The organism is Pseudomonas hamedanensis (assembly GCF_014268595.2).
Lineage (GTDB): Bacteria > Pseudomonadota > Gammaproteobacteria > Pseudomonadales > Pseudomonadaceae > Aquipseudomonas > Aquipseudomonas hamedanensis.
This window is the reverse complement of record NZ_CP077091.1, coordinates 2,152,686-2,209,282: the sequence shown is the minus strand read 5'-3', so window position 1 is coordinate 2,209,282 and position 56,597 is coordinate 2,152,686. Positions and strand designations below refer to the sequence as shown.

Here is a 56,597-nt window from a genome sequence, read left to right as displayed (position 1 = left end):
TCGAGTTCCTCGGTAACGAAGTGCACGGAGCAGCCGTGTTCCGTGTCGCCGGCCTCCAGCGCCCGTTGGTGAGTGTGTAACCCTTTGTATTTGGGCAGCAGCGACGGGTGAATGTTGAGCAGGCGACCCTGATAGTGGCGGACGAAATCTGCGCTGAGAATGCGCATGAAACCGGCCAGCACCACCAGTTTCGGTTGGAATTCGTCAATCAGTTCGATCAGCGCGGCGTCGAAGGCCTCGCGACCTTCGAACGTCTTGTGATCCAGCGAGCGGGTGGCGATGCCCGCATCGCGGGCGCGTTGCAGGCCGTAGGCGTCGGCGCGGTTGGAAATCACCGCAGCGATGCGAACCGGGCTGTCGCCGGTCCGCGTGCTGTCGATCAGAGCCTGCAAGTTACTGCCGGTGCCGGACAACAGCACCACGACATCACAGGTTGCGGACATTAATGAGCCTTAAGGTTCTTCAGATCGACCTGGGCAGCGCCTTCGGCCGCTGCGGCGATCTGCCCGATGACCCATGGCTGTTCGCCGGCGTCACGCAGGGTGCTCAGCGCCACTTCAACGTGTTCCTGCGCCACGCAGATGACCATGCCGACGCCGCAGTTCAGCACGCGGTGCATCTCGGTTTCGTCAACGTTGCCTTTCTCTTGCAGCCAGTCGAAGACCGCCGGGCGAGTCCAGCTGGCGACGTCGACGACCGCCTGGGCGCCTTTTGGCAGAACGCGCGGAATGTTGTCGAGCAGGCCGCCGCCAGTGATGTGGGCCATGGCCTTGACTGCGCCGGTGTCTTTGATCAGTTTGAGCAGCGGCTTGACGTAGATGCGGGTCGGCGCCATCAGCAGATCGGTCAGCGGCTTGCCGTCGAGCTGGGTGTTTTCGATGTCGGCGCCGGACACTTCGATGATCTTGCGGATCAGCGAGTAGCCGTTGGAGTGCGGGCCGGACGATGGCAGGGCGATCAGGGCGTCACCGGTGGCGACTTTCGAGCCGTCGATGATTTCCGATTTTTCCACTACGCCGACGCAGAAACCGGCCAGGTCGTAGTCTTCGCCTTCGTACATGCCTGGCATTTCAGCGGTTTCACCGCCAACCAGCGAGCAACCCGACAGTTCGCAGCCAGCGCCGATGCCGGTGACCACCTGAGCGGCGGTGTCGACGTTCAGCTTGCCGGTAGCGTAGTAATCAAGGAAGAACAGCGGCTCGGCGCCGCAGACCACCAGGTCGTTGACGCACATGGCGACCAGGTCGATGCCGATGCTGTCGTGCTTGTTCAGGTTCAGCGCCAGGCGCAGCTTGGTGCCGACGCCGTCGGTGCCGGACACCAGCACAGGCTGCTTGTAGCCGGCCGGGATCTCGCAGAGGGCGCCGAAACCGCCCAGGCCGCCCATGAGTTCCGGGCGCGCAGTGCGCTTGGCGACGCTCTTGATGCGTTCGACCAATGCTTCACCGGCGTCGATGTCTACACCGGCGTCCTTGTAGCTCAGGGAGGGTTGCTTGCTCATGATCCAGGCCTTTAGGGGAGGGGATTCAGGGGGTAACGACCGAGTTCAGCGCGAACGTCGGAACCGATGGGGCGATGGCCTCACGCGAGTTTCGAGGTGCACGGCTGTTGCCGGTCTGCGAAGGCGCGCGATTTTATCAGGCTTGAGGGGCAGCGGCCATCCTCGCACCGACGGGCAGGGCCATAATCCACGGAAATTTTTTGCAATTGAGCCCTGTGACTGCCTGTATAAGGTGTGGCAATTAACCGTCTATCGTTATCACTGTGCAAAAACTTACCGCCGCCGTGTGAATGTTTTGCAACGGCTGAAGGTCACAAGCCTTGCTCAATCGGTTCACGCGGCCTGTTCCAGCCGCTCCTGTCGACGGGAATACTCCATGCGTTTGCGTAAATTGTTGCTTGTAGGTTGCTTGTCTCTGGTCAGCCTGGCGGGTCACGCCGAAAACCTCAAAGGCCTTTATCAAGTGCGTCAGCCGGTCAGCGGCCAGGCGCCGCAAGAGCGCGACCGCGCCACGCAGGCGGCGCTCGATACGCTGGTGTTGCGTCTGACCGGCGATCCGAAGGCTGCGCAGAACCCGGGTCTGGCGGCGATTCGCAAGGATCCGCAGCAGATCATCAGTCAATACGGTTTTGACGCCGGACCGCCGGAGGTGCTGAAGGTCGATTTCGATCCGGCGAGCACCGAACAGGCACTGCGCCGGGCGGGGCTGTCGCTGTGGGGCGCCAGTCGTCCGTCGATTCTGAGCTGGTGGCTGAATGACTCGGCAGACAGTCCGAGCCTGGTCGGTGACGGTCAGGCAGCCGCCGCGCCGTTGCGCACGGCGGCTCAACATCGCGGTTTGCCTTTGCGCTTGCCGCTGGCGGATCTGAGCGAACAACTGGTGGCGACGGCGCCTGTGCTGGACGGCGCGGATCCGGCGCCTTTGCGCAGCGCATCGGAGCGCTATAACGCCGACGCCTTGCTTGCGGTGCATGCACGTGAGGACGGCGGCCAGTGGCAAGCCAAATGGCAGTTGTGGCTGGGCGAGCAGAAAGAGGCGGGCAGCGTGCAGGGCGCCGATCAGGCCGCCGTTGCCGATGCGGTGATGCTGGCGGTCGCCGAACGGCTGGCGCCGCGCTTTGCCGCCAGACCCGGCGCATCGGGCCAGCAGACGCTGGAGGTGCAAGGGATGAATCTTGAACGCTACGCGGCGCTGTTGCGGTTACTCGAACCGTTTGGCGTGCGTCTGCAAAGTGTCGATGGCGATCGTATCGTGTATCGGGTCAATGGCAGTGCCGAGCAGATGCGTGCGCAGTTGTCGCTGGCGAAGTTGCAGGAGCTGCCTGCCGAAGCACCGGCTCCCGTGGCACCTGCGCAGACTGCGGTTGAGGGGGCGCCCGCAGTTACGCCACCAACCCCGACAGCGGCGGCGCCGTCCTTGCGGTTTCGCTGGTAAGTCTTTCCTTATATAGAAGCATCAGGAGTGGTAAATGGCCGATACGCGGCGTTGGTTCTGGCTCGGTGGGGTAGTCCTGCTTTGCGCGTTTGTATGGTTGCTGCACCCGATCCTCACGCCGTTTCTGGTGGCGTTGCTGCTCGCGTACCTGTTCGACCCGCTGGTCGATCGCCTGGAGCGACTCGGTCTGTCCCGGACCTGGGGCGTGATCGCGGTCTTCGCCTTGTTCACCTTGATCGTCACGGCGTTGATGCTGGTGCTGGTGCCGATGCTCGCCAAGCAGTTGCTGCGCCTCTATGAGCTGGCGCCGCAAATGCTCGACTGGTTGCAGCACAGCGCTGTGCCGTGGGCGCAGGCGAAGCTGGGCTTGTCGGACGGCTTCTGGAAGTTCGACAAGGTCAAAGCGGCAATCAGCGAGCACATGGGGCAGACCACTGACATCGTCGGTGTGGTGCTGAGTCAGGCGACGGCGTCGAGCCTGGCGCTGATCGGCTGGCTGGCGAACCTGGTGCTGATCCCGGTAGTGAGTTTTTATCTGCTGCGCGACTGGGACGTGATGATGGGCAAGATCCGCAGCCTGTTGCCGCGTGATCGCGAAGCGCGCGTGGTTTCGCTCGCCGGTGAGTGCCATGAAGTCCTCGGCGCGTTTGTGCGCGGGCAGTTGCTGGTGATGGTTGCGCTTGGGGTGATCTATGCTGCCGGCCTGATGATCGTCGGCCTTGAGCTGGGGCTGTTGATCGGCCTCATCGCGGGGCTGGCGGCGATCGTGCCGTACATGGGATTCGTGATCGGAATTGGCGCGGCGCTGATTGCCGGGTTGTTCCAGTTCGGTGGCGACCTGTACCCGATGATCGGGATTGTTGCGGTGTTCATGGTCGGCCAGGCGCTGGAAGGGATGGTGCTGACACCGTTGCTGGTCGGCGACCGCATCGGCCTGCACCCGGTCGCCGTGATCTTTGCGATTCTGGCCGGCGGCGAGTTGTTCGGCTTTACCGGTGTGCTGCTGGCGCTGCCGGTGGCGGCGGTGATCATGGTGCTGGTGCGCCATGTGCACGACTTGTACAAGGACTCGGACATTTACAGCGGCGTGGACGAGCCGCAGTTGTAAGGGCGCAGGGCGGCCCGGCGAATCGTCGGGCTGGCCCGCGTCCTGCGGGCGCTGGCGTCAGAGAATCTTCATGAAACCAGTGTGTTAACGCAAACCTTTGATTTTGCTTGGACTCTGTCGCATTGTGCGCTCAGCTTCACGGGTATAAACTTCGCAAACTTTACACAGAGGCCACTAACGGTTCCTTGGGAACTGTTCAGTCAGCATGAAACCGATTCAGCTGCCCCTAGGTGTGCGTCTGCGTGACGACGCCACCTTCATCAACTACTACCCAGGCGCCAATGCCGCTGCACTCGGCTATGTCGAGCGCCTATGCGAAGCCGACGCCGGCTGGACAGAAAGTCTGATCTACCTGTGGGGCAAGCACGGCGTAGGGCGTACGCATCTGTTGCAAGCGGCGTGCCTGCGTTTCGAGCAGATGGGCGAACCGGCGGTGTACCTGCCGCTGGCCGAGTTGATGGATCGCGGCGTCGAAATCCTCGACAACCTTGAACAGTACGAACTGGTCTGCCTGGATGACTTGCAGGTAATCGCCGGCAAGGCGGACTGGGAAGAGGCGATGTTTCACCTGTTCAACCGTCTGCGTGACAGCGGTCGGCGTCTGCTGATCGCCGCCGCCACGTCGCCGCGCGAATTGCCGGTCAAGCTGGCGGACTTGAAATCGCGCCTGACCCTGGCACTGATTTTCCAGATGCGTCCGCTCTCCGATGAAGACAAGCTGCGTGCGCTGCAATTGCGGGCTTCGCGGCGTGGTCTGCACCTGACCGACGAGGTCGGGCATTTCATTCTGACCCGCGGCACTCGCAGCATGAGTGCGTTGTTTGAGCTGCTCGAACAGCTCGATCAGGCCTCGTTGCAGGCGCAACGCAAACTGACCATTCCCTTTCTCAAGGAAACGCTGGGCTGGTAACGGCGCGGCTTTGAGCGCGATCCGGCATATTCCAGGCGCCAGAAAATCCGCTGTCGCGCCTGCTCTGAAGGCTGCCAAACGGCCCAGACGGGCTTAAGCGCTTAGATGTAAACGAGAAACCGGGAAGTCACAAAAAGATCGATTGAATTTGCAAATGAGGCTGATAGCGGGCATAGTCTCGGCTTCTTTACAACTATCAGCCACGGTCGTGCCCATGCTAAAGCGCTTCGCACCCCTCGTGCCTCTCGCACTCGTCACCCTGTTGTTCGGTTGCGCTGCTCATTCTCCGGTTCAAGAGCAGCCTCAACAGGTTAAAAATTCTGCTACTGCCCAGTCCTCCGTTATTTACCAGGAAGAGCTGGACACCGAAAAAGAACTCAACGCATTCAACGGCAGCAAGCCTTATCAGCTTCCTGTTCTGGCCGACAGCATCCTCGAACGCGGCATGTCCCTGATCGGTACTCGTTACCGTTTCGGCGGTACTTCTGAAGCCGGTTTCGATTGCAGCGGTTTCATCGGTTATCTGTTCCGTGAAGAAGCCGGCATGAACCTGCCACGCTCGACTCGCGAAATGATCAACGTCGATGCGCCACTCGTGTCGCGCAGCAACCTTGAGCCGGGCGATCTGCTGTTCTTCGCCACCAATGGTCGTCGCGGTCGTGTCAGTCACGCCGGGATCTACCTGGGCGACAACCAGTTCATTCACTCCAGCAGTCGTCGCAGCGGCGGTGTTCGCATCGACAGCCTGGGTGACAGCTACTGGAGCAAGACCTTCATCGAAGCCAAGCGTGCACTCGCCATGGCACCGACCGTGGTCACTGCTCGCAAGTAATCGGCCGAGGTCGCTGCGTTCGCGGCGACCATCACGCTTCCGGCAACGAAGTAGACACAAGCTTTACAAGGTGAAGTTAAAGTCTTACTTGAAGTTTGCCGCGTAGCCGCTAGAATCTTGATCATATTGATGGCAAACCGCCTGCGTGCTGACGCAGGCGGTTTTGTTTTCTGTCCGTCGGCAGAAAAGCCGCAGCCAGATCAGGATGTTCTGCTTATGACGATGTCGGCCCGCCTCACCTTGATTCTTTGTGCCGCGCTGCTCAGCGCCTGCGCCAGTCGTACGCCGCCTCCTGCGCCGGTGGTTCGCGCCCCGGTCGTGTTCGGCCCCTCCCAAGCCTTTTCGCCTGCTGCCGAAGATGTGCTGTTTCGCGCCCTCGGTCTGGTCGGCACGCCGTATCGCTGGGGCGGCAACACGCCGGATTCCGGTTTCGATTGCAGCGGTCTGATCGGTTTCGTTTACCGCGACGCGGCCGGGATTTCGCTGCCACGCTCGACCCGCGAAATGATCGTCATGCGGGCACCGAATGTCGGCAAGGAAGGCTTGCAGACTGGCGACCTGATTTTCTTCGCCACCAATGGCGGCTCGCAGGTCAGTCATGCAGGAATTTACGTGGGCGAAGGCCGCTTCGTCCATGCACCGGCCACGGGCGGCACAGTGAAACTCGACAGCCTGTCGAAGGCCTATTGGCAGAAGGCTTATCTGAGTGCCAAGCGGGTGTTGCAACCGGGGCAGTTGGCGCATAACCCATAAACCTGATCTGACAAAATCCAATGTAGGAGTGAGCCTGCTCGCGATTGCGGTGTACCTGTGACGTAGATGTCGACTGGACGCCGCTTTCGCGAGCAAGCCCGCTCCCACATTTGTTATGCGTCAGGCGTCAGGTTATTTGGCAGAAGACACGCGCCACACCTTGTTCCCCACGTCATCCGCCACCAGCAAACCGCCTTGCTGGTCGATCACCACGCCCACCGGGCGGCCCAGCGCGTTTTCGTCCTTGTCGAGGAAACCGGTCAGCACATCCACCGGTTGCCCGCTCGGCTTGCCGCCGGTAAATGGTACGAAAATCACTTTATAGCCACTGTGCGGCTTGCGGTTCCATGAGCCGTGCTGGCCGATGAAGGCGCCTTCCTTGAATTGCGCCGGCAAGCTGTTGCCCTCGGCGAAGGTCAAGCCGAGCGAGGCGGTGTGCGGGCCAACGGCATAATCCGGCACGATGGCTTTGGCGACCAGATCGAGGTTCTGCGGTTTGACCCGCACATCGACGTGTTGGCCGTAGTAGCTGAACGGCCAGCCGTAGAAACCACCATCCTTGACCGAGGTGATGTAATCCGGCACCAGATCGCTGCCGATCTCGTCGCGTTCGTTGACCGCCGTCCACAGTGCGCCGCTGGTGGGTTCCCATGCGAGGCCGTTAGGGTTGCGAATGCCTGAGGCGAAGATGCGATGGTTGCCGGTTGCCCGGTCCACTTCCCAGATGGCGGCGCGGCCTTCTTCCTGATCCAGACCGTTTTCGCCGACGTTACTGTTCGAGCCAACCGTGACGTACAACTTGCTGCCGTCCTTGCTGGCGATGACGTTCTTGGTCCAGTGGTGATTCAGCGTGCCGCCAGGCAGGTCGACGACCTTGATTGGCGGCGTCTTGATCTCGGTGGTGCCAGGCTCGTAGTTGAAGCGCAGCAGGCGATCAGTGTCGGCTACGTACAAATCGTTGCCGACCAGCGTCATACCGAACGGCGAATTAAGATTCTGCAGAAACACCGTGCGGGTTTCTGCGACACCGTCGTGGTCAGCGTCGCGCAGCAGGGTGATGCGGTTTGGGCTCGGTACGCCAGCGCCGGCCTTGCCCATGACCTTTTTCATCACCCAGCCGCGAATGCCTTTGCTGTCGTCAGGCTTGGGCGGCGCGTTGGTTTCCGCCACCAGCACATCGCCGTTTGGCAGCACGTAGAGCCAGCGCGGGTGGTCGAGACCCTCGGCAAACGCCGCCACCTGTGTGCCTGCCGCCGCCGTCGGTTTGCCACCCTCGGGCCAGCCGACGGCCGGGGCGATGTTTACCGTCGGGATCAGGGTCTTGTTCGGTTCTGGCAGTTTCGGTGTCGGCCCGGTGCCGTCGGAGACTTGCAGGCTGGAGGTTTCACCGCAGGCGGCGAGTCCACCGGCCAGGGCGATGACGAAAACGAGTTGGGGCTTGCGCATTGCTGATCTTCCCTATGAATGCATTCCTAAACATAGAGGAGGGCGCAGGCCCGATGGTTCAACCGCTCAACCGCGGGCTTCCTTGAACAGGACGGCGATGCCGGGGTGATAGTTGCCGGCTTCGCTGTGCAACTTGCGGTAGGCGTAAGGGAAATACCAGGCGACGGCGCAGGTATGCTCCTTTTGCAGGTCGTCGACCATGTCCTGCAACTCTTCGGGGCTGGCGCTGTGCTGGGCTTTTTGCGGAGCCACGAACAGGCAACCGAGCTTGAGGTCGCTGGCATAGCTGATGCGCCTGGCATCGAAGGTGATATCGAGCAGGGCCTGTGTCAGGTTGAGGTTGCTGACTTTCGGCCAGCGTTGCGTAGCCTGAATGAACGCGCGGTCTTCGGCGCCGGCAATCAGCAGATCGGCACGGGCGTTGCGCTCGCCTTCTTCGTTCTGTTTGCGCGTGGCCGTATCGTTCAGCGTGACCATTTCGGCCATCCACGCCGCTGCCGAGAGCAGTCCGAGATTGGCTTTTTCGTCGTGCCAGTACGGCGTGTCGTTGTCGCCGCGTACGGTGTTGTAGCGATCGATACAGTCAAACCAGCGTTCCAGCACCGGGCGCAGAAATTCCAGGCGCGGGTTGCTGATGATCATGCCTTGCATCGTCGTCATCCTTATTGTTGTAGTGGGCTTTTTCGGAAAAGCATGGCTCTTTGATATCACTTGTCACAGTCTGGCACAAGATTGCCAGCCGATAATTGATTGGCGGCAGTTATTCATCATCCGGACGCCTCTTTAATTGACGCTCCACCCCCAACCCTCTAACCTTCGCCGCTTGTTTCAGGTGCTCTGTGACGTGCGTCGACAGAGTGAAACAGGGAAGCCGGTGAGGGTGTCTTCAAGCGAAGCGCATCACGATCCCGGCGCTGCCCCCGCAACGGTAAATGAGTGAAAACTGCGCCTTGAGCCACTGCCTCGAAAGAAGCGGGAAGGCGCGCAGTCAGGTGTACGCCGCTCATGAGCCCGGAGACCGGCCTGATCCATCCAGCGGCATCACGGTGGGCGATGCCAGGCTTTTTGCCGTCTATTCCTGTGCCTGCCCGCCGTTATCCAGCCCCAACGGAGAGCTCCCCCATGACTGATTCCCCCGAGCGTGACGAGCGCCATCTGGCGCGTATGCAGCGCAAAAAAGCCGTGATCGACGAACGCATCGCCAATTCGCCCGACGAGTGCGGACTGGTGCTGGTGCTCACCGGCAATGGCAAAGGCAAAAGCAGCTCGGCCTTCGGCATGCTCGCGCGCGCCATGGGGCACGGCATGCAGTGCGGCGTGGTGCAATTCATCAAGGGCCGCAACAGCACCGGCGAAGAGTTGTTCTTCCGCCGCTTCCCCGAGCAGGTGCGTTTCCATGTCATGGGCGAAGGCTTCACCTGGGAGACCCAGGATCGCCAGCGCGACATCGCCGCCGCCACTGCCGCCTGGGAAGTCTCCCGCGAGTTGCTGCGTGATCCGTCGATCGGTCTGGTGGTGCTCGATGAACTGAACATTGCCCTCAAGCACGGCTACCTCGATCTCGATCAGGTGCTCAGCGATTTGCAGGCGCGGCCGCCGATGCAGCACGTTGTCGTCACTGGTCGCGGCGCCAAGCCGGAAATGATCGAAATGGGCGACACGGTCACTGAGATGGGCATGCTCAAACACGCTTTCCAGGCCGGCATCAAAGCGCAGAAAGGCGTCGAACTTTGAATCAGCCCCGTCACTGCCCGGCGGTGCTGATCGCCGCGCCGGCCTCCGGTCAGGGCAAGACCACCGTCACCGCCGCGCTCGCCCGTTTGCATCGCAATCAAGGGCGCAAGGTACGCGTATTCAAATGCGGCCCGGACTTTCTCGACCCGATGATTCTCGAGCGCGCCAGCGGTGCACCGGTGTATCAACTGGACATGTGGATGGTCGGCGAGCAGGAAAGCCGTCGCCTGTTGTGGGAAGCGGCAGCCGAGGCGGATCTGATTCTGATCGAAGGCGTGATGGGGCTGTTCGACGGTACGCCGTCCAGCGCTGATCTGGCGCGGCACTTTGGCGTGCCGGTGCTCGCGGTGATCGACGGCACGGCAATGGCGCAGACGTTCGGTGCACTGGCGCTGGGTCTGGCGCGCTATCAGCCAGACCTGCCGTTTGCCGGCGTGCTGGCCAACCGTGTCGGCACCTTGCGCCATGCGCAATTGCTCGAAGGCAGCCTGACTGAAGGCCTGCGCTGGTACGGCGCGTTGTCCCGCGAGACGGGCATCGAACTGCCGAGCCGGCACCTCGGTCTGGTCCAGGCCAGTGAATTGAATGATCTGGATGTGCGCCTCGACGCGGCGGCCGATGCGCTGGCCAGCAGTTGCGAGGTCGCGCTGCCGCCGGCCGTCGAATTCGCCGCGCCGGATGTGTTGACTGCCGAGCCGTTGCTCGATGGCGTACGTATTGCCGTCGCCCGTGACGAAGCGTTTGCCTTCACCTACGGCGCCAGTCTCGATCTGCTGCGTGCGATGGGCGCCGAGCTGCGCTTCTTCTCGCCGATCCGCGACAGCCAATTACCCGAGGCGGACAGCCTTTATCTGCCGGGCGGTTATCCGGAGTTGCATCATGTTGCGCTGTCGAAAAACACGCCGATGCTTGAAGCGATCCGCGCGCATCATTTGGCGGGTAAACCATTGCTCGCCGAGTGTGGCGGGATGTTGTACCTGCTCGACTCCTTGACCGATGTCGACGGCACCCGCGCGGAACTGGTCGGGTTGCTTAAGGGCGATGCGGTGATGCAGAAGCGTCTGGCGGCGTTGGCGCTGCAAGCGGTCGATCTGCCGGAAGGTTCGTTGCGCGGGCATACCTATCACCATTCGCTGACCACAACAGAGTTGACGCCGATTGCCCGGGGCTTGAGTCCGAATGGCGGGCGTGGGGCGGAGGCGGTATACCGGGAAGGGCGGATGACGGCTTCTTATGTGCATTTTTATTTTCCGTCGAATCCTGCGGCTGTCGCTGCGCTGTTTGCGCCACACCTTGAAACCGCTATCGCGAGCAGGCTCCCTCCTACAATGGAACACCCAAACCCTGTGGGAGCGAGCCTGCTCGCGAAAGGGCCATGACCGACAACACATTCTCCGAAGCCGAGCGCGCAGCGGTCTATAAAGCCATCGCCGAACGCCGCGACATGCGCCACTTCACCGGCGGCACCGTTGCGCCCGAGCTACTGCGTCGTCTGCTTGAAGCCGCACATCAGGCGCCGAGCGTCGGCTTGATGCAGCCCTGGCGCTTCATCCGCATCAGCGATCGCGCTCTGCGCGGACAGATCCGCAACCTGGTCGAAGAAGAGCGCATCCGCACAGCCGAAGCCCTCGGCGAGCGTAGCGATGAGTTCATGAAACTCAAGGTCGAAGGCATCAACGACTGCGCCGAAGTGCTCGTCGCGGCGCTGATGGACGATCGCGAAAAACATATTTTCGGCCGGCGCACGCTGCCGGAAATGGACATGGCGTCGCTGTCCTGCGCGATCCAGAATCTCTGGCTGGCTTCCCGTGCCGAAGGCCTGGGCATGGGCTGGGTCTCGCTGTTCGAGCCGCAGGCGCTGGCCGATTTGCTCAAGCTGCCGGAGGGCGCCAAGCCGCTGGCGGTGTTGTGTCTGGGCCCGGTCAGGGAATTCTATCCGGCGCCGATGCTGGTCCTCGAAGGCTGGGCGCAAACACGGCCGCTCAATGAGTTGCTGTATGAAAATTATTGGGGAGTGAGGCGATGAGTGTGGCGTTGTTGAGTGTCGCCGCGGTGGCGCTGGATGCGCTGCTCGGTGAACCGAAACGCTGGCATCCGCTGGTCGCGTTCGGCAATTTTGCCGGGCGCATCGAGCAGCGTTTCAACGCCGGCGGCCGTGGCTGGCGCAGCCATGGCGTCACCGCATGGGTGATCGCGGTGCTGCCGCTGACCTTGCTCGCCACCGCGTTGTCCTGGGCGCCCTATGTCGGCTGGATTATCGAGATTGTGGCGCTGTATTGCGCCCTCGGCATGCGCAGCCTCGGCGAGCATGTCGCGCCGGTCGCAGCAGCCTTGCGTGCCGATGATCTCGGCGAGGCGCGCAAGCGGGTCGGTTATCTGGTCAGCCGTCAGACCGATGAACTCGACAGCAATGCTGTGGCCCGCGCCGCCACCGAATCGGTGCTGGAAAACGGCAGCGATGCGGTGTTTGCCGCGCTGTTCTGGTTTGCCGTTGCCGGTGCGCCGGGCGTGGTCCTCTATCGCTTGAGCAATACCCTCGACGCGATGTGGGGTTATCGCAACGAACGCTTCGAACGGTTCGGCTGGGCGGCGGCGAAAATCGACGACGTGCTGAACTACATTCCTGCGCGTCTGGTGGCGTTTACCTACGCGCTACTGGGCAAGACCCGACTGGCCTTGAAGTGCTGGCGCACCCAGGCACCGCAGTGGGACAGCCCCAACGCCGGGCCGGTGATGGCCTCGGGTGCCGGGGCACTGGGCGTCGAACTGGGTGGCCCGGCGATCTATCACGGCGAACTGCATGAGCGTCCTCAGCTCGGCGAGGGGCAGGCGGCGGATGCCGATTCGATCGAGCGTGGCTGGCAATTGGTCCAGCGCGGGGTATGGTTATGGTTGCTGATTCTCTGCGTGGGGGCTGAATTCTATGCTTGAGCACGGTGGCCGGCTGCGCAAGGCGGCACTCGATTACGCGATTGCCGAAGCCGACTGGCTCGACCTGTCCAGCGGCCTGGCGCCATGGCCGTTCCCGATTCCGGAAATTCCGCTGCGCGCCTGGGCACGCTTGCCGGAAACCGATGACGGTCTGGAGCAGGCTGCGTGCGATTACTACGGCGCCGCGCAGGTGTTGCCGGTGGCCGGTTCACAAATGGCCATTCAGTTGCTGCCGCGTCTGCGCCGGGCCGGCAAGGTTGGCGTGTTGTCGCCGTGCTATGCCGAGCATGCCGAGGCCTGGCGCCGCAGCGGTTACATCGTCCGTGAATTGCTGGAGCAGGAAGTTGAGTTCTTTCTCGACAGCCTCGACGTGTTAGTGGTGGTCAATCCGAACAACCCGACCGGCCGGAGCCTGACCCCGGCGCGCCTGCTCGACTGGCATGCACGGTTGGCGCAACGCGGTGGCTGGCTGGTGGTTGATGAAGCGTTTATGGACAACACTCCGCAACTGAGCCTGGCGCCGTATGCGCATCAGGTCGGGCTGGTGGTGTTGCGTTCGTTCGGCAAGTTTTTCGGCCTGGCGGGGGTGCGACTCGGCTTTGTCCTGGCCGAGCGCAAGTTGCTCAAACTGCTCGCCGAGCAAGTAGGACCGTGGGCGGTGAGCGGGCCGACGCGAGTGCTCGGTACGGCTTGTCTGCAAGACACCGAGGGCCACACTCGCCAACGGATACGCAGCGATGAGGCCAGCGAACGGCTGGCGGCATTGCTGGCGCGTTATGGCTTTGAGCCGCAGGGCGGCTGCGCGCTGTTTCAGTGGTTGATCACCGAACACGCCCAGACGCTGTACGAATTCATGGCCCGTCGCGGCATCCTCTTGCGCCTGTTTACGCACAACAGCAGTGTGCGTTTCGGCCTGCCTGCCGATGCGGCTGAAGAGTTACGTCTCGAACAGGCGTTAATCGCCTTCGCCAAGGACCACCCATGACCACTTTGATGGTGCAAGGCACCACTTCCGACGCCGGCAAAAGCACGCTGGTGACCGCGTTGTGCCGCTGGGCGACCCGCCAGGGCGTGGCGGTGGTGCCGTTCAAGCCGCAGAACATGGCGCTCAACAGCGCCGTGACCGCTGACGGCGGCGAGATCGGCCGCGCGCAAGCGGTGCAGGCACAAGCGGCGAATCTGCAACCGCACACCGACATGAACCCGGTGTTGCTCAAGCCCAACAGCGACACGGGCGCCCAAGTGATTATTCATGGCCGCGCTGTGACCACGATGAACGCTGTCGCCTATCACGATTACAAAGCCATCGCGATGCAAGCGGTGCTTGCTTCCCACGAGCGACTGAGTGCGGCGTATCCGCTGGTGATGGTCGAAGGCGCCGGTTCGCCAGCGGAGATCAACCTGCGCGCAGGCGATATCGCCAACATGGGTTTTGCCGAAGCGGTGGATTGCCCGGTGCTGCTGATTGCCGACATCAATCGCGGCGGCGTCTTCGCCCATCTGGTCGGCACCCTGGAGTTGCTCTCGCCGAGCGAACAGGCGCGGGTCAAAGGCTTTGTCATCAACCGTTTTCGCGGCGACATCGCCTTGCTGCAACCGGGCCTCGACTGGCTCGAACAGCGCACCGGCAAACCGGTGGTCGGCGTGTTGCCGTACGTGATGGACCTGCATCTTGAGGCCGAGGACGGTATCGATCAGCGGCAGACCGACAAGGCCGAACAGGTGTCGAAAGTGGTGGTACCGGTGCTGCCGCGCATCAGCAACCACACCGACTTCGATCCGCTGCGCCTGCACCCGCAGGTCGATTTGCAATTTATCGGGCCGGGGCAGGCGATTCCGGCTGCCGACCTGATCATTCTGCCGGGCTCGAAAAGCGTGCGCAGCGATCTCGCCTATCTGCGCGCCAATGGCTGGGACACGGCGATCAGCCGGCATCTGCGCTACGGCGGCAAGGTGCTGGGGATTTGCGGCGGTCTGCAAATGCTCGGCGAGCAGGTGCATGATCCGCTCGGGCTCGAAGGCGCTGCCGGCTCCAGTACCGGGCTGGGGTTACTGGCGTTCGAGACGCAGCTCGAAGCCGAGAAGCAACTGCGCAACGTCCGTGGACGGCTGGCGCTGGAAAACGCCGAAGTCAGCGGTTATGAAATTCATGCTGGCGTAACCACCGGGCCGGCGCTGGAGAATGCGGCGGTGCATCTGGACGACGGCCGTTGTGACGGTGCGCAAAGTGCGGATGGTCAGGTGTTCGGCACCTATTTGCATGGCTTGTTCGAATCGCCCCAGGCCAGTGCCGCGTTGTTGCGCTGGGCCGGGTTGAGTGACGTGCAAGAGGTCGATTACCACGGCTTGCGCGAGCGTGATATCGAGCGCTTGGCGGATCTGGTGGAGAAGCATCTGGATACCGGGCTGTTGCGTCAGCTTTGTGGGATTTGAGTGGGCTTCAAGGGCCTCATCGCGAGCAGGCTCACTCCTACATTTGAAATGCGTTCCCCTGTAGGAGTGAGCCTGCTCGCGATAGCGCCCTTAGCTTCAATGCATATTTTTCGGGATGAACTGATGCTCCAACTGATCCTCGGCGGCGCCCGCTCCGGCAAAAGTCGCCTGGCGGAAAAACTCGCCAGTGAAAGCCATCTCGCCGTCACCTACATCGCTACCAGCCAGCCGCTGGACGGCGAGATGAACCAACGCGTCGCCCATCACCGCGCGCGCCGCCCGGCCGAATGGGTATTGATCGAAGAGCCGCTGGAACTGGCCCGCGTGCTGCGCGAAAGCGCCAGTGCCGAGCGTTGCCTGCTGGTCGATTGCCTGACGCTGTGGCTGACCAACCTGCTGATGCTCGACGACGCCGAACGTCTCAGCGCCGAACGTGAAGCCCTGCTCGAGTGCCTGGCCGCGCTGCCGGGTGAAATCATTTTTGTCAGCAACGAGACCGGAATGGGTGTCGTGCCGCTGGGCGAATTGACTCGCCGTTATGTCGATGAAGCCGGTTGGCTGCATCAAACTCTGGCCGAGCGCTGTCAGCGTGTTGTCCTGACCGTCGCCGGCCTGCCCCTGACTTTGAAAGGACCTGCGTTATGACCCAACCCTGGTGGCTGAACCCGTGCAAACCGGTGGATCTCGACGCCGTTGCAAGCGCGGCAGCGCGACAGCAGCAACTGACCAAACCGGCCGGCTCGCTCGGGCGGCTGGAGTCGGTGGCGGTGCAACTGGCCGGTCTGCAAGGTCAGGTCAAACCGACGCTTGCGCAGGTGTGGATTGCGATTTTTGCCGGCGATCATGGTGTGGTGGCGGAGGGCGTTTCGGCTTATCCGCAGGAAGTCACCGGGCAAATGCTGCTCAATTTTGTCAGCGGCGGCGCGGCGATCAGCGTGCTGGCGCGTCAGCTCGGTGCGCAGCTGGAAGTGGTCGATCTGGGCACGGTGAATCCGGCGCTGAATCTGCCGGGCGTGCGCCATTTGAACCTCGGCGCAGGCACGGCGAATTTCGCTCAAGGCGCAGCGATGACTCAGGCGCAGGGCGAACTGGCGTTGCAGGCCGGTCGCGACAGTGTGTTGCGCGCCAAAGCCGCCGGCACGCAATTGTTTATCGGCGGCGAGATGGGCATCGGCAACACCACGGCGGCCAGTGCGCTGGCGTGTGCCTTGCTTGATTGCCCGGTGGCGCACCTGACCGGTCCTGGCACCGGGCTGAATGCCGAAGGCGTCAGCCATAAAGCGCAAGTGATCGAGCGCGCGCTGGCGCTGCATGCCGCACAGCGTGGCGATGCCTTGCAGACGCTGTGCAATCTCGGCGGTTTCGAGATTGCCGCGTTGGTCGGCGCTTATCTGACCTGCGCGCAGGAAGGGATCGCGGTGCTGGTCGACGGTTTTATCTGCACCGTCGCTGCGCTGGTCGCGGTCCGTTTGAATCCGGCCTCGCGTGATTGGCTGTTGTTCGGCCATCGCGGTGCCGAGCCGGGACATCGTCATGTGCTGGAAACCTTGAGCGCCGAGCCGTTGCTGGAGCTTGGCCTGCGCTTGGGCGAGGGCAGTGGCGCGGCGTTGGCGGTGCCGTTGTTGCGCCTGGCGTGTGACCTGCACGGGCAGATGGCGACGTTCGCCGAAGCCGCGGTGGCGGATCGCCCGGCATGACGCTGCGGGTGGATCTGCTGCGCCACGGCGAGACGGAGCTGGGCGGCGGCTTGCGCGGCAGCCTTGACGATGCGCTCACCGAAAACGGTTGGATGCAGATGCGCACAGCGGTGGTCGCGGGTGGGCCGTGGGATCGTATTGTCAGCTCGCCGTTGCAGCGCTGCGCGCGGTTTGCCGCCGAACTCGGTGAGCGACTGAACCTGTCGGTGCACCTCGACAAGGATTTGCAGGAGCTGCATTTCGGCGCCTGGGAAGGGCAGAGCGCAGCAGCGTTGATGGAAACGGATGCCGAGGCGCTGGGGCTGTTCTGGGCTGATCCGTATGCGTTCACGCCACCGCAAGGCGAGCCGGTCAGCGAGTTTTCCTTGCGGGTGCTGGCGGCGGTTGCGCGGTTGCACGCGGCGTACGCAGGAGAGCGGATTTTGTTGATCAGCCACGGCGGTGTGATGCGCCTGTTATTGGCGCAGGCGCGCGGATTGCCGCGCGAACAATTGCTCAATGTCGAAGTCGGCCACGGTGCGCTGTTTGCGCTGACGGTCGCGGCGGACGGCGCGCTCAGGGAAGGTCACTGACATGCTGCCGCTGTGGATCGCCTTGCAGTTTCTCAGCAGTCTGCCCATTCGTCTGCCAGGCATGCCTGAGCCGGAACAACTTGGGCGGTCGCTGCTGTTCTATCCGCTGGTGGGATTGCTGTTCGGGCTGATCCTCTACACGTTGAATCTGTTGTTGGCCGGTGCGCCGTCGTTGCTTCATGCAGCGCTGTTGCTGACGGTTTGGGTGTTGCTCAGCGGTGCGCTGCACCTGGATGGTCTGGCCGACAGCGCGGATGCCTGGCTCGGTGGTTTCGGTGATCGCGAACGCACGCTGACGATCATGAAAGATCCACGCAGCGGGCCGATTGCAGTAGTCACGCTGGTGTTGGTGCTGCTGCTGAAATTCGCTGCGCTGCTGGCGTTGATTGAGCAAGGACAAGGGATGGCGCTGGTCATCGTGCCGGTGCTGGGCCGGGCGGCGCTGCTGGGGTTGTTTCTGACCACGCCGTATGTGCGTGCGGGTGGCTTGGGCCAGGCGCTGGCCGATCATCTGCCGCGCAAGGGCGGTTGGTGGGTGCTGGGGTTGAGTGCGCTGGGTTGCCTGTTGATCGCGGGGATCAGTGCGGTCGTGGCGCTGCTGATTTCACTTGGGGTGTTTGTCTGGCTGCGGCGGGTGATGCTGCGACGGTTGGGCGGGACTACCGGGGATACAGCGGGGGCGTTGCTGGAGTTGCTGGAAATGATGGTGTTGGTTGGGCTGGCGTTAGGCTGACAGTTTTGTAGTGATAATGCCGGCCTTATCGCGAGGAGGCTCACTCCTACAATTGAAATGCGTACCCCTTGTAGGAGTGAGCCTGCTCGCGATGGCGATTTTTCAGGCAGCAAAAATATCAGGAATTTCATCTGTAACTTGATTTAACACAGTCGCGGGTATATACACGCACCATGCTTCCTTCTCAGTGTTTGTGCACCAACCTGCGTCGCGCCGCGCGTGGCGTCAGCAGGCATTACGACGGCGCCCTCGACGGCTTCGGGATCAACGTTGCCCAGTATTCTCTGCTGTGCAATCTGCAGCGTCTGGATCAACCGAGTATTTCCGAACTGGCCGAAGCGATGGGACTGGATCGCAGCACCCTTGGGCGCAATCTGCGCGTGCTGGAAGGCGAAGGCCTGGTGGCGTTGGCCGAAGGCGACGACCTGCGTAACCGCATCGTCAAACTCACCGAAATCGGCGTGCAACGCCTGGCAGCAGCGCTGCCCGCCTGGGAAGCGGCGCAACAGCGGTTGATTGACCGTCTCGGTGCCGAGAAGCGCGAAACCTTGCTCAGACTGCTGGATGAACTGGCCTGAGGCCGGTTTTTTTCCAAACTCAAGCGGGTATATACCCGCAAGCGGAGAACAATAATGACAACGATGTGGCGTACGTGCGGTTGGGTGTTGCTTGGGAGCGCGCTGATCCTGGCGTTGTCATTGGGCATACGGCATGGCTTCGGTCTGTTCCTGTCGCCGATGAGTGCGCAGTTCGGCTGGGGGCGTGAGGTATTCGCCTTCGCCATCGCCTTGCAGAACCTGATCTGGGGCTTGGCACAACCGTTTACCGGCGCGCTGGCCGACCGCTTCGGCGCGGCGAAAGTGGTGCTGATCGGCGGCGTACTGTATGCCGCGGGCCTGGTCTGCATGGGGTTGGCTGATTCGCCGCTGAGCCTGTCGCTGAGCGCTGGCCTGCTGATTGGTATCGGCCTGTCCGGCACCTCGTTTTCGGTGATCCTCGGCGTCGTCGGTCGCGCTGTACCGGCCGAAAAACGCAGCATGGGCATGGGCATCGCCAGCGCCGCCGGCTCCTTTGGCCAGTTCGCCATGCTGCCGGGCACGCTCGGCCTGATCGGCTGGCTCGGCTGGTCGGCGGCGCTGTTGGTGCTGGGGCTGCTGGTGGCGATGATTGTGCCGCTGGTGAGCATGCTCAAAGACAAACCGTTGCCGCTGATGGGGCATGAACAGACGCTCTCCGAGGCGCTGCGTGAAGCCTGTGGGCATTCCGGTTTCTGGCTGCTGGCGTTCGGCTTTTTCGTTTGTGGTTTTCAGGTGGTGTTCATCGGCGTGCATCTGCCGGCCTATCTGGTCGATCAGCATCTGCCGCCGACCGTCGGCACCACGGTGCTGGCGTTGATCGGGCTGTTCAACATCTTCGGCACCTATACCGCTGGCTGGCTCGGCGGGCGCATGTCCAAGCCGCGCCTGTTGACGGCGTTGTACCTGCTGCGTGCAGTGGTGATCGTGCTGTTCCTGTGGCTGCCGGTGACGACCACGTCGGCTTATCTGTTCGGCATGGCGATGGGGTTCCTGTGGTTGTCGACGGTGCCGTTGACCAACGGTACGGTGGCGACCTTGTTTGGCGTGCGCAATCTGTCCATGCTCGGTGGCATCGTGTTCCTGTTCCATCAGCTCGGCTCGTTCCTCGGCGGCTGGCTGGGCGGGGTGGTGTATGACCGTACCGGGAGTTATGACTTGATCTGGCAAGTGGCGGTTCTCTTGAGCCTGCTGGCGGCGGCACTGAACTGGCCCGTGCGCGAGCGTCCGGTCGAGCGCCTGCAACCGCGCGCGAGCGCCGCATGAGCCGAATCGGGTCGCGACTGGCCCTCATCACACTCGGTGCCGCGCTGCTGGCGCTGGCGTGGTGGGGCTGGCAGCGCGGCGGGCTGGCGTTGATGCAGTTGGGCATGAGCATTTGCTAGAAGCCCGCGTGGCGAGTAACGTCGGCAGTCTGATGACTGCTTAAAGGATGCTCGACATGCTGAAGCGCTGGTGTGCTGTTCCCGCGTTGCTGATGACGTTGACTGGCTTGGCCGGGGCTGCGGATTGTCCGGACCTGCTGCAAGGTTCGCTGCCCAAGCTGCGGGCCAAGGAATCCATCGACCTGTGTCAGCGCTACGCCGACAAACCGCTGGTGGTCATCAATACGGCGAGCTTCTGCGGGTTCGCTCCGCAATTCGAAGGGCTTGAGGCGCTCAATCAGCGCTACAAGGCGCAAGGGCTGGAGATGCTTGGCGTCCCGTCCGACGATTTCAAGCAGGAGTCCAAGGACAGTGCCGAAACCGCCAAGGTCTGTTATGCCAACTATGGCGTGACGTTCAACATGACCGAGCCACAGAAGGTCCGCGGTGATGGCGCCACGCATCTGTTCAAGGTGCTGGCCGAGCAGAGCAGTGCGCCGAAGTGGAACTTCTACAAATACGTGGTCGATCGTCAGGGCAACGTCATCGCCAACTTTTCCAGCCTGACCAAGCCGGATGATCCGGAGTTTATTGCGGCGATCGAAAAGGCCATCGCTTCAAAGCCGCTGAAGCCTTGATTCACTCTGTACCCTGTGGGAGCGAGCCTGCTCGCGAATGCGGTCTCTCATTCGGAGTATGAGTCGGCTGATCCATCGCTTTCGCGAGCAAGCTCGCTCCCACAATGGCTTGGCGTAGTGCCGGAAACCAAAAAAGCCCCGCCTCTGCAAAGAGAGCGGGGCTTTTTTATGGGCGAGGGGTTGGCCTCGCCTTGCAGCATCAGAAGCGGTAGGTCGCGCCGACACCGAAACCGTTTGCCGAGTTTTCATACTTGGACTCGTAGCTTTGGCCACGATTGTTCTCGTTGCGGATGTTGACCGATTCTTCCTTCAAGTACGAATAAGCGACGTCGATGGTCAGGTCTTCGGTCGGACTCCAGCCGGCACCAACACTGAAGATGGTGCGGTCGCCGGTAGGAATGCGTGGCGAGCGATCTTCGTTATTGGTCGGCGACTGGTCGAACGTCAGGCCGGTACGCAGTACCCATTCCTTGTTCAACTGATACGACGTACCCACGGCGTAAGCCCAAGTGTCATGCCAGTTCTGATCTTCGTTGATCGAGCCGAACTGACCGGCCAGCAGTGGCTGCACGCCGGAGTTCTTGACGGTGATCTTGTCCAGCTGGCTCCAGCGCGTCCAGGTGGTACCGGCGTAGACGTTCCAGCGATCGTTGATCGCCTGGGTAACCGACAGGTCGACGGATTCAGGCGTGGTGATCTTCAACGAAGCGTCGTATTTCTGGTTGGCGCCCAGGCCTGCCAGCGCCAGTGCGCCGTACTTGACCTTGGTGTCGCCTTCGAGCTTGTAATCGACTTTGGAGTGGTAGGTCAGGCCCACGCGGGTGGTGTCGGTGGCTTGTACCAGCACGCCGATGTTGTAGCCCAGCGCGGTGTCGTCACCCTTGATCTTGACCTTGCCGTCCGGCAGCGCCTGGGTGATCGATAGGTTCGATTCCAGAGAGCCGTCGATGCGGTTGATGGTCGGACCGAAACCGATCGACACCTTGTCGTTGAAGGCGTAGCTGACGGTTGGCTGGAAAGTGATGACCTGGACTTCGGACTTGCTGCCGAAGTAACGGCCGGCAAAGCCGTTTTCGTAATCGGTGATCAGGCCGAATGGCACGTAGACGCCCAGGCCGAATGCCCAGTGATCGTCGATTGGCTTGACGTAGAAGCCCATCGGTACGGCGGTGAGGGGCACCATGTCGCCTTTATTGCTGCCGCCGTTCGGGCTGGAGCTGCCGTTGCTGATATCGGTATGAGCATCGACAAAAGCGACGCCGCCGGTGACTTGTTCGCGCTTGAGGCGCGACATACCGGCAGGGTTGCCATAAACAGTGCTTGCGTCGTCGGCAGCAGAAGATCGCCCGGCAAAACCAGTCCCCATCCCGCTAATGCTTTGTTCGTTGAGGGCAAAACCCGCCGCGAAAATCTGGGTGGATGCCATGGCAACGGCGAGGCTAAGGGTGGTTTTGAGCATTACTTTTTTCATTATTAGAACTCCTGGTGATCACCGGGGCGAAAATTACCAACATTTTCGTCCCAGCGCTATAGCCTGTATGCCTTGAGTTAGAGCGGTTTTGTAGGACAATCCGACCAAAATGCCGACCTGTTGCGAGAACTTGTGGAACCGCTCGGTCAACAAGCGACCTGATTCAGCGGTGAAACACAGGTCTGCCAGGCGTCGGTGAAATCGCGTAGACGACCCTGAGGCTGGAATGTCTGGCGCCAGATACGCGCCATGCCCAGTAAATCGTTCGGGTCGGGGAGGGTGGGGGCTTGCTCTTCGATCAATAGCCAGGCGATGGCAGTGGCGTAACGCAGATTGACGGTCAGTTCCAGGTGCGGCCCGCTGAGGAATGCGTGCTGGCTGGCCAGGCCACGCACCAGGCTGGCGCGCTCCGGATCGAGCGCCAGGTAATCGTCCCAAAGCATTTGGTGGCGCTGCTCGGCGATGCGGTACAGGCCGTGCCCGCGCCGGTCATGCAGTGCGGAGCCGAGGGCGGACTGGCTGGCGGCGATACCCAACAGCAGGGATTCGGCGGTTGCACAGTGGCGTCCCAGGTAGATCAAGGTAGGACGGATCACGTAGCGGCACAGTTCGCTGGCAGCGATACCCATAAAACCCTCGGATCTTGTAATGGGGGCGAGTCCTGAAAGGGGGCTTGGCAGCGGTGGATCGGCTCAGGCTCGCCACAAGCGGATCAAGCCGCTCGAGTTGAAGTGTAGTGTCATATTCAGGGTGTAAAGGACTGTTTTTAAAATATTTCCGGCTCTGAGTTTTAACCGTTATATCCAATGATGCTTAACGGCGAAGCGGTAAAAGCGAAACATCAGGCAATAAAAAGCCCCGCATTGTGTGCGGGGCTTTGGCTTTTGCAGCGCGTTCGGCTATCAGGCAACCAGTGCCTGGCGCGTACGGTCGATCACGGCCTGCAGCGGTTCGGCACTGGAGTATTGATCGGGGTACAAGCGCTCGCTGTGACGAGCGATCCCGTGTTCATTGACCACGGTGAAGCTGAAGCAGCCTTTGCGAGCGGCCATGATCAGGCAGTTCATTGGGGCAAAAGCGTTGGTTAGGGTGCGAATGGCATCCTGAGTGTGGATTTGAGTAGACATAGTTATTAGGTGTTCCTACAAATGACACGGATAAGAACCGTGCAACGTTAAAACGTTCCAGTAACGTCGATCACCATTGATCGAACGAAGAACCCGACTGGAACAAAGCAGCCAGTTTGAAGCGCTGATAAGTGGGCGCGCTTGGGCTGGCAGGTAGGTACTTAGGAGGACAGGCATCACAACAAGGGCAAAGGTTCTGGGCCCGGGGTGAAGATCCTGATCAATTTGCAGGTTGGTTCGGTCAGAGTAAACGGTCTTCGCAACACCCTTTGCATTCGATCAAAGGCTGTGTCGTCGCAAGATTTACCTGGAAACCATCGAGGGGTCGTTCCCGCTCTTTTCGGCAGAGGCTTCGATAACGAAGGTTTACCGTGGGGATGTGTTCGACCAGAATTGACTTTCAGCTTGGTACTAACGCCGCGGATAGTAACGGATCGAATGATGCAAAGCAAATGCCTCGCAAAAAAACTTCCCGTGCGCCGGTTGGGACAGCTTGCCGGCAGGCCGGATCGCTTATGTCGGGTCAGTTTTCTTCGCCGTTTGTCGGCGCAACGTGCTTGCTCTCAAGGTGATTAGGCCGGTTTATCCCCGGTAGGCTGCCAGACTGGCCCGAAAAAGCGCACCGATATAACCGGGCAGCAGGTACTTGTGCACATCAGTGGCGCGGACTGTCACCGCACTGTCATATCAATCCTGACCCTGACGGCTGCCTGTATCAAAAGTTTAAGTCAATGAAAAACATCGCTTTTTTTTGTTGGTGAAAAAATCGTCAGTTTGACTGCGAGGCCCATTCCATAAGGCTTTGCGAGGGTTGCAAGGCGGTTGTCCACTGAGTTATCCACAGCTTCTGTGGATTGTCCCGAGCGCTTGCTCTAGCACGGGCGTGCCGACTGATGTTTCGACTTTACCTGTAAGAAAAAGAGAGTAGAGTGGCGCGCCTTCCGATCTGCCCCAAGTGCTTTATGAAGTTTCGCTCAGTATCAGACTCTGTTACCTCAGAACCTCCTCGTGTTACCTCCCCCAAGCGTTTTTCCGTGCGTGTGGCCGAATGGTTGCTCGACAGCCCGCGTCTGGGCGATAGCCGTAATGCCAAACACCTTGCCGGGCGTTTGCTTAAGCAGCCTGCGCGTGAGGGCGTCGTCGTTGCGCAGAGCCGTCTGGGCCAGTTGATGTGTCGCGAGTGCGGCAATGCCCGCGACCGGCGCATCGGCCAGGACCTGTTGCGCCAGGCCGCCCGCGCCGGCGACGTGCGTGCGCAACAGGAACTGGGCCTGATTGAAGACTGAGCTGTCCAAGCTCTGACACCTTGGTTAACCTTCAAGCTTTATCGGATCGGCAGGAGTCGCTATGGCTATGGACTTGACCAGCGTGTTGCTGGGGCTTGCAGGCGCAGGGTTGCCGCTGTTGGTGCTGGCCTGGCAGTTGCAGCGCCGCGCGCGGGATGGCCAGGCCGACATCGCTGTGCTTGAAGAGCGGCTGGCCATGGCGCAGTTGGCTCAGGATGGTCTCAACGCTCAGTTGGAAGCCAGTCGTGACGAGATCGCTGACCTCAGCCAGGCCAATACCCTCAAACAGGCTGACCTGGCGGCCCTGCGTCGTGAAGTCGAGTTACTGCAAATCGAGCGCGATGACGCTCGCGATGCGTCCCATGCCTGGAACCTTGAGCGTGCCAGCAAGGAAGCCGAGCTGCGGCGTCTTGATGCGCAGGCCGCCTCGCTGAGCGCCGAACTGCGTGAGCAGCAGGACAGCCATCAGCAACGCCTCAGTGACCTGCAAGGCTCGCGTGACGAGCTGCGTGCGCAGTTCGCCGAACTGGCCGGGAAGATCTTCGATGAACGCGAACAACGCTTTGCCGAGACCAGCCAACAGCGTCTCGGCCAACTGCTTGATCCGTTGAAAGAGCGCATTCAGTCTTTCGAAAAACGCGTGGAAGAAAGTTATCAGGCCGAAGCCCGCGAACGCTTTTCCCTGGCCAAGGAGCTGGAGCGTTTGCAGGCGCTCAACCTGCGCCTGAGCGATGAGGCGACCAACCTGACTCGCGCACTGAAGGGGCAGAAGACCCAAGGCAACTGGGGCGAGCTGATTCTGGAGCGAGTGCTTGAACACGCTGGCCTGGAGAAGGGGCGCGAATATCAGACCCAGGTCAATCTCAAGGGACCGGACGGCGAGCGCTTCCAGCCTGACGTGATTATTTATCTGCCCGGTGACAAGCAGGTGGTGGTCGACTCCAAAGTCAGTCTGACGGCCTATCAGCAATACGTCGCTGCGGACGATGACAGTCTTGGACAGATCGCGATCAAGCAGCACGTGCTGTCCTTGCGCAATCACGTCAAAGGCTTGGCCGGCAAGGATTACAAGCGTCTTGACGGTCTGCACAGCCTCGATTTCGTTTTGCTGTTCGTGCCCATCGAGGCGGCGTTTTCCGCAGCCTTGCAGGCCGAACCGACGCTGTTTCAGGAAGCCTTCGACCGTAACATCGTGATTGTCAGCCCAACGACGTTGCTGGCGACATTGCGCGTGATCGACAGCCTGTGGAAGCAGGAGCGGCAAAGCCAGAACGCGCGGGAAATCGCCGAGCGTGCCGGCTGGCTTTACGACAAGTTCGTGCTGTTCATTCAGGATCTCGACGAGGTTGGCAATCGCCTGCAACAACTGGACAAGGCTTACAGCTCAGCGCGCAACAAGCTGACCGAAGGACGCGGCAACCTGGTCAGCCGCAGCGAACAACTCAAATTGCTCGGGGCGCGGGCGAGCAAGAGCTTGCCGGCGGATTTGCTCGAGCGGGCGATGACTGATGTTGATGGGTTGGTTGAATTGCCTGAGTAACGGCAAAGGCTTCGCGAGCAGGCTCGCTCCCACAGGGGCACGCATTTCAATGTGGGAGCGAGCCTGCTCGCGAAGGCGTCAGCGAAATCGCCACCTACAGCGGCAAATACCGACTCAATAACGCCCGCAACGCCGCCGGCTTTACCGGCTTGGCCAGATAATCCAGTCCCGCCGCATGTACCTGCGCGACCGTCTCCGGGCGTCCATCGGCGCTGATCACCACGCCCGGCACCGGCTCGCCCAAGGTAGTGCGCAGCCAGGCCATCAGCTCGGTGCCGGTGTCGCCATGATCCAGGTGGTAATCGACCAGCGCCAGTTGTGGCCGCATCCCCTCATTCAACAGCGCCGCGCATTCTTCACGGTTGCGCGCGGTCCAGACCTGGCAGCCCCAGCGGCTCAACAGGCTGTGCATGCCGATCAGAATGCTGTCTTCATTGTCGATGCACAGCACCTGCGCGCCGCTCAATAACGTGCCATTCAACTCCACCACCGCGCTGGCGGCTGGCGTTTGGGTACGAGCCAGCGGCACCGTCACACTGAATACGCTGCCGCGCCCCGGCCACGAGCGCACGCGCAAGGTATGACCGAGCACACGGCACAAGCCATCGGCGATCGCCAACCCGAGTCCAAGGCCTTTTTCGGCGCGGGTCTGATGGCTGTCGAGGCGTTTGAATTCCTCGAAAATCACCTGCTGCTTGTCCTCTGGGATACCCGGCCCGCGATCCCAGACCTCAAGGCTTAACGCTGAACCGTGTCGACGTACACCCAGCAAAACCGGACCCTTGGCATAGCGGAAAGCGTTGGTGAGGAAATTCTGCAAAATCCGCCGCAGCAGTTTGATGTCGCTGTCGACGCGCAAGTGCGTGCCACGCACGCGGAATGTCAGGCGTTGTTCTTGCGCCAGTGCCTTGAACTCGGCGCCGAGAATGTCGAACAACTCGTTTACGGCAAACGGCTTGCGATCAGGATTGATCTTGCCGTTCTCCAGGCGCGAGATGTCCAGCAGATCGCTGATCAGGTCCTCGGCTGAACGCAGTGAGCTGTCGAGGTGCTGCACCAGTTTCTGCGCCTCGCTGCTCAGGCCTTCAGCCTGATGGGAAAGGGCGGCCGAGAACAGGCGCGCAGCGTTCAATGGCTGCATCAGATCGTGGCTGACGGCGGCAAGGAAGCGGGTCTTCGACTGGTTGGCGGATTCGGCCGTGCCTTTGGCTTCGGTCAGCGCGACGTTGAGCTGCGACAGTTCCTGGGTGCGTTCGCTGACCCGCTGCTCCAGCCCCTCGTTGGCCTCGGTCAGCGCCTGTTCGGCTTCGCGGAACGCGGTGATGTCGGTGAAACTCATGACGAAGCCGCCGCCGGGCATCGGGTTGCCGATCAGCTCGATCACCCGGCCATTGGGGAACAGGCGCTCGGAGGTGTGCGCCCGGCCCTGGCGCATCCAGTGCAGACGCCGCGCGACGTGGACCTCGGCTTCACCGGGGCCGCATAAACCGCGCTCGGCGTTGTAGCGAATGATGTCAGCAATCGGTCGCCCGACGCTGATCAAACCATCGGGGTAATTGAACAATTCCAGATAACGGCGGTTCCAGGCCACCAGCTTCAGCGATTGGTCGACCACGCTGATGCCCTGGGTGATGTTCTCGATGGCGCCTTGCAGCAGCGCGCGGTTGAACTGCAACACTTCCGAGGCTTCGTCGGCGATGCGCACGACGTCCTCCAGTTGCATTTCCCGGCCTTCGATGGCGGCTTTTACGACAGCGCGTGTCGAAGAGGCGCCAAGCACACCGGCGAGCAGACGTTCGGTATGGGCAATCCATTCATCGTCAGCGTTCTGGTTCGGGTTGAAGCCTTTGCCCTGGCGGTAGGCGAAACGGATGAAGCTCTGTCGCGCCCGTTCTTCACCCACGAAGCGTGCCGCCAGTTGCAGCAAGTCATCGATCTGCACGGCCAGCATCGAGCGGGCGCTGGGACGGGCGCTGATTTCCTGACCGATAAAACGCCCGGCCTGCCAGTGCTCGGAAACCCGCGTGCGCGACAGCACCGAGACCCAGGCAAACAGCGTGAAGTTGCCCGCCAGCGACAGCACCACGCCTTGGGTCAGCGGCGTGATCGGCAGGTTCAGCGGGTTGCTGTGCAGCCACGCCAGCCCTGGAAAACTGTTAAGCGACCAGCCGAGGCTGTGCGCGGCGATCGGCAGAATCAGCGTGTAGAACCACAGGAACGTCCCCGCCGCGAGACCGGCAAACACGCCCCGGCGATTGGCCTGTTTCCAGTACAGCGCGCCGAGCATGGCCGGTGCCAATTGAGTCACGGCGGCAAAGGCAATCTGGCCGATGGTTGCCAGGCTCGCGGTCGATCCCAGCAAGCGGTAACTGACGTAGGCCAGCAGCAGAATGACCACAATGCTCACGCGGCGCACCGACAGCATCCACTGACGGAACACCTCGAACGGCCGCTCGGCGTTGTTGCGGCGCAGCAACCACGGCAACAGCATGTCGTTGGAGACCATGGTCGACAGTGCCACGCTGGCGACGATCACCATGCCGGTTGCCGCCGAAGCGCCGCCGATGAAGGCGAGCATCGCCAGCGCCGGATGCGCCTGCGCCAGCGGCAGGCTGATCACAAACGAATCGGGCAGCACATCGTCGGGCAGCATCATTTGACCGGCGAGGGCGATCGGTACGACAAACAATGCCGCCAGGGCGAGGTAAGCGGGAAACACCCATTTGGCCAGGCGCAGATCCTGTGGGTCGATGTTCTCGACCACCGTGACATGGAACTGCCGCGGCAGACAGATGATCGCCATCATCGCCACGCCGGTCTGCACCACCATCGACGGCCAGTTGATGGTTTCTTTCCAGTACTCCTCCAGGCGCGGTGCGAGCATGGCCTGATTGAACAGGTCATCGAAACCGTCATAGAGGCCATACGTCACGAAAGCGCCGACGGCGAGAAAGGCGAACAGCTTGACCAGCGACTCGAAGGCAATCGCCAGCACCATGCCGCGGTGGTGCTCGGTGGCGTCCAGGTTGCGGGTGCCGAAGACGATCGTGAACAGCGCCAGCACCAGCGAAACGATCAGCGCGGTGTCCTGGGCGCGGGTGCCCATGGCGTCAGCCCCGGCGCCAATCAACAGATTTACACCAAGGACGATGCCTTTGAGTTGCAGGGCAATGTAGGGCAGGACGCCGACCAGACAGATGAGCGCGACGACCACCGCCAGCGATTGCGACTTGCCATAGCGCGCGGCGATGAAGTCGGCGATGGAGGTGATGTTCTCTTGTTTGCTGATCATCACCATTTTTTGCAGCACCCACGGCGCACCCACCAGCAGCAGGATCGGCCCGAGGTAGATCGGCAGGAACGACCACAACTGCTCAGCCGCCTGGCCCACCGCGCCGAAAAACGTCCAGCTGGTGCAGTAGACCGCCAGCGACAGGCTATACACCCACGCGCGCACGCGCGGCGGCAACGGCGTGCTGCGGCGGTCGCCGTAGAAGGCGATGGCGAACATAATGGCCATATAGGCCAGGGCGACGACGGCGATCAGCCCGGTGGACAACGACATGCAGCACTCCCGACAAAAGACTCCCCCGGCACTCCTGCCCGGGCGGACAGTCTCGCATGAGCGCGGCGGTTAGTCAGTGTCGACCAAGGTCGTGGCGTGGCGGGGTGTCGCAGGAGTAAAGGCGGGTGGTTTTTGCGGTGGCCGGTCGGGCCTCTTCGCGAGCAGGCTCACTCCTACAAAGGGGACGCATTCCAAATGTAGGAGTGAGCCTGCTCGCGATAGCGTCAGTCCAGACGCAGCGCAATATCGATCAGCCGATGCAACTCATCCACCTCCAGCGCCGCCGCCGAAAACAGAATCCGGAACACCACCGGCGCCACCACCAGATTGATCAACCGATCGACACTCGGCGCGGCCTCGTGCGGGTGGCGATCAAGGATGGTCTGCAACTGCGCGCCAATAATCGCCACGCAGTACCCCGGCGTAGCGCTCGCCTGCACATCGCGCATCATGTTGCGCCCAGGCTCGGAACTCATTTCGTCGAGGTATTGCTCGGCCCAGGCGCGAATATCGCTGCGCAAACTGCCGGTTTCTGCTGGTTCGCTGTCGGGGCGCATGCGCGCCAGGGCGACGTCAGCCAGCAACGCTGCCAGGTCACCCCAGCGCCGGTAAATCGTCGACGGTGTGACGCCAGCACGCGCAGCGATTTGCGGGACGGTCACCGTCGAGCGCTCCTGTTCCTGCAGCAGCGCGCGGACTGCCGAATGAATCGCATCTTGCACCCGGGCACTGCGGCCACCGGGGCGTAAACCTTCTTTAATAGCCATGTGGCAGACCTTAACACAAAGAATTTGCTTTAAGCGCGGGGCAGTAGCACACTCCGCAAAAGCAAAAAATTAGCTTTTGCGGAGTGTGCCCATGACCAGCCCCTTGAATAATGTCGCTTCCCACCGTGCCAGTCTGTGGTTTCTGGCGATTACCTTACTGAGTTTTCTCGCCGCTTCCACCGCGCCGACGCCGTTGTACCACCTGTATCAGGATCAACTACATTTTTCGCCAGCGGTGCTGACACTGATTTTCGCGGTCTACGCTTTCAGTCTGCTGGCTGCATTGCTGACCGTCGGCTCGCTGTCTGATCACCTGGGGCGCAGGCCGGTGATTTTCACCGCGGTGTTGCTCAATGGGTTGGCCATGTTGCTGTTCATCTATGCCGACAGCGTGGCCTGGTTGATCGGCGCCCGCGTGCTGCAAGGTTTTGCCACCGGCATGGCGACTGCAGTGCTGAGCGCGACGCTGCTCGACACCGATCGCCAGCATGGGCCGTTGATCAACAGTGTCGCGCCGCTACTGGGAATGGCAATCGGCGGCATGGGCTGTGGTTTGCTGGCGGAGTACGCGCCGGCGCCGCTGCAATTGACCTATTGGCTGCTGCTCATACTGTTTGCGGTGCAGGGCGCCTATGTCTGGCGCTTGCCGGAGCACGTTACCCGGCAGGGCGGGGCATGGGCATCGTTGCGGCCGACCTTGCATGTGCCGGTGCAGGCACGTTCGACCTTGTGGCGAATCCTGCCGCTGAACACCGCAACCTGGGCGCTCGGTGGTTTTTACGCATCGCTGGCACCTTCACTGGTGCGCACCGCCACGGGGTCCACCTCCAATCTGATCGGCGGTGCGACTGTCGCGGCATTGACCGTGACCGGGGCGTTGATGATCTTCACGATGCGCAATCGCCCGGCGACTCAAGCGTTGCGTCTGGGGACACTGCTGCTGCCGCTCGGTCTGGGGTTGATTCTGTTCGGCGTGCACAGCGCCAGTCTATCGCTGTTTTTTCTCGGCACACTGGTCGCCGGTTGCGGTTTCGGCTCGGGCTTTCTTGGCGCGGTGCGCAGCGTTGTGCCGCTGGCCTTGCCCCATGAGCGAGCCGGGATGATGTCGGCTTATTACGTACTGAGTTATCTGGCGTTCTGTTTGCCAGCCTTGCTCGCCGGGCACCTGACCCGCAGCTATGGCTTGCTGGCAACCACTGATGGCTATGGGGCGGTACTGATTGTTTTGGCGCTGGGGGCAGCGGTGCTCAGTTTGCGCGCACCTGCTGTCAAGGTGTGCAGCGCTCCTTAAGCGCAGCCGTTTGGGTTAGCCTTGGCTGACTTCTTTCCGGGATCGGCACATGAAGATTATCCGCAGCAAAACCTTTACCGCCGAACGCGCCTGGGGCGCGCTGGACATTGCCAGCATGAACGGCATCACCACGCGCTTGCACTGGACGGATCAGCCCTACAAATGGCACGTCAATGACGGCGAGGAAGTCTTCGTGGTGCTCGATGGCCAAGTGCAAATGCGCTACCGCGAAGAGGGTGAAGAAAAGCACGTGCTGCTGGAGGTAGGCGACATTTTCTACGCCTCGGTGGGCACCGAGCATGTCGCCCATCCTCAAGGGGCGGCGCGGATTCTGGTCATCGAAAGCGCAGGCAGCGTCTGAATGCTTATTGGTAGAACAGATAACAGTTAGAGATATTACCCGTTATATAGATATTCTATTCGGTTCTACCATGGACTCAACCTCACACGAGGAGAGGAGTCCACGATGAGTTATCCCAGCAACACCAAACCCGGTCTCAAGCCGTTCAGCCAGCTTCAGCACCCGCTCGAGGTAATCCGCCAATTCACCCCCAACTGGTTCGCCGCGACCATGGGCACCGGTGTGTTGGCATTGGCGCTGGCGCAACTGCCCTTGAACATTGCCGGCCTGCACGCCATCGCCGAAGGCCTGTGGTTGTTCAACATTCTGCTGTTTACCCTGTTTACCGCAGCGTACGCGGCCCGCTGGATCTTGTACTTCGACGAAGCGCGGCGGATTTTCGGTCATTCCACTGTGTCGATGTTCTTCGGCACCATTCCCATGGGGCTGGCGACGATCATCAACGGCTTTCTGTTGTTTGGCCTGCCACGTTGGGGCGAGGCGGTGATCGATCTGGCCGAGGTGCTGTGGTGGCTGGATGTGGCGATGTCGCTGGCGTGCGGCGTGCTGATTCCGTACATGATGTTTACCCGTCAGGAACACAGCATCGACCAGATGACTGCGGTCTGGCTGTTGCCTGTGGTCGCGGCGGAAGTGGCGGCCGCCAGCGGTGGCTTGCTGGCGCCGCATTTGAGCGATGCCCACGCGCAACTGGTGATGCTGACCACCAGTTACGTACTCTGGGCTTTTTCCCTGCCCGTGGCGTTCAGCATTCTGACGATCCTGTTGCTGCGCATGGCCCTGCACAAACTGCCCCATGAAAACATGGCCGCTTCGAGCTGGCTGGCGCTGGGTCCGATCGGCACCGGTGCGCTGGGCATGTTGCTGCTGGGTGGTGAGGCGCCGGCGATTTTCGCCGCCAACGGCTTGCCGGGCGTCGGTGAAATCGCGGCGGGGCTGGGGCTGGTGGCGGGCATCACGCTCTGGGGCTTCGGGCTGTGGTGGATGCTGATGGCGCTGCTGATCACCGTGCGTTATCTGCGTGACGGTATCCCCTTCAACCTTGGCTGGTGGGGCTTCACCTTCCCGTTGGGCGTGTATTCGCTGGCGACGCTGAAACTGGCGAGCCTGCTCAACCTGACGTTTTTCAGTGTGTTCGGCACGGCGCTGGTGGCGTTGCTGGCGGTGATGTGGTTGATCGTCGGCAAGCGCACTGTGCAAGGCGCATGGCGTGGCGAGCTGTTCGTCTCGCCGTGCATCGCAGGTTTGAAGAAATAATCTGAAAAGTTTAGGTAAGGTGTGGCCTGGACCGCGGTTCGAGATTCCAATGACAAGCACCCAGGCCTCTCTACCTAACATCAGGAAACACGGAAGATGAGTCACCCCTCACAGTTCACCCTGCTGCGCACCCGGCGCTTTTTGCCTTTCTTTATTACCCAGTCCCTCGGCGCGTTTAACGACAACGTATTTAAACAGTCGTTGATCCTCGCCATTCTTTATCGGCTGACCATCGAGGGCGACCGTTCGATCTGGGTCAACCTCTGCGCGCTGCTGTTTATTCTGCCGTTTTTCCTGTTTTCCGCGTTGGCCGGGCAGTTCGGTGAAAAGTTCGCCAAGGACGCGCTGATCCGTCTGATCAAACTCGCGGAAATCGCCATCATGATCGTAGGATCGATCGGCTTTCTCTTCGATCATCTTTGGCTGATGCTGGTGGCGCTGTTCGCCATGGGCACGCACTCGGCGCTGTTCGGCCCGGTGAAGTATTCGATCCTGCCACAGGCCTTGCGTGACGACGAACTGGTCGGCGGTAACGGTCTGGTAGAAATGGGCACCTTTCTGGCGATTCTTGCCGGGACTATTGGCGCCGGGGTCATGATGTCGTCGGAGCATTACGCGCCGGTGGTGTCTGCTGCCATCGTCGGCATCGCCGTGTTGGGCTATCTTGCCAGCCGCAGCATTCCACGCGCGGCGGCATCGTCACCGAACATGCGCCTGAACTGGAATATCTTCAGTCAGTCCTGGGCCACCCTGAAGCTCGGCTTGGGCCAGACCCCGGCGGTGTCGCGCTCGATTGTCGGCAACTCGTGGTTCTGGTTTGTCGGGGCGATTTACCTGACGCAGATTCCGGCGTATGCCAAGGAGTGGATGCACGGTGATGAAACCGTAGTCACCTTGATTCTTACGGTTTTCTCGGTCGGTATCGCCCTCGGTTCGATGCTGTGTGAAAAGCTCTCCGGGCGTAAGGTCGAGATCGGTCTGGTGCCGTTCGGTTCGTTCGGTCTGACCGTGTTTGGCCTATTGCTGTGGTGGCATTCCGGCGGGATTCCCGACAGCGTCAGCGGGCATAGCTGGATCCAGGTGCTGGGCTTCGTGCACACCTGGGCGGTGTTGATCGACATCCTCGGCCTGGGCATTTTCGGCGGCTTCTATATTGTGCCGCTGTACGCACTGATCCAGTCGCGCACGGCAGAGAACGAGCGTGCGCGGGTGATCGCCGCCAACAACATTCTCAACGCGCTGTTTATGGTGGTGTCGGCGATTGTTTCGATCGTTTTGTTAAGCCTTGCCAAGCTGTCTATCCCGCAACTGTTCCTCGTGGTCTCGCTGCTCAACATCGGCGTCAACGCCTACATCTTCAAGATTGTTCCCGAATTCAGCATGCGCTTCATGATCTGGCTGCTCAGCCATTCGATGTACCGAGTCGAGCATCGCAATCTTCAAGCGATCCCCGACGAGGGCGCGGCGCTGCTGGTGTGCAACCACGTGTCGTTCGTCGATGCCTTGCTGATTGGCGGTGCGGTGCGTCGGCCGATTCGCTTTGTCATGTATTACAAGATCTACAACCTGCCGGTGCTGAACTTTATCTTTCGCACGGCGGGGACCATTCCCATCGCCGGTCGCAACGAAGATATTCAGATCTACGAAAAGGCCTTCACCCGCATTGCCCAGTATCTGAAGGACGGCGAACTGGTGTGCATCTTCCCGGAAGGCAAGTTGACCGCCGATGGCGAGATCAGTGAATTCAAGGGCGGGCTGACGCGGATTCTCGAGGAGACCCCAGTGCCGGTCATTCCGCTGGCGTTGCAGGGGCTGTGGGGGAGTTTCTTCAGTCGCGACCCGAACAAGGGCATGTTTCGCCGATTGTGGTCGCGGGTGACATTGGTGGCGGGGCCGGCGGTGACTGAAGGCGCCGAGCCGGCGAAGTTGCAGGTGTTGGTGGGCGAACTGCGTGGCTCTGTCAGATAGTCGCTGACTGGGCCGGCGCCATCGCGAGCAGGCTCACTCCTACATTTGAAATGCGTTTCCCTTGTAGGAGTGAGCCTGCTCGCGATAGCGATAGATGCCTAAGCGCTGACCTTAAGCCCGATCAACCCGGTAACGATCAACGCCACACTGGCCAGCCGAATCAACGCCATCGATTCGCCAAACAGAATGATCCCGGCAATCACCGTGCCCACGGCACCGACCCCGGTCCAGATCGCATAAGCCGTGCCCAACGGCAATTCCTTCATCGCCAGACCGAGCAAGCCAAGGCTGATGGCCATGGCAGCAACGGTCAGAACGGTAGGCAGCGGGCGGGTGAAGCCGTCGGTGTATTTCAGGCCGACGGCCCAGCCGACTTCGAACAGGCCGGCGAAAAACAGAATGATCCAGGACATGGCAAACCTCCATCGATTGACGGGGTCGTCCCCAGATTAAATGACTCGATCGAGCCGCGGGGTCGTCCCCGCGTTGCGCGATAGTTTGACCAGCCTTAACCCGGGGATCAAGTTTTGCGCTCAGTCCGTCGCTTGACGCGACAGCTCCTCGCGGTCTTCTTTTTCGCTCATGCGCCGGAAGTACGTCGACAGCAGCGCCCCGGAAATATTGTGCCAAACGCTGAACAAGGCACTCGGCACCGCCGCCAGTGGAGAGAAATGTGCGCTGGCCAGCGCGGCGCCCAGTCCCGAATTCTGCATGCCGACTTCCAGTGCCAGCGACTTGCGCTGCGCCAATGGCAAGCCGAACAGGCGCCCGGTGAAGTAACCCAGCAGGTAGCCGAAGCTGTTGTGCAGCATCACCACCGCCATGATCAACAGGCCGGATTCAGCGATTTTCGCCTGACTCGCCGCAACGACCGCAGTCACGATAATCACGATGCTGACCACCGACACCAGCGGCAATACGTCTACCGCATGACGGACCTTGTCCCCCAGCAAACGCTGCGCGGCCACGCCGAGGACGATCGGCAGCAACACGACTTGCAGGATCGACCAGAACAGCTCCATGAACGACACCGGCAGCCAGGCCGAGGCCAGCAGCCAGATCAGCGCCGGGGTCAGCAATGGCGCGAGCAGGGTGGTGACGGCGGCGATGGCCACGGAAAGCGCCAGATCGCCGCGCGCCAGCCAGGTCATCACGTTAGACGAAGTGCCGCTCGGGCAGCAGCCGACCAGAATCACCCCGACGGCGATTTCCGGCGGCAGGTGAAAGACCTGGCAGAGCAACCACGCCACACCGGGCATGATCACGAAATGCGCGACCACGCCCAGCGCCACACGCCATGGATGGCGGGCGACTGCGGCGAAGTCGTCAAGTTTGAGGGTCAGGCCCATGCCGAACATGACCAGACCCAGCAGCGGCACGATCGCGCTTTTAAGGCCGATGAACCACGCCGGTTGCAGGAACGCGATGACCGCGAATATCAGAACCCAGTAAGCGAAGGTATTGCCGACAAAGCGGCTGAGTGCAGCCAGTGCGCGCATGGCTTGATCCTTATTATTAAAAGAACACCACTAAACAAATGTAGGAGTGAGCCTGCTCGCGATAGCGGTCTATCAGTCAACATATTCGTCGAATGTCAGTCCCTCATCGCGAGCAGGCTCACTCCTACAGTTTGGACCTCGCAAGGCTTTAGATCCCCTGCGGCATCTCTTCCCCACCCAACGCTTCAACCAGCGCCGGCAGGAAGTCGCCAAACGTCAGCATCATCAGGGTGAAGCTGGCATCCAGCTGACCCAGTGCCTCATCGCCGCCATCCTGTTCTGCCTGATCCTGCAACAGATCTTCGAACTTCAGGCGTTTGACGGTCATTTTGTCGTCGAGCATGAACGACAGTTTGTCCTGCCAGGCCAGCGACAGTTGAGTCACCACTTTGCCGGTGCTCAAGTGCAGCTGGATTTCATCGCTGGTCAGGTCCTGACGCTTGCAACGGACGATACCGCCATCTTCGTGGGTATCGCGCAGCTCGCACTCGTCCAGCACGTAGAAATCGTCGGCGGCTTTCTGCGTGGTGACCCACTCGGTCATGACCGCGGTCGGCGCCATTTTTACCGTCAGCGGGCGGACGGGCAGGGTGCCGATGACTTCGCGCAGGGTCGACAGCAGGTCTTCGGCGCGTTTCGGGCTGGCCGAGTTGACCAGGATCAGGCCCTGTTTCGGCGCGATCGCGGCAAAGGTCGACGAGCGACGGATGAACGCGCGCGGCAGGAACGCCTGGATGATTTCATCCTTGATCTGATCGCGCTCCTTCTTATAGACCTTGCGCATCTGTTCGGCTTCGATCTCTTCGACCTTTTCCTTGACCGCGTCACGTACGACGCTGCCCGGCAGAATGCGTTCTTCCTTGCGTGCGCTGATCAGCAGGAAATCACCGCTGACGTGCACCAGCGGTGCATCTTCGCCCTTGCCGAATGGCGCGACGAAACCGTAAGTGGTCAACTCCTGGCTTGCACATGGACGCGCCAGTTTGGTGGCCAGTGCAGTTTCCAGCGCCTCGGCATCGACAGGCAGGTCTTGGGTCAGGCGATAGATAAGCAGGTTCTTGAACCACATGGGGTGAGTCTCTCCTTTATACAAAGGGGGGCATTATTGTCTTCGCCGGGGCATAGGCCAACCCTTCTCTAAGCCTTTGGAAGGCCTCGGAAAATTATTTAAAAAAGTGCTTGCCAGAGGTGGGGGCGCTCCGTAGAATGCGCGCCACACCGAAGCGAAGGGTGATTAGCTCAGCTGGGAGAGCGTCTGCCTTACAAGCAGAATGTCGGCGGTTCGATCCCGTCATCACCCACCATTCGTTTCAAGTGTTACGCGCAGCGGTAGTTCAGTCGGTTAGAATACCGGCCTGTCACGCCGGGGGTCGCGGGTTCGAGTCCCGTCCGCTGCGCCATATTCGGTAACCTGGAACACTGAACGCCAGGTCACCACGGAAAAACCCGCTAAGGCGGGTTTTTTTCTGCCTCAACGTTGTACCCGCGGGACGTGTCGTTTCACTTGTTTTCGGATTTAATTGAAAAAAAATTCAATTAAATCAACATATTACGAAAACTTGTGGCATAATGCGCCCCGTAACGAAGCGAAGGGTGATTAGCTCAGCTGGGAGAGCGTCTGCCTTACAAGCAGAATGTCGGCGGTTCGATCCCGTCATCACCCACCATTCGTTTCAAGCGTTTCGCGCAGCGGTAGTTCAGTCGGTTAGAATACCGGCCTGTCACGCCGGGGGTCGCGGGTTCGAGTCCCGTCCGCTGCGCCATATTCGGTATCTGGAACTGAACGCCAGATCACCACAGAAAGCCCGCCTTGTGCGGGCTTTTTGCTGTCTGCGATTTATAAAGTCGCCGCGCTACTGCGCAGCATTGCGGGCGTGCCGATAATCGCTCACCGCCTCATACACCGCTTTGCGCAAGCGATTGATCCCGCCAATCGGCCGATGCGCCTCGATCCCGAACCACGGATTGAACGACAGGTTGTCGCATTCGAGATTGAGCGCCGGTGTATCGAAGTCCTGCGCAGGCAAGGTGATCCGCGCCACGGTTTCGAACGGTGCATCCTGCTCGCGCCATTCTATGCTGGTGTCTTCAATCGGCATGTACTGGTGCGCATCCTGGCGCTGAATCTGCAAGACGAAACACGCCGGCACCCGATCCGCCGACAGTTGTTGCTTCAGCGCGCCGCGCAAGAAGTTCGGCAAGTCGTGATTCTGTTTGGGCAGCGTGTAAGCGGGGCAACTGCCGGGATCCGGCATCACGCGGAATTTGGCATTGGCCTCACCGAATTTGTAGGGCGATACCGAAAAGTACGTGGTCGCGGTCGGGCTGTCAGGCGGCGGTGACAAGGTGGCCAGCGCGATAAACAGATGGCGGACCTGCCAAGTGCGCGGATCCCATGTCGGAAAAAACGCCATGACTTTCTTGCCATCCGCCTGCGCTGCCACGTTCTGGCGGTACTCGGCGACATCGCTGACAAAGAAGTTCGGATGACTGAACATCACGAAGTCTTGCTCGTGCTGTTGCTGGCGGTTGTCGAGCAATTGCCTGCCCGGTACGTCGAGCAGCTTGATCGCCATCCCGCGGGCGTCGCGCAGGCTGTCGAATTGCGGATAGGCATTGCCGTTGGACAGACGAATCAGCGCCTGCCAGGTTTTGCCAGGTTCGCTGAATACGCCCTGACGCAGCGGCTGCGCCAGCTCCGGCAATACCTGCACTTGCGCCTTCACGCAGCCATGCGCCTTGGCGTGTGCGTCACGCAGATAGCGCGTGCCTTCGCGGTGTTGGTCGACAATTCGCACGGCGGTCTGAATCACGTCCTGAGTCATCGCCGCTTCACCGGCCGGAACCTGTTCCTGCGCCGACACAGGACCGCGATGTTGCCAGGTCCACCAGGCCGTGGCGCTGCCCCAGCCAAGCAGGCCGATGACCAGCACGATCAACACGACCCTGCCGAGCAAGCGTCCCAGCCCTAACCAGAGGCGGGCCATTAGCGGCAGTTGTGTTTTGAAGGTCGGCATGATCATGGCAACTGCGCCTCCAGGGGGCCACCCAGCACTTTCAGGTATTCGAGCAGCGCCCAGCGCTCCTCGGGTTGCAACAGTCTGCCGATGACACCGTTGCCGCGCTCGCCGGCACGAAATTCGTGGCCGCTGTTGTGGTTGCCGCTAATCCGCGTGTCGAACATAAAGCCATTGGCGAAGGCTTCGGTGCGATAGCCCAAGTGACGTGGATCGTATTCGAAGGTGCCTTTATAGAACGTGCTTGCGCGTTCATCCCGAGGCGAGAGCAACTGATAGAGGCTCGGCACCGAACCGTTGTGCAGAAACGGTGCAGTGGCCCATACCCCGGCCAGCGGTCGCGCCTTGTAGGCGACTTTTTCACGCACGCCGATTGGCAGGCCGAAACCGTCCAGGCGAGGTTTTTCTGCAGGCGTCACACCTGCCTCGCGATAGGCGCGGTTTTCCACGAAGGCGGTGACATAAGCCAGCCCCTTGGCGACCGACAATTGGCTGAGGTCGAGCGGTTCTTTGGGCGTCGGATGAAGTTTCACATCCATGCCTTCAAGCTCTTTCAAGTCCCATTGCAGGGCGGTGAGGTCAAAGCGATGGCTGGCAATGTTATTGGCCGCGTTCGGGTCGGTGCCGATGGCGGCTACGGGTAGCATCGGCAGCTGCAGCACTCGGCGTTCGCCTTCCTGCGTCTGCTGCGGTACGTGACAAGCGGCGCAGTTTTCGGCAAACAGCGCGCGGCCTTTCGCTGCCAGCGGTTTGTCGATGGCGCCGAACAGCTCTTGAGGCCAGGAGGGCGGCTTTAATTGCTGCAGGGTTTCTTCGATCTTGTGCAGATCGCGCACCCGCACGCTGGAGGCATAGCGCTCATCGCCGCGCAGCGGCTGGCCATCGGCATCGAAGAAATTCAGGGTTGCGCCGACGCCCAGTGCTTCGCCGATGTTACGGGCCATGGGCTGCTGCGCGGAGCCGTTCCACTGCACCCAGTCGAACGTCCACATGTCCCATAGCTGCGGGTAATCCACCGGGGCGTTGGCCACGCGATAGTTGGCGGGAGAAATGGCATCACCGAACGTGGCGTTGGCGATTCGGCCGAACGCATCTGTGCGACCGGGGCCCTCTTCGGTGGGATAGAGGCCGCGATGGGTATCGTTCCATGCGACTTTGAGAAAAGTATCCAGCGAGGTTTTGAAGTCCCGGCGCAGTTGCTCATGGCGCGCGTCGTATTCAACGCCGAGGACATGGCGGGCGAAGCGTTCGAATTTCCAGGGGTTGTAGTAAGTCGCTGTCAGACTTGCGACCAGAGCTTGTCCGAAACTGCCACCGCGTAGCGTCGGAACACTGGAAGGCAGCACATGCTGCGCCGTGCCGCCATCAATTCGCACAGCCTGGCCTTTAAAACGCAATTCACCGGTGTGGCAGGCCGCGCAAGTGATGTCCAGATAGTGCTCGGAACTGCCGGGATTTTGATGGCGCGCAAAGCCAACGGGCAGGTTGCCAGGATTATTCGGCGTGGCTTTTTGTTGTGGGTCGACCAGAAAACCGAAGCGGGCGAGGTACTCGGGGGCGGCAAAACGCTGCTCGGAGAACGGCAACTCCAGTGCCTGAAACCATTCGTAACGCAGGCCTTCGACCTGTGTGCCCTGGGGCGTGAAATAGTAGGTTTGCCGTTCTTGCTCGCTCCACTGATCCAGGTAATGCACCTGTTCGACGGGGGTGTAGAAGGGCAGTTTCGGGTTGGCAACGTAGTACAAGACTACCGCGAGGACGAGTCCCAGCAGCACCACGATCAGGGTCAGCACACGGAATAAGAGGCGCAAGATAAACATCCTTGTCAATTGTTGCGTTGTTATGCCTGAGCAGGCCCTTCTGGGCAAGTGGCCATTACGTTAAACATTCACCGAAGATCGTGCGGCCATTGCCGGGTCCGGATGACAGAAGCTTCATCATGCTGCGCGGCCAATGCGTTTTAATCCCTGAACTTATCGGAAGTTTCCTGCTCTCATGCCGGTAGCCATTGGTCGTGGCGGCCTGATAAGCTCGCGGCTTTACTCGATTGCCCATTCGGCGCATGAACAAGGAAATAGCATGAAACAGCATCGGTTGGCGGCGGCGGTAGCCCTGGTTAGCCTGGTCCTCGCGGGTTGTGATTCGCAGACCAGCGTGGAGCTGAAAACCCCGGCGCAAAAAGCTTCCTACGGCATCGGCCTGAACATGGGCAAAAGCCTTGCTCAGGAAGGCATGGATGATCTGGACTCCAAAGCGGTAGCCCAGGGCATCGAAGATGCCGTCGGCAAGAAAGAACAGAAGCTGAAAGATGAAGAACTGGTCGAAGCCTTCGCCGCGCTGCAAAAGCGTGCTGAAGAGCGCATGGCCAAGATGAGCGAAGAGTCGGCAGCCGCCGGCAAGAAATTCCTCGAAGAAAACGGCAAGAAGCCTGGCATCACTACCACCGCTTCCGGCCTGCAGTACGAAGTGGTCAAGAAGGCCGACGGCGCACAGCCCAAGCCGACCGACGTAGTGACCGTTCACTACACCGGCAAGCTGACCAACGGCACCGTATTCGACAGCTCCGTCGAGCGTGGCAGCCCGATCGATCTGCCGGTCAGCGGTGTGATCCCGGGTTGGGTTGAAGGTCTGCAACTGATGCACGTTGGCGAGAAGTACAAACTGTACATCCCTAGCGATCTGGCTTACGGCGCTCAGTCGCCAAGCCCGGCGATCCCGGCTAACTCGGTTCTGGTTTTCGACCTGGAACTGCTGGCCATCAAGGATCCAGCCAAAGAAGACGCCGCTGCCAAGTAACTCGCAACGGCTTTAAAACAACGCCTCGCTTATGCGGGGCGTTGTTGCATCTGGCCGTCGGCAAGGGTAAACAGAGCGAACTGACGCCGATCAACACAGTCATAGCTTTGAGGCTGCCCGCGCTAGACGCCCTGAGCCGCCAAGTCAATGAAATATTGGGGTTTTTTATGTGAGTAAAAAACGCCCGATCTAAGCGCAGCCCTTATGAAACGGGGCTCTCAGCGCTGAAATGCAGCTCTGTTCACAAGGTTATCCACAATTTGTGTGGATAACATTTCAACGGGAAGAATAGATGAAAGCTCCATGGAATTTCGCTCGATTCCTGCCCTTGGCTGGTCGCCTGCTGGCCCGTGGACGTCTGCCAACGCTTTTGTTTGCCGTGGCCAGTAAAGGTGCTGCGCAAGGTAACCGTCTGGGCAAGCTCAAGGATGATCTGCGCTTGCTGCAGGCGCTGTGCCTGGCTTACTGGCGCGGCGAATACCGCGCGATCAGTACCAAATCGCTGATCTCTGTCGTGGCGGGCCTGATGTACTTTCTCAGCCCGGTCGATGCGATCCCGGACTTCATTCCAATGTTCGGCATGCTCGACGACATCGCCGTCCTTGCCTGGCTGATGAAAACCCTCGATAACGAACTCAACGCCTTCCGCCTCTGGCGCAACCGGCAAAATCCGGAAAAACTGGCAGTGGTAGAACGCCTGCCCGATTCCCCTGAGCAATTGCAGTTGCAGGGGCCGAAAAAGCCCTGACTGGCGAATACTGCCTACAGATAGATACCCCCCGCGACCTTGGCCGCTGTTAGGATTACACTTCTAGGGAAAAGTGCCGACTCGCTAAGTGTTGTTGTCCTACGGGGTAGTCATGGATATTCAGATAATTGCACGCGATGGCGAACCCGAATACGCGGTTCTGCCGTGGGCTCAATATCAGGCTTTACTGAAAGCAGCAGGGATCAACGAAGCACCGTCGCGACCGGCTCCAGCGCCACTCGCGACTTCACCAGACCCGATTCTTCCAGGTCTGGATCAACTACGCAGTTTGCGCGAAGGGAAGGGCATCGCCATCGAGGCGCTGGCCCGCACGGTAGGCATCAGCCCGTCTTATCTGGCCATGATCGAAAGTGGTGAGCGTCTACCCGACGCCGCGATTCGCCGCAGCCTGGCCTGGGAATTGACGGTGCCAGGTTGGAGGGACGAATCGTGAGCGTACGCATCAGCCGTCAACATTGGGACGGATTGTTGGGGGAGCTGGATCAGGCGCGCCGCCAGCGCCATCTACTGACGTATCGAGCGCTGCTGGAACGTTTGCAGTTGCCGACACCGGCGATGCAAACCCTGACGGCCGCGCTCGAGCATCTGGCCGCGCTGGACGCCAAAGCCGAGCAGCCGTTGCGCAGCTCGCTGGTCATCAGTCAGGGTGCCAGTCGCTTGCCGCGTACCGGTTTTTTTGAATGTGTCGAGCGTCTGGGGCGATTCTCCGGGCCGTCTGATGGCGTCGCCGCGGCGTCCTGGCATGCGTCGGAAGTGGTCCGGGTTTTCGAATACGAGTACCCGGAATCGGCGGAGGCCTGAGTGTTTTTACGCCTCAAGGCGCGGGTCGGTTACTGGCTGGCCCGCAGGCTGTTTCATTGGTCGTGGTTTGTCCGCCAGCCGCGCGGCTGGCATTGGCTTGAAGGCCAGTTTGCGCGCATGGCCAATCTCGGCGATGTCAGCGCGCAAAGCTTTTATGGGCACATCCTGACCTTTCGCGGCGTTGGTCTGGGCGCGCGTGAAGAAGGCATACGTTTGCTGCGTCTGGCGGCGTTGGCTGGGGATGGCAAAGCGGCGTATCAAGTCGGTGTAATCAGCCTTGCCGGTACGCCTAGCCAAACGCCGGACCCTGCTGAAGCGGCGCGCTGGTGGAGCATGGCCGCCAAGGCCGGACATCCCTTGGCTGAGATGAAGCTACAGCAGCTGAAGGCTGGAGATTCAACGCAGTAAATCCAAGTATGTCTTTGCCGATAAACGCGGCGTGAGGTTTTCCTCACGCCGCGTTTGCGTTTTTGCCTGGCTGTTTCTGCTGGTCGCTCGATTGCAGACTAGTCCTACATCCTTTGCCTACTCGCCTGACTTCTTTCCTGTTTGATCCCCAGCACAGTTCCCGCGACTAATTTTTGCGCGAGGGACCGCTCATGCTCCAGCCCGTTTTTCAGCTCACCTTGTCCGCCTGCGTGTGTTGATGGAAGTCATCGCTCGCATCGAGCAGGAACTCGACAGCTTTCCCGACACCCTCAGCCTCTACCGCAAACAGCTTGATCACTGGTTCAGTCGAGCGGCGAACCAGATCAGCGACGCAGCGGGCCTGCCGTCGCTGATGGGCATGGAGCGGATCATCCGTTTCGGCGATCGCAGCACGGCGGTCAGCAGCAGCGACGGCGAATTTTCCTCCAGCGTCGTCCAGTGCCCGCAGGGCGGGCTGATGGAGATCGAGAGCAAATTCGAATCGGTCTACGACATCCCGCTGGGCAACATCACCGTCGATGTGGTTGACGTGGAAAGCGGCGAGACCGCCCCGATCACCCTTGATCAGCAGGGCAAGGGCCAGTTCAGAGGCGACGAGGGCAAGTTCTACCGCGTTCTGGTGCACAGCGCTGTCACCTCCAATCAGGTCGCGGAGCTGTTCAAATCCTACGACGGCTTGACCGGCGAACTGGACGGCTGGCTGCGTAGCGAGTGGCAGGGTTTCAAGCCGCAGTGGTCGCAGTCGGTGGCGACAGCGGCGAGCAACGGCATGCTTGCGGGAAGCTGGGCAGCAATCGAAGGGGTATGGGACAGCCTCGGTTTGCTGTCGGAAATTCTCCAGGACCCCGGCAAGTTCGCCGGGCGTCTAGGCAGCGGCGCGGCTGACCTGATCAAGCTTGCGCAGACCGCGCCGGATCTCATGGAAAAGCTGCAGTTGCTGGTCAGTGACGAGGCGGCGATGTGCTTGCTGCTACGGTCGGCGAGCCTGTGGCTGGACATGCTGCCGCCCAGCGAGATTGCCGGCAAGTCCGCTGAAGTGGCGTCGATGATGATCGTGCAATTGATCATCGATGTGTTGATCAGCGTAGTTCTGACGTTTGTCGGGGCGGGGGCAGGGATCGCTTATCTGACGCTGCGTCTGGCTGATCGCGCAGCGCAGCTGTTCAGCGTGGCCAAGCGACTGGTCAAGGCGCTGTTCGGCATCGTCAGCACGTTCATTGAATACGTCGACCGCTACAAAGCCGTTGCCGCGCGGGGCATCGCCGCCGGAGTGAAAAAAGGCCGGATGCAACTGCGCTGGGATGCCAAACGCAACACCACGCTGAAGAAAGACGAACCTCACGACGACTCTCCCGACCAAGCAAAAAACCCTAACGGCGATGCCGCCGATTGCTCCTCGCTGACCTGCACCAACGGCTGCCCGGTATCGATGGTCACCGGCGAAGAGCTGCTGACGCTCACCGACGCGGTACTCGACGGCGTGCTGCCGTTCGAGTTCACCCGTTTGTACCGCTCCAGCGCGGTGGAGATCGATATCGGCCTCGGGTTTGGCTGGAGCCATTCGCTGGCCCATCGCCTGGCTTTCGATGGCGGCGGCGTGGTCTGGATCGACCATGAGAACCGCCGCACGCGGTTTCCGCTACCCAACGCTGCGCGCCCGGCGATTCATAACAGCCTGTCGCGGGCGGCGATCTTTCTGGGCGATGAGCCCGAAGAGCTGATCCTCGCCCTGGCCGGCGACAGTCCGCGGTTCTATCACTTTCGCGCGGGCCGGCTGACGGCGATCAGCGATGTGTACGGCAATCGTCTGACCGTGCAGCGCGATCGCGCCGATCGCATTCAGCGCCTGGATAACGGGGCCGGACGTTCGCTGTTGTTGCGCTATGACCGCGCGCAACTGGTGGCGGTCGATTATCAGGTCTTGGTTCAGGGCGAGTGGACCACCGAGCAAAACCTCGCCACCTACAGCTTCGATGCCCGCCAACGCCTGCTGGCCGCGGCCAACGCGGTCGGCGACAGCGAGCGCTACGACTACGACGACCATCACGTCATCCTGCAGCGGCAACTGACCGGCGGCGCGAGTTTTTTCTGGGAGTGGGAGCGCGAAGGTAAAGCAGCACGCTGCGTGCGCCACTGGGCCTCGTTCTCGCAGATGAACACCCGTTACGTCTGGAACGATGACGACGCCAGCGTGACCGTGCATTACGTCGACGGCACCGAAGAGGTCTACGTCCACGACGAGCGCGCGCGGCTGGTGCGGCAGGTCGCAGCCGATGGTGGTGAACAGCTCAAGGCCTATGACGAACAGGGCCGGCTGATCGCCGAGCAGGATGCTTTGGGCGCGGTCACCGAATACCGCTACGACGAGGTCGGGCGGCTGATCGCGCTGATTCCACCGGACGATACGCCAACGTCCTACGAGTACCGCAACGGTTTTCTCTACAAGCGTTGCCGTGGCGAGGCGGTGTGGATCTATCGGCGCAATGCCGAGGGCGCGGTCACCGAAGCGGTGGATCCCGACGGTCAGGTCACCCATTACTACTACAACCTGCGTGGCCAGTTGCTGTCGCTGCGTTACCCGGACAGCAGCCGCCATCGCTGGGTGTGGAATGAACTCGGCCAGCTTATCGAGGAAACCCTGCCCGATGGTGGCGTGCGGCGCTTTTCCTACGACGCGCTGGGGCGAAGGACCACCACGCAGGCCGAGTTTGGCGTCATCAGCCGTCAGCAGTGGGACGCCGCCGGCCGGCTGATCCTGACGACTTCTCCTACGGGCGCCAGTCGCGCCTACAGCTACGGCGCCTACGGTCAGGTCACCGCCGAACGCGACGAACTCGGACGCATCACCCGCTACGAATATGACGACGACCTGCACCTGGTTTCCCGGCGCATCAACCCCGACGGCACTCGCGTGCAGTACCGCTACGACCATGCGCAGTTGCTGCTCACGGAGATCGAAAACGAATCGGGCGAAAAGTACCACCTGGATTACACGCCCACCGGGCTGATCCGCGAGGAAAGCGGCTTCGACGGCCGGCGCACCGCCTACGCCTACGACCTCAACGGTCACTTGCTGGAAAAGACCGAGTTCGGTGAGCATGGGCTCAGTCTGGTCACCCGTTATGAGCGCGACAGTGCCGGACGTTTGCAGCTCAAGACCCTGCCCGACGGGGTGAAAGTTCGTTATGACTACGACCGCCTCGGCCGACTGACCGCGGTCGATGACGGCCAGGACCACCCGCTGGCCTTCGAATACGACCGCCAGGACCGGCTGATCACCGAACATCAGGGCTGGGGCACCCTGCGCTATACCTACGACGCCTGCGGCCAGCTCAAGCGGATGCGCCTGCCGGACAACAGCCGGCTCGACTATCACTACGCCAAGGGCGGTGCGCTAAAAGCCATCGACCTCAACGGCACGCCGCTGACGCAGCATGTTTATCGGTCAGGACGCGAGCAGCAACGCCAGCAAGGCCTGCTGCTCAGCGAATATGCCTACGACGATCAGGGCCGTTTGCTCGCCCACGCTGTAGGTCATCAGCACGCGGCGCTGTATCGCCGCGATTATGCCTACAGCGCCAACGGCAACCTCGAGCACATTGCCGACAGCCGCCACGGCCAGCGCACCTACGGCTACGACGCCCTCGACCGACTGATTCGCGTGCGTCACTCGCGCGACGAACTGCCCGAATCCTTCGCCCACGACCCGGCCGGCAACCTGCTGATGCAGGACCGCCCGGGACCGGCGAAGGTCAAGGGCAACCGCCTGCTGATGCAGGGCGACCGCCATTACGACTACGACGCCTTCGGCAACCTGATCCGCGAACGCCGGGGCCACGGTCAGACCCTCGTCACCGAATACCGCTACGACTGCCAGCACCGCCTGATCGGCCTGACCCGCCCCGACGGCCAGACCGCCCGTTATCAATACGACGCCTTCGGCCGGCGCATCGGTAAAACCGTCGACGGCGCCACCACCGAGTTCTTCTGGCAAGGCGACCACCTCGTCGCCGAAAGCAGCCCAACCCAATACCGCAGCTTCGTCTACGAACCCGGCACCTTCCGCCCGCTGGCACTGCTCGACGGCAAAGGCCCGAAAAAAGCCTGCCCGTTCTACTACCAACTCGACCACCTCGGCACCCCGCAGGAACTCACCGACTACAGCGGCGAAATCGTCTGGTCGGCGCAATACGACGCCTACGGCAAAGTCGCCGCCGTGACCCTGGCCGGCGAAGAATACCTGGACCAACCGCTGCGCTTTCAGGGGCAGTACTTCGATGCGGAAAGCGGGCTGCATTACAACCGGCATCGGTATTACGACCCGAGGTTGGGACGGTATCTGACCCCGGATCCGGTGAAGCTCGCGGGTGGGTTGAATCAGTACCTGTACGTGCCGAATCCGACGGGGTGGGTGGATCCGTTGGGGTTGAACTCCAACTGCCCACCGCCAAAACCGCCTCGTCGACCAATGCGGTATGAGGCTGGTCGCGTGGCCGTTGAAGAGGGAGCGCCCCCGCTGCCAAAGATGACGGCGCAGGAACGACGGGTGAATATTGATGAGCTTGGGGAGGAAAATGCTTATAGGCGCTTACATGAAATGGAAGATCCAAATAACGGAGAACATTTTCTAGAAAAGCATGGCGCTCAGACTACTTTGAACTCTCAATTTGAAAGATCGACCACAGCAAGGAATCCTACAACGGGTTGCATAGAAAACTATAGCGGTGGAAGGAGAAACGGACAGCCTATGATTCCATCAGCAGCGACGCACTTTTTAAGTCATAGAGATCAGCTTAATGCTATCTATAGAGCTCAGTTGATCCTGAGATATACAGATTTACAAACCTCTAGACGGCCAATGGATATGGGGAAAACCGTTGGTGAGGGATACCGGCGAGGCGGATTTGAGTATGGAACGCAAACAAAAGCAGTTGTGATTCTTGAACCAAATGCACGAGTTAAAACCTCTTATACGGATTTCGATAGATGAAAACTCAATATAAAATTGTAGATATAAAAAATTTGTTATTTGTTTTTGATATAGAAAATACAAGAAATGATGAAAGAGAAAAAATAATCGTATCCAAGGATGTTAATGATGATAAAGAGCTGGGTGAGCTATTTGATGTCCTGCTGAAACCTGAGTTTTTATGCTACACCTACCGGGAGCGGACATCTCTAGCTGACACAGTTGCTCATTTCTTGGGTGAGGAGGACAGTTTTGATCGGGTGTTTGAAAGAATGACGACTTATTTTGATGAAGATGTTAGGGATCAGCGACGTTTCATGAGCGTTTTGCTTGAGTGCCTGACGCGGTATCAGGCCGAAGCGAGTAGTAAAACTGTCTGATCTAAATGGAGTCGGGTCATTTGGGAAGATAGCGTTGGCCGATTAATAGCTGACTATTTGATTCAGTAGCGTTGCGACTATCGATCACATACACACTAAACCCCACAACATCCTTCGCATGATGCTTAGCCTGCGACGCCATCTCGGCAAGCTGGCTGGCATCAAGCGCTGCGCATGCTTCGGGCCGCAAGTGAACTACACCGATCGATAGCGACAGTAGGGGAAACTCCTGCCGCACCCCCTGTCGGTTCGGAGCAACAAAGCGTCCTGCCTCCAGATGCTCGGGCCGATAAAACCGGCGGCATTGGTTCTGAAAGTCGTCGAGCAGTTGGTTGAGGCGTTTGCGCCAGTCTTCCGGGCCGAGGACGAGGAGGAAGTCGTCGCCGCCGATGTGGCCGACGAAGTCGCGGGTGGGGTCGACGCGCTCGTTCAGGCATTGCGCGAGGCAGAGCAGGACTTCGTCGCCGCGACCGTAGCCGTAGATGTCATTGAAGGGTTTGAAGCTGTCGATGTCGACGTAGCAGATGATCGATTCGCGGGCCTGTTGCAGCAATCGCGTCAGGCACTGCTGAATGGGCACGTTGCCCGGCAGTAAGGTCAGTGGATTGGCGTACCGCGCCTGCTGGATTTTCAGTTCAGTGATCAGTTTGAGTACGTCGATGACCCGGCCGAGGCCCAGGTAGCTGCCGTTGAGGGTGATGATGAAATCTTCTTCGATGCGCTGGCGGGCGCGGCTGGTGATGAGGCGGCTGACTTGTTGCAGCGACTGGCTCATTTCCACGGCCAGAAAATCGTCGTTCATCAGGCGGCTGATCGGTTTGCGGGCGAACAGGTCGGTGGCGAACGGTTTGAGCAAGGCGTCCGACAGGGAGTGGCGATGGACGATGCCGCAGGGCTGGCCTTGTTCGTCGAGCACGGCGAGTGAGTTGAGGTTGGCCTGACGACGGAAGGCTTCCAGCACGGTGGCAGTCGGTGTATTGCGCTGCACGGCCGGTTGGTCGTTGAGCAGGGCGCTGAGGTCACTGCCTTCATCGTTCAGCGCGACGGCGCTGCTGTCGTGTTTGGGCATCATGGCGCGAGCGTCGCGGGATGGATGTTCCTGAGGGCGGCCGAGCAGGTATCCCTGAACCAGATCGACGCCCATTTCAGTCAGCACCGCGAGTTCTTCCGGCAACTCGATGCCTTCGGCGATGACTTGCGCCCTGGAAGCCTTGGCGATTTGCAGGATCGAACCGACGAATTCGCGCTTCAGCGCGTCCTGATGAATGCCATCGATAAAGTGTCGATCAATCTTCACGTAATCCGGGCGCAGCTCGGACCACAAGCGCAGGCTTGAATACCCGGCGCCCAGATCGTCCAGCGCAATGGAAAAGCCCATCGCCCGATAGTGATGCAGGGCGGTTTGCAGTAACTGAAAGTCATCGATTGGTGTCTGCTCGGTGAGTTCGATCACCACTTGGCTCGGTGCAATGCCCAAGTCCTGCAGAAGTTGCAACGTGCGCCCCGGCTGGTGCGCGGCTTCCAGCAGGGATTCCGGCGAGACGTTGAGAAACAGCTTGCCCGGCAATCGCTGCTCGTTGAAGCGGCGGCAAGCACTCTGTCGGCAGGCGATTTCCAGTTCGCTCAGTCGGCCGGCCTGACGCGCTACGGCGAACAGTGCAATGGGCGAGTGCAACGGGCTGTTGGACGGGCCACGGGTGAGGGCTTCGTAACCGAGGATGCGTCGTTCGGAGAGGCAGATGATCGGCTGGAACAGACTGTGTAAGCCGCTTTGAGTCAGGATCGAGCTCAAGGCGCTCAGCTGTTCGGTCGTGGTCATGGCGATCTCTGGCGATAAAAAAAGGACTGGGAGCGTTGGCTCCCAGTCCTTTATTGCACGACAGAATGATGACTGTTTGATGACGATCCGCGGATCGCCAACACTAAATTGCCATCACTTACTTCTTGGCCACCTGGTTGCTCAGCTTCAGGTAATCCAGCAGCACGCGCCCGGTTTCGCTCAGGTAGGCATCGTCTTCCGGTTTGACCTTGTCCGGCTCGGCGGCGGCCAGCGCGTCTTCGTCTTCTTTCTTCAGCTCTTTGAGCGGTTCTTCGCCTTTGGCCTTGCGACGGATGTTCTCCATTGCCAGTTGCTTGGCGTCGATGTCGGCGTGCTGGGCACGACGTTCGGCTTCATTGAGGCTGACGGTTTTTTCTTCCATCAGTTTCTGCGCCAGGGCCAGTTTGTCGCGGATGAACACGAACTCGGCATCCTTGTTGGTGCGCGCGTCATGTTCGGACTTCAACTGGGCCAGGAACGGCTTGAACGGGTCGGCCGCCGGTTTGATCGCCGCGCGGATGGTGTCCCACGGCATGGCTTCCGGCAGGGCGCTCTCGCCGATTTCCTTGGTGTCGATCAACGATGGATAGTCGATGTCCGGCAGCACGCCCTGATGCTGGGTGCTCTGCCCGGACACCCGGTAGAACTTGGCCAGGGTCAGTTTCAGTTCGCCATGGTTCAGCGGCTGAATGGTCTGCACGGTGCCTTTGCCGAAGGTCTGGCCACCGATGATCAGCGCACGGTGGTAGTCCTGCATGGCACCGGCGAAGATCTCCGAAGCCGAGGCGGACAGGCGGTTGACCAGCAGTGCCATCGGGCCTTTGTAGAAGGCGCCCGGGTTTTCATCTTCGAGCACGTCGACACGGCCGTCGGCGTTACGCACGAGTACGGTCGGACCCTTGTCGATGAACAGGCTGGTCAGTTCGGTGGCTTCCTGCAGGGAACCGCCGCCGTTGTTGCGCAGGTCGATGACCACGCCGTCGACTTTGTCTTTCTGCAGTTCGGTCAGCAGCTTTTTGACGTCGCGGGTGGTGCTCTTGTAATCAGGGTCACCGGCACGGAACGCCTTGAAGTCGAGGTAGAAGGCCGGGATTTCGATCACGCCAAGTTTGTAGTCCTTGCCGTCCTGTTTCAGGTTGAGGATCGACTTTTTCACCGCCTGGTCTTCGAGCTTCACCGCTTCACGGGTGATCGGCACGATCTTGGTGGTCTGGTCGTTCGGCGCATTGCTCGCCGGAATCACTTCCAGGCGCACGACGGTGCCTTTCGGGCCGCGAATCAGCTTGACCACTTCGTCCAGACGCCAGCCGACCACGTCGACCATTTCCTTGTTGCCCTGGGCAACGCCGATGATCTTGTCGGCCGGGGCGACTTGCTTGGTTTTGTCAGCCGGACCTGCTGGTACCAGACGCACGACCTTCACTTGATCGTTGTCGCTCTGCAACACGGCGCCGATGCCCTCGAGGGACAGGCTCATGTTGATGTCGAAGTTTTCCGCGTTATCCGGTGACAGATAATTGGTGTGCGGGTCGTAGGACATGGCGAAGGTGTTGATGTAGGCCTGGAAAATGTCTTCGGCACGGGTCTGATCCAGGCGCGCCAATTGGTTCTTGTAGCGCTTGGTCAGGGTTTCCTGGATCTGCTTCGGCTCTTTGCCGGCGATCTTCTGGCGCAGCACCTCGTCCTTGACGCGCTTGCGCCACAGGTCGTCGAGTTCAGCGGTGGACTTGAGCCACGGCGCGTCCTTGCGATCGATCAGCAAGGTCTCCTTAGTGTTGAAGTCCATCTTGTCGACGCCTTTGTTCAGCTCGGCAAGGGCGAAGTCCAGACGCGCTTTGACGCGGTCCAGATAGCGCTTGTAGATGGTGAACCCGGCGTTGAGGTCGCCGCTCTTGAGGAAGTCGTCGAACTGGGTTTTCCACTTGTCGAATTCAGCGATGTCGCTGGCCATGAAGTAGCTGCGCGACGGGTCGAGCAGCTTGATGTAGCTGTCGTAGATGATCACCGAGCGCGCATCGTCGAGCGGCGGCTTGCTGTAGTGGTGACGCTTGAGCAACTCGACGACGTTCAGGCTGGCGATGACTTCATCGCGATCAGGCTGCAACTTGTCCCAGCTGTTGGCTGCGAATGTGGTGCCCGACACCGGCAACAGACCGATACCGATGAAAAGAGCGAGGGCGGTGCTGGGGAGCAGATGCTTCATGCTGATTCGACGCGGGGACAATTGATAACGCATATTAGGCCGTCTTTGAAGTCGCCGGTTCTTTGAGATCCGGTCGCATAATGCAAAAAGCCCGGCGCTACCGCTTCGGGCTCAGTCCAGACTCACTATGGAGGCACTGTGAAGGCATTGCAAGGCGTTGAAGGTCAAGTGGCATGGGTTGAAGAGCCGAGTCCTACGTGCGATGTAGGACAAGTCCGCATCCGCGTGGCGGCAGCTGGCCTCAATCGTGCCGATTTATTGCAAAAGGCGGGGCTTTATCCACCACCGCCAGGCGCCAGCCAAGTGCTCGGTCTTGAGTGTTCCGGGGTGATCAGCGAGGTCGGCGCGGGCTCGTCCTGGCAGGTCGGCGATCGGGTTTGCGCCTTGCTGGCCGGGGGCGGCATGGCTGAAGAAGTGGTTGTCGACGGGCGGCACGTGCTGCCGATTCCCGAAGGCGTTTCGCTGATCGAGGCGGCGGCATTGCCTGAGGTTTACGCAACAGTCTGGCTGAATGTGTTTCAGCTTGCGGCGCTCAAACCGGGTGAGAAAGTTCTCTTGCACGCTGGCGCGAGTGGAATCGGTTCAGCCGCCATTCAGCTGTGCAAGGCCTTTGGCAACCCCTGCTGGGTCAGCGTCGGGTCGGCCGAGCGTCTGGCTTACTGCGAGTCGCTGGGCGCGCAGGGCGGTGTGCTGCGCACTGACGATCTGGAAAGCCTGCGCGATTTAGGTCCGTTCGATGTGATCCTCGATCCGGTCGGTGGCAACTATTCGGCGCTGAATCTGAAACTGGTGGCGCTGGATGGACGCTGGGTGTTGATCGGCCTGATGGGGGGGCGTGAGGCGAAACTGGATCTGGCGCAGGTGTTGGCCAAGCGCGTGCAACTGCTCGGCTCAACGTTGCGCAGCCGTGACGATCAGTTCAAGGCGGACCTACTGAGCGATCTCGGCCAGCAGGTGTGGCCGTTGTTTGCCGAGGGGCGCTTGCGTGCGCAATTGGCGAAGGCGTTTGCGGTGAAGGATGCCGAGGCGGCGTTTGCCGAGTTGGCGAGTAACACCGTGGCGGGCAAGTTGGTGTTGGTGATTGACGAGAGCCTGAGCTGACAACACAAAGCCCCTGTGGGAGCGGGCTTGCTCGCGAATGCGGAGTGTCAGGCAACATATTCGTCGCTGATAGACCGCTTTCGCGAGCAGGCTCACTCCTACATTGGATCTGTGTCACTTCCAGAGATGGATTGGCCAGCCGGATTTTTCTGCCTGCTCGAGCAGCACCGGGTCCGGGTTGACCACGTGCGGGAAATCGACTTTCAGCAACAACGGCAGATCATTGCGTGAGTCGGAATAGAAGCTCGCGCCCTCCAGGTTCTCTTCTTCGGCGTCCAGCCATTCCAGCAAGCGGGTGATTTTGCCTTCGCGGTAGGTCAAGGTGCCGACGGTATTACCGCTGTACACGCCATGGGCGACGTCCAGCTCGATGGCCAGTACCTCATCGATCCCCAGGCGTTCGGCGATCGGCTTGACCAAGTGCGTACCCGACGCCGAGATCACCAGGATCCGGTCGCCGGCCTTGCGGTGCGCGGCGATGGTTTTGGTCGCGTCGCTGAAGATGATCGGTTCGATGAAATCTTCTACCCATGGGCCAACCAGGTGCTCGATTTCTGCCGGCGTGCGGCCGATCAGAGGTTCAAGGCTGAAGGCCATGTAGTCCTCCATCGCCAGATGGCCGCGGCCGTAGGCGTCCATCAATTCCTTGTCGCGCTGCATGAACGATTCGCCATCGACCCAGCCGAGGCGGACCATTTGCTCGCTCCAGAGCGAGGAGCAGTCGCCGTGGATCAACGTTTCGTCCAGATCAAAAATTGCCAAAGCCATCGGGTTCTCTCCGAGAACAGCTACGAAGCTCCAAGCTTCGAGCTGCAAGAATTAAAATCAGGTGCACCGCAGTCTACAGCTTGGTGCTTGCAGCTCGAAGCTTGCAGCTGCTTTCAGGCTACCTGGCACAAGGCCGTCGGATCGATGGAAAGTGCCAGGCGCTGTCCGTCGGGATGCAGGTCGGCGGCCGAGCGGTTGAGTACGTCGACCACCAATTCGACGCCGCGCGCCTCGATGCGATAACGAATGACGTTGCCGAGCAGGCTGTGGCTGCGTACTTGCGCGTCGAGGTCGCCGTTGAGGCTCAGTTCGATAGCCTCCGGGCGGATGGCGATGCGGTGGTTGATCGGCCGCTGCAACAGCTTTGAGGCGGCCTCGGCGTCGAGCAGATTGTAGTTGCCGATGAAGCCGGCGGCGAACGCATCGACCGGTGCGGTATAAAGGGTTTCGGCATCGCCGCTTTGTACGATCTTTCCCTGATTCATCAGGAAAATCCGGTCAGACATGGTCAGCGCTTCTTCCTGATCGTGGGTGACAAAAATGGTTGTCAGGCCGAGTTCGCGCTGGATCTGGCGGATCTGTTCGCGCAAGTGTTTACGAATCCGCGCGTCGAGTGCCGACAGTGGCTCATCCAGCAGCAACAAACGCGGGCGGGTCACCAGCGAGCGGGCGAGGGCGACACGCTGGCATTGGCCGCCAGACAATTGATGCGGGTAACGTTTGGCGAAGTCGTGCAGTTCAACCAGTTTCA

The 56,597-nt window shown here is 60.6% G+C and carries 51 protein-coding genes, 4 tRNA genes and 1 riboswitch (2 of these 56 cut by a window edge); of the genes, 37 read left to right on the top strand and 18 right to left on the bottom strand.

Features of this window, described 5'->3' with window-relative positions:
* Both purN and purM read right to left on the bottom strand, forming a co-directional pair.
* Nucleotides 1–443, bottom strand: partial view of a phosphoribosylglycinamide formyltransferase gene (gene purN, locus HU739_RS09445; protein WP_186551032.1) — the 5' portion only. Its footprint begins 208 nt before the window's first position; only the first 443 of its 651 coding nucleotides appear in the window; its start codon is at nt 441–443; its stop codon lies beyond the left edge, outside the window.
* On the bottom strand, nt 443–1,501 hold the full coding sequence (gene purM / locus HU739_RS09440; protein ID WP_186551031.1) for a phosphoribosylformylglycinamidine cyclo-ligase: 1,059 nt from the start codon (nt 1,499–1,501) through the stop codon (nt 443–445). Before purM ends, purN begins: the two co-directional genes overlap by 1 nt.
* 376 nt (nt 1,502–1,877) lie before the next feature.
* On the opposite strand from purM, the gene HU739_RS09435 reads away from it, so the two are divergent.
* From HU739_RS09435 to HU739_RS09415, 5 genes are all read left to right on the top strand, one after another.
* Entirely contained in the window at nt 1,878–2,936 is a 1,059-nt protein-coding gene (locus tag HU739_RS09435) for a DUF2066 domain-containing protein (protein WP_186551030.1), read from the top strand.
* 34 nt (nt 2,937–2,970) lie between these two features.
* Nucleotides 2,971–4,044, top strand: a complete 1,074-nt coding sequence (locus HU739_RS09430; RefSeq protein WP_186551029.1) for an AI-2E family transporter — start codon at nt 2,971–2,973, stop codon at nt 4,042–4,044.
* A gap of 205 nt (nt 4,045–4,249) precedes the next feature.
* Nucleotides 4,250–4,954 carry a DnaA regulatory inactivator Hda gene (gene hda / locus HU739_RS09425; protein ID WP_186551028.1) on the top strand — a complete coding sequence of 235 codons (705 nt, stop codon included), beginning with the start codon at nt 4,250–4,252 and terminating at the stop codon, nt 4,952–4,954.
* 214 nt (nt 4,955–5,168) lie between these two features.
* Entirely contained in the window at nt 5,169–5,786 is a 618-nt protein-coding gene (locus HU739_RS09420; RefSeq protein ID WP_186551027.1) for a C40 family peptidase, read from the top strand.
* Nucleotides 5,787–6,002: 216 nt separating this feature from the next.
* Nucleotides 6,003–6,539 (top strand): C40 family peptidase, encoded by a 537-nt coding sequence (locus HU739_RS09415; protein WP_186551026.1) that lies wholly within the window; start codon nt 6,003–6,005, stop codon nt 6,537–6,539.
* Nucleotides 6,540–6,671: 132 nt separating this feature from the next.
* On the opposite strand, the gene HU739_RS09410 is transcribed toward HU739_RS09415, so the two are convergent.
* Both HU739_RS09410 and HU739_RS09405 read right to left on the bottom strand, forming a co-directional pair.
* Nucleotides 6,672–7,985: a PQQ-dependent sugar dehydrogenase gene (locus HU739_RS09410; RefSeq protein WP_186551025.1), complete on the bottom strand. Its 1,314-nt coding sequence runs from the start codon at nt 7,983–7,985 to the stop codon at nt 6,672–6,674.
* Between the two features lie 66 nt (nt 7,986–8,051).
* Nucleotides 8,052–8,636, bottom strand: a complete 585-nt coding sequence (locus HU739_RS09405; RefSeq protein WP_186551024.1) for a hypothetical protein — start codon at nt 8,634–8,636, stop codon at nt 8,052–8,054.
* Nucleotides 8,637–8,798: 162 nt separating this feature from the next.
* Nucleotides 8,799–9,026: riboswitch (cobalamin riboswitch) on the top strand.
* 81 nt (nt 9,027–9,107) lie between these two features.
* On the opposite strand from HU739_RS09405, the gene cobO reads away from it, so the two are divergent.
* The 14 genes from cobO (at nt 9,108) to HU739_RS09340 (ending at nt 20,662) form a co-directional block, all read left to right on the top strand.
* The gene (cobO, locus tag HU739_RS09400) at nt 9,108–9,719 is read left to right on the top strand and encodes a cob(I)yrinic acid a,c-diamide adenosyltransferase (protein ID WP_016773703.1); all 612 of its coding nucleotides are present in this window, start codon (nt 9,108–9,110) and stop codon (nt 9,717–9,719) included.
* Nucleotides 9,716–11,098, top strand: a complete 1,383-nt coding sequence (locus HU739_RS09395; RefSeq protein ID WP_186551023.1) for a cobyrinate a,c-diamide synthase — start codon at nt 9,716–9,718, stop codon at nt 11,096–11,098. Before cobO ends, HU739_RS09395 begins: the two co-directional genes overlap by 4 nt.
* A complete protein-coding gene (bluB, locus tag HU739_RS09390) occupies nt 11,095–11,745 on the top strand; it encodes a 5,6-dimethylbenzimidazole synthase (protein WP_186551022.1) in 651 nt (216 codons plus the stop codon). The genes HU739_RS09395 and bluB overlap by 4 nt, the downstream gene beginning before the upstream one ends.
* A complete protein-coding gene (gene cbiB / locus HU739_RS09385) occupies nt 11,742–12,650 on the top strand; it encodes an adenosylcobinamide-phosphate synthase CbiB (protein ID WP_186551021.1) in 909 nt (302 codons plus the stop codon). The genes bluB and cbiB overlap by 4 nt, the downstream gene beginning before the upstream one ends.
* Nucleotides 12,643–13,635 (top strand): threonine-phosphate decarboxylase CobD, encoded by a 993-nt coding sequence (gene cobD, locus HU739_RS09380; RefSeq protein WP_186551020.1) that lies wholly within the window; start codon nt 12,643–12,645, stop codon nt 13,633–13,635. The genes cbiB and cobD overlap by 8 nt, the downstream gene beginning before the upstream one ends.
* Nucleotides 13,632–15,083 (top strand): cobyric acid synthase, encoded by a 1,452-nt coding sequence (locus HU739_RS09375; RefSeq protein WP_186551019.1) that lies wholly within the window; start codon nt 13,632–13,634, stop codon nt 15,081–15,083. Before cobD ends, HU739_RS09375 begins: the two co-directional genes overlap by 4 nt.
* 123 nt (nt 15,084–15,206) lie before the next feature.
* Nucleotides 15,207–15,728, top strand: a complete 522-nt coding sequence (gene cobU, locus HU739_RS09370) for a bifunctional adenosylcobinamide kinase/adenosylcobinamide-phosphate guanylyltransferase (protein ID WP_186551018.1) — start codon at nt 15,207–15,209, stop codon at nt 15,726–15,728.
* Nucleotides 15,725–16,780 (top strand): nicotinate-nucleotide--dimethylbenzimidazole phosphoribosyltransferase, encoded by a 1,056-nt coding sequence (gene cobT, locus HU739_RS09365; protein ID WP_186551017.1) that lies wholly within the window; start codon nt 15,725–15,727, stop codon nt 16,778–16,780. Before cobU ends, cobT begins: the two co-directional genes overlap by 4 nt.
* Nucleotides 16,777–17,352, top strand: coding sequence for an alpha-ribazole phosphatase family protein (gene cobC / locus HU739_RS09360; protein ID WP_186551016.1), 576 nt, complete (start codon nt 16,777–16,779; stop codon nt 17,350–17,352). Before cobT ends, cobC begins: the two co-directional genes overlap by 4 nt.
* 1 nt (nt 17,353) lies before the next feature.
* Nucleotides 17,354–18,085 carry an adenosylcobinamide-GDP ribazoletransferase gene (locus HU739_RS09355; RefSeq protein WP_186551015.1) on the top strand — a complete coding sequence of 244 codons (732 nt, stop codon included), beginning with the start codon at nt 17,354–17,356 and terminating at the stop codon, nt 18,083–18,085.
* A gap of 173 nt (nt 18,086–18,258) precedes the next feature.
* Nucleotides 18,259–18,663 (top strand): MarR family winged helix-turn-helix transcriptional regulator, encoded by a 405-nt coding sequence (locus HU739_RS09350; protein ID WP_186551014.1) that lies wholly within the window; start codon nt 18,259–18,261, stop codon nt 18,661–18,663.
* A gap of 54 nt (nt 18,664–18,717) precedes the next feature.
* Nucleotides 18,718–19,926 (top strand): MFS transporter, encoded by a 1,209-nt coding sequence (locus tag HU739_RS09345; RefSeq protein WP_407681949.1) that lies wholly within the window; start codon nt 18,718–18,720, stop codon nt 19,924–19,926.
* On the top strand, nt 19,923–20,045 hold the full coding sequence (locus tag HU739_RS26880) for a hypothetical protein (RefSeq protein WP_264082143.1): 123 nt from the start codon (nt 19,923–19,925) through the stop codon (nt 20,043–20,045). Before HU739_RS09345 ends, HU739_RS26880 begins: the two co-directional genes overlap by 4 nt.
* A 56-nt stretch (nt 20,046–20,101) precedes the next feature.
* Nucleotides 20,102–20,662 (top strand): glutathione peroxidase, encoded by a 561-nt coding sequence (locus HU739_RS09340; RefSeq protein ID WP_186551013.1) that lies wholly within the window; start codon nt 20,102–20,104, stop codon nt 20,660–20,662.
* A 199-nt stretch (nt 20,663–20,861) separates the two neighbouring features.
* On the opposite strand, the gene HU739_RS09335 is transcribed toward HU739_RS09340, so the two are convergent.
* The 3 genes from HU739_RS09335 to HU739_RS09325 form a co-directional block, all read right to left on the bottom strand.
* Nucleotides 20,862–22,133 carry an OmpP1/FadL family transporter gene (locus tag HU739_RS09335; RefSeq protein WP_186551012.1) on the bottom strand — a complete coding sequence of 424 codons (1,272 nt, stop codon included), beginning with the start codon at nt 22,131–22,133 and terminating at the stop codon, nt 20,862–20,864.
* Nucleotides 22,134–22,279: 146 nt separating this feature from the next.
* Nucleotides 22,280–22,762, bottom strand: coding sequence for a hypothetical protein (locus HU739_RS09330; RefSeq protein ID WP_186551011.1), 483 nt, complete (start codon nt 22,760–22,762; stop codon nt 22,280–22,282).
* Between the two features lie 273 nt (nt 22,763–23,035).
* Nucleotides 23,036–23,260 carry a hypothetical protein gene (locus HU739_RS09325; protein ID WP_064586664.1) on the bottom strand — a complete coding sequence of 75 codons (225 nt, stop codon included), beginning with the start codon at nt 23,258–23,260 and terminating at the stop codon, nt 23,036–23,038.
* Nucleotides 23,261–24,222: 962 nt separating this feature from the next.
* On the opposite strand from HU739_RS09325, the gene HU739_RS09320 reads away from it, so the two are divergent.
* Entirely contained in the window at nt 24,223–24,546 is a 324-nt protein-coding gene (locus HU739_RS09320) for an SEL1-like repeat protein (RefSeq protein ID WP_186551010.1), read from the top strand.
* A 175-nt stretch (nt 24,547–24,721) separates the two neighbouring features.
* Nucleotides 24,722–26,086: a DNA recombination protein RmuC gene (gene rmuC / locus HU739_RS09315; RefSeq protein ID WP_186551065.1), complete on the top strand. Its 1,365-nt coding sequence runs from the start codon at nt 24,722–24,724 to the stop codon at nt 26,084–26,086.
* Between the two features lie 94 nt (nt 26,087–26,180).
* On the opposite strand, the gene HU739_RS09310 is transcribed toward rmuC, so the two are convergent.
* Both HU739_RS09310 and HU739_RS09305 read right to left on the bottom strand, forming a co-directional pair.
* On the bottom strand, nt 26,181–29,651 hold the full coding sequence (locus tag HU739_RS09310) for a hybrid sensor histidine kinase/response regulator (RefSeq protein ID WP_186551009.1): 3,471 nt from the start codon (nt 29,649–29,651) through the stop codon (nt 26,181–26,183).
* A 224-nt stretch (nt 29,652–29,875) separates the two neighbouring features.
* Complete coding sequence (locus HU739_RS09305; protein ID WP_186551008.1) at nt 29,876–30,418, bottom strand: TetR/AcrR family transcriptional regulator; 543 nt, start codon at nt 30,416–30,418, stop codon at nt 29,876–29,878.
* A gap of 103 nt (nt 30,419–30,521) precedes the next feature.
* Between HU739_RS09305 and HU739_RS09300 the strand changes: the two genes are divergently transcribed.
* The 4 genes from HU739_RS09300 (at nt 30,522) to HU739_RS09285 (ending at nt 35,295) form a co-directional block, all read left to right on the top strand.
* On the top strand, nt 30,522–31,709 hold the full coding sequence (locus tag HU739_RS09300; protein ID WP_186551064.1) for an MFS transporter: 1,188 nt from the start codon (nt 30,522–30,524) through the stop codon (nt 31,707–31,709).
* A gap of 49 nt (nt 31,710–31,758) precedes the next feature.
* On the top strand, nt 31,759–32,070 hold the full coding sequence (locus tag HU739_RS09295; RefSeq protein WP_186551007.1) for a cupin domain-containing protein: 312 nt from the start codon (nt 31,759–31,761) through the stop codon (nt 32,068–32,070).
* Nucleotides 32,071–32,175: 105 nt separating this feature from the next.
* Entirely contained in the window at nt 32,176–33,327 is a 1,152-nt protein-coding gene (locus HU739_RS09290; protein WP_186551006.1) for a TDT family transporter, read from the top strand.
* A gap of 96 nt (nt 33,328–33,423) precedes the next feature.
* Nucleotides 33,424–35,295, top strand: coding sequence for an MFS transporter (locus tag HU739_RS09285; RefSeq protein WP_186551005.1), 1,872 nt, complete (start codon nt 33,424–33,426; stop codon nt 35,293–35,295).
* A gap of 98 nt (nt 35,296–35,393) precedes the next feature.
* Here the strand turns inward: HU739_RS09285 and sugE are convergent, their stop codons facing one another.
* From sugE to rdgC, 3 genes are all read right to left on the bottom strand, one after another.
* Nucleotides 35,394–35,708, bottom strand: coding sequence for a quaternary ammonium compound efflux SMR transporter SugE (sugE, locus tag HU739_RS09280; protein WP_007962927.1), 315 nt, complete (start codon nt 35,706–35,708; stop codon nt 35,394–35,396).
* A 120-nt stretch (nt 35,709–35,828) separates the two neighbouring features.
* Nucleotides 35,829–36,794, bottom strand: coding sequence for a bile acid:sodium symporter family protein (locus tag HU739_RS09275; protein ID WP_186551004.1), 966 nt, complete (start codon nt 36,792–36,794; stop codon nt 35,829–35,831).
* A gap of 148 nt (nt 36,795–36,942) precedes the next feature.
* Complete coding sequence (gene rdgC, locus HU739_RS09270) at nt 36,943–37,863, bottom strand: recombination-associated protein RdgC (protein WP_186551003.1); 921 nt, start codon at nt 37,861–37,863, stop codon at nt 36,943–36,945.
* A gap of 159 nt (nt 37,864–38,022) precedes the next feature.
* Here rdgC and HU739_RS09265 point away from each other — a divergent pair.
* The 4 genes from HU739_RS09265 to HU739_RS09250 all read left to right on the top strand — a co-directional run bounded on the left by HU739_RS09265 (nt 38,023) and on the right by HU739_RS09250 (nt 38,557).
* Nucleotides 38,023–38,098 (top strand) — tRNA-Val (locus HU739_RS09265).
* 19 nt (nt 38,099–38,117) lie between these two features.
* A tRNA-Asp gene (locus tag HU739_RS09260) sits at nt 38,118–38,194 on the top strand.
* Between the two features lie 191 nt (nt 38,195–38,385).
* Nucleotides 38,386–38,461 (top strand) — tRNA-Val (locus HU739_RS09255).
* A 19-nt stretch (nt 38,462–38,480) separates the two neighbouring features.
* Nucleotides 38,481–38,557: transfer RNA gene (locus tag HU739_RS09250), tRNA-Asp, on the top strand.
* A gap of 90 nt (nt 38,558–38,647) precedes the next feature.
* Here the strand turns inward: HU739_RS09250 and HU739_RS09245 are convergent.
* Both HU739_RS09245 and HU739_RS09240 read right to left on the bottom strand, forming a co-directional pair.
* Complete coding sequence (locus HU739_RS09245) at nt 38,648–39,817, bottom strand: catalase family protein (protein WP_186551002.1); 1,170 nt, start codon at nt 39,815–39,817, stop codon at nt 38,648–38,650.
* A complete protein-coding gene (locus tag HU739_RS09240; RefSeq protein WP_186551001.1) occupies nt 39,814–41,622 on the bottom strand; it encodes a di-heme-cytochrome C peroxidase in 1,809 nt (602 codons plus the stop codon). Before HU739_RS09240 ends, HU739_RS09245 begins: the two co-directional genes overlap by 4 nt.
* A 268-nt stretch (nt 41,623–41,890) precedes the next feature.
* Here HU739_RS09240 and HU739_RS09235 point away from each other — a divergent pair, with 268 nt between their 5' ends.
* The 7 genes from HU739_RS09235 (at nt 41,891) to HU739_RS09205 (ending at nt 49,955) form a co-directional block, all read left to right on the top strand.
* On the top strand, nt 41,891–42,607 hold the full coding sequence (locus tag HU739_RS09235) for an FKBP-type peptidyl-prolyl cis-trans isomerase (RefSeq protein WP_186551000.1): 717 nt from the start codon (nt 41,891–41,893) through the stop codon (nt 42,605–42,607).
* 292 nt (nt 42,608–42,899) lie between these two features.
* Complete coding sequence (locus HU739_RS09230) at nt 42,900–43,355, top strand: YkvA family protein (RefSeq protein ID WP_186550999.1); 456 nt, start codon at nt 42,900–42,902, stop codon at nt 43,353–43,355.
* A 112-nt stretch (nt 43,356–43,467) separates the two neighbouring features.
* Nucleotides 43,468–43,809: a helix-turn-helix domain-containing protein gene (locus tag HU739_RS09225; RefSeq protein WP_186550998.1), complete on the top strand. Its 342-nt coding sequence runs from the start codon at nt 43,468–43,470 to the stop codon at nt 43,807–43,809.
* Nucleotides 43,806–44,177 carry a hypothetical protein gene (locus HU739_RS09220; protein ID WP_003223109.1) on the top strand — a complete coding sequence of 124 codons (372 nt, stop codon included), beginning with the start codon at nt 43,806–43,808 and terminating at the stop codon, nt 44,175–44,177. The genes HU739_RS09225 and HU739_RS09220 overlap by 4 nt, the downstream gene beginning before the upstream one ends.
* On the top strand, nt 44,178–44,585 hold the full coding sequence (locus tag HU739_RS09215; RefSeq protein ID WP_186550997.1) for an SEL1-like repeat protein: 408 nt from the start codon (nt 44,178–44,180) through the stop codon (nt 44,583–44,585).
* Nucleotides 44,586–44,823: 238 nt separating this feature from the next.
* Entirely contained in the window at nt 44,824–49,596 is a 4,773-nt protein-coding gene (locus tag HU739_RS27000; RefSeq protein WP_217844310.1) for an RHS repeat-associated core domain-containing protein, read from the top strand.
* Nucleotides 49,593–49,955, top strand: coding sequence for a hypothetical protein (locus HU739_RS09205; RefSeq protein WP_186552491.1), 363 nt, complete (start codon nt 49,593–49,595; stop codon nt 49,953–49,955). The genes HU739_RS27000 and HU739_RS09205 overlap by 4 nt, the downstream gene beginning before the upstream one ends.
* Nucleotides 49,956–49,971: 16 nt before the next feature.
* Here HU739_RS09205 and HU739_RS09200 read toward each other — a convergent pair whose 3' ends face one another.
* Together HU739_RS09200 and HU739_RS09195 are read right to left on the bottom strand one after the other, a co-directional pair.
* Nucleotides 49,972–51,774 (bottom strand): bifunctional diguanylate cyclase/phosphodiesterase, encoded by a 1,803-nt coding sequence (locus HU739_RS09200; protein WP_186552490.1) that lies wholly within the window; start codon nt 51,772–51,774, stop codon nt 49,972–49,974.
* A 118-nt stretch (nt 51,775–51,892) separates the two neighbouring features.
* Nucleotides 51,893–53,977: a carboxy terminal-processing peptidase gene (locus HU739_RS09195; protein WP_186552489.1), complete on the bottom strand. Its 2,085-nt coding sequence runs from the start codon at nt 53,975–53,977 to the stop codon at nt 51,893–51,895.
* A 138-nt stretch (nt 53,978–54,115) separates the two neighbouring features.
* Between HU739_RS09195 and HU739_RS09190 the strand changes: the two genes are divergently transcribed.
* Nucleotides 54,116–55,078: a zinc-binding dehydrogenase gene (locus tag HU739_RS09190; RefSeq protein ID WP_186552488.1), complete on the top strand. Its 963-nt coding sequence runs from the start codon at nt 54,116–54,118 to the stop codon at nt 55,076–55,078.
* Between the two features lie 114 nt (nt 55,079–55,192).
* On the opposite strand, the gene HU739_RS09185 is transcribed toward HU739_RS09190, so the two are convergent.
* Nucleotides 55,193–55,846 (bottom strand): HAD family hydrolase, encoded by a 654-nt coding sequence (locus HU739_RS09185; RefSeq protein ID WP_186552487.1) that lies wholly within the window; start codon nt 55,844–55,846, stop codon nt 55,193–55,195.
* Between the two features lie 113 nt (nt 55,847–55,959).
* On the bottom strand, nt 55,960–56,597 hold the 3' portion of the coding sequence (locus HU739_RS09180; protein WP_186552486.1) for an ABC transporter ATP-binding protein. 352 nt of this gene lie beyond the right edge of the window; the window shows 638 of its 990 coding nt (coding positions 353–990); its start codon lies off the right edge, out of view — the gene reads right to left on this strand; the stop codon is at nt 55,960–55,962.

Excerpts from the sequence above, each read along its gene's own strand:
- purM (WP_186551031.1), bottom strand. The coding sequence starts at position 1,501 with ATGAGCAAGCAACCCTCCCTGAGCTACAAGGACGCCGGTGTAGACATC.
- HU739_RS09435 (WP_186551030.1), top strand. The coding sequence starts at position 1,878 with ATGCGTTTGCGTAAATTGTTGCTTGTAGGTTGCTTGTCTCTGGTCAGC.
- HU739_RS09430 (WP_186551029.1), top strand. The coding sequence starts at position 2,971 with ATGGCCGATACGCGGCGTTGGTTCTGGCTCGGTGGGGTAGTCCTGCTT.
- hda (WP_186551028.1), top strand. The coding sequence starts at position 4,250 with ATGAAACCGATTCAGCTGCCCCTAGGTGTGCGTCTGCGTGACGACGCC.
- HU739_RS09420 (WP_186551027.1), top strand. The coding sequence starts at position 5,169 with ATGCTAAAGCGCTTCGCACCCCTCGTGCCTCTCGCACTCGTCACCCTG.
- HU739_RS09415 (WP_186551026.1), top strand. The coding sequence starts at position 6,003 with ATGACGATGTCGGCCCGCCTCACCTTGATTCTTTGTGCCGCGCTGCTC.
- HU739_RS09410 (WP_186551025.1), bottom strand. The coding sequence starts at position 7,985 with ATGCGCAAGCCCCAACTCGTTTTCGTCATCGCCCTGGCCGGTGGACTC.
- HU739_RS09405 (WP_186551024.1), bottom strand. The coding sequence starts at position 8,636 with ATGCAAGGCATGATCATCAGCAACCCGCGCCTGGAATTTCTGCGCCCG.
- cobO (WP_016773703.1), top strand. The coding sequence starts at position 9,108 with ATGACTGATTCCCCCGAGCGTGACGAGCGCCATCTGGCGCGTATGCAG.
- bluB (WP_186551022.1), top strand. The coding sequence starts at position 11,095 with ATGACCGACAACACATTCTCCGAAGCCGAGCGCGCAGCGGTCTATAAA.
- cbiB (WP_186551021.1), top strand. The coding sequence starts at position 11,742 with ATGAGTGTGGCGTTGTTGAGTGTCGCCGCGGTGGCGCTGGATGCGCTG.
- cobD (WP_186551020.1), top strand. The coding sequence starts at position 12,643 with ATGCTTGAGCACGGTGGCCGGCTGCGCAAGGCGGCACTCGATTACGCG.
- HU739_RS09375 (WP_186551019.1), top strand. The coding sequence starts at position 13,632 with ATGACCACTTTGATGGTGCAAGGCACCACTTCCGACGCCGGCAAAAGC.
- cobU (WP_186551018.1), top strand. The coding sequence starts at position 15,207 with ATGCTCCAACTGATCCTCGGCGGCGCCCGCTCCGGCAAAAGTCGCCTG.
- cobT (WP_186551017.1), top strand. The coding sequence starts at position 15,725 with ATGACCCAACCCTGGTGGCTGAACCCGTGCAAACCGGTGGATCTCGAC.
- cobC (WP_186551016.1), top strand. The coding sequence starts at position 16,777 with ATGACGCTGCGGGTGGATCTGCTGCGCCACGGCGAGACGGAGCTGGGC.
- HU739_RS09355 (WP_186551015.1), top strand. The coding sequence starts at position 17,354 with ATGCTGCCGCTGTGGATCGCCTTGCAGTTTCTCAGCAGTCTGCCCATT.
- HU739_RS09350 (WP_186551014.1), top strand. The coding sequence starts at position 18,259 with ATGCTTCCTTCTCAGTGTTTGTGCACCAACCTGCGTCGCGCCGCGCGT.
- HU739_RS09345 (WP_407681949.1), top strand. The coding sequence starts at position 18,718 with ATGACAACGATGTGGCGTACGTGCGGTTGGGTGTTGCTTGGGAGCGCG.
- HU739_RS26880 (WP_264082143.1), top strand. The coding sequence starts at position 19,923 with ATGAGCCGAATCGGGTCGCGACTGGCCCTCATCACACTCGGTGCCGCG.
- HU739_RS09340 (WP_186551013.1), top strand. The coding sequence starts at position 20,102 with ATGCTGAAGCGCTGGTGTGCTGTTCCCGCGTTGCTGATGACGTTGACT.
- HU739_RS09335 (WP_186551012.1), bottom strand. The coding sequence starts at position 22,133 with ATGAAAAAAGTAATGCTCAAAACCACCCTTAGCCTCGCCGTTGCCATG.
- HU739_RS09330 (WP_186551011.1), bottom strand. The coding sequence starts at position 22,762 with ATGGGTATCGCTGCCAGCGAACTGTGCCGCTACGTGATCCGTCCTACC.
- HU739_RS09325 (WP_064586664.1), bottom strand. The coding sequence starts at position 23,260 with ATGTCTACTCAAATCCACACTCAGGATGCCATTCGCACCCTAACCAAC.
- HU739_RS09320 (WP_186551010.1), top strand. The coding sequence starts at position 24,223 with ATGAAGTTTCGCTCAGTATCAGACTCTGTTACCTCAGAACCTCCTCGT.
- HU739_RS09310 (WP_186551009.1), bottom strand. The coding sequence starts at position 29,651 with ATGTCGTTGTCCACCGGGCTGATCGCCGTCGTCGCCCTGGCCTATATG.
- HU739_RS09305 (WP_186551008.1), bottom strand. The coding sequence starts at position 30,418 with ATGGCTATTAAAGAAGGTTTACGCCCCGGTGGCCGCAGTGCCCGGGTG.
- HU739_RS09295 (WP_186551007.1), top strand. The coding sequence starts at position 31,759 with ATGAAGATTATCCGCAGCAAAACCTTTACCGCCGAACGCGCCTGGGGC.
- HU739_RS09290 (WP_186551006.1), top strand. The coding sequence starts at position 32,176 with ATGAGTTATCCCAGCAACACCAAACCCGGTCTCAAGCCGTTCAGCCAG.
- HU739_RS09285 (WP_186551005.1), top strand. The coding sequence starts at position 33,424 with ATGAGTCACCCCTCACAGTTCACCCTGCTGCGCACCCGGCGCTTTTTG.
- sugE (WP_007962927.1), bottom strand. The coding sequence starts at position 35,708 with ATGTCCTGGATCATTCTGTTTTTCGCCGGCCTGTTCGAAGTCGGCTGG.
- HU739_RS09275 (WP_186551004.1), bottom strand. The coding sequence starts at position 36,794 with ATGCGCGCACTGGCTGCACTCAGCCGCTTTGTCGGCAATACCTTCGCT.
- rdgC (WP_186551003.1), bottom strand. The coding sequence starts at position 37,863 with ATGTGGTTCAAGAACCTGCTTATCTATCGCCTGACCCAAGACCTGCCT.
- HU739_RS09245 (WP_186551002.1), bottom strand. The coding sequence starts at position 39,817 with ATGATCATGCCGACCTTCAAAACACAACTGCCGCTAATGGCCCGCCTC.
- HU739_RS09235 (WP_186551000.1), top strand. The coding sequence starts at position 41,891 with ATGAAACAGCATCGGTTGGCGGCGGCGGTAGCCCTGGTTAGCCTGGTC.
- HU739_RS09230 (WP_186550999.1), top strand. The coding sequence starts at position 42,900 with ATGAAAGCTCCATGGAATTTCGCTCGATTCCTGCCCTTGGCTGGTCGC.
- HU739_RS09225 (WP_186550998.1), top strand. The coding sequence starts at position 43,468 with ATGGATATTCAGATAATTGCACGCGATGGCGAACCCGAATACGCGGTT.
- HU739_RS27000 (WP_217844310.1), top strand. The coding sequence starts at position 44,824 with ATGGAAGTCATCGCTCGCATCGAGCAGGAACTCGACAGCTTTCCCGAC.
- HU739_RS09205 (WP_186552491.1), top strand. The coding sequence starts at position 49,593 with ATGAAAACTCAATATAAAATTGTAGATATAAAAAATTTGTTATTTGTT.
- HU739_RS09200 (WP_186552490.1), bottom strand. The coding sequence starts at position 51,774 with ATGACCACGACCGAACAGCTGAGCGCCTTGAGCTCGATCCTGACTCAA.
- HU739_RS09195 (WP_186552489.1), bottom strand. The coding sequence starts at position 53,977 with ATGAAGCATCTGCTCCCCAGCACCGCCCTCGCTCTTTTCATCGGTATC.
- HU739_RS09185 (WP_186552487.1), bottom strand. The coding sequence starts at position 55,846 with ATGGCTTTGGCAATTTTTGATCTGGACGAAACGTTGATCCACGGCGAC.